31 protein-coding genes and 1 tRNA gene are annotated in these 55,043 nt (G+C 64.5%); 15 read left to right on the top strand and 17 right to left on the bottom strand.

Annotated elements, in window-relative coordinates; translation table 11 throughout:
* Positions 1 to 267 precede the first annotated feature (267 nt).
* On the top strand, positions 268 to 1,197 hold the full coding sequence (locus tag VNT00_RS10085) for a phosphoribosyltransferase (RefSeq protein ID WP_325587038.1): 930 nt from the start codon (positions 268 to 270) through the stop codon (positions 1,195 to 1,197).
* 183 nt (positions 1,198 to 1,380) lie between these two features.
* On the top strand, positions 1,381 to 2,541 hold the full coding sequence (locus VNT00_RS10080) for an alpha-hydroxy acid oxidase (protein ID WP_325587036.1): 1,161 nt from the start codon (positions 1,381 to 1,383) through the stop codon (positions 2,539 to 2,541).
* A gap of 57 nt (positions 2,542 to 2,598) precedes the next feature.
* On the opposite strand, the gene VNT00_RS10075 is transcribed toward VNT00_RS10080, so the two are convergent.
* On the bottom strand, positions 2,599 to 3,555 hold the full coding sequence (locus tag VNT00_RS10075; protein ID WP_325587034.1) for a Gfo/Idh/MocA family oxidoreductase: 957 nt from the start codon (positions 3,553 to 3,555) through the stop codon (positions 2,599 to 2,601).
* A 215-nt stretch (positions 3,556 to 3,770) separates the two neighbouring features.
* On the opposite strand from VNT00_RS10075, the gene VNT00_RS10070 reads away from it, so the two are divergent.
* On the top strand, positions 3,771 to 5,330 hold the full coding sequence (locus tag VNT00_RS10070) for a serine hydrolase (RefSeq protein WP_325587032.1): 1,560 nt from the start codon (positions 3,771 to 3,773) through the stop codon (positions 5,328 to 5,330).
* A 244-nt stretch (positions 5,331 to 5,574) separates the two neighbouring features.
* Positions 5,575 to 6,603 (top strand): MBL fold metallo-hydrolase, encoded by a 1,029-nt coding sequence (locus tag VNT00_RS10065; RefSeq protein WP_325587030.1) that lies wholly within the window; start codon positions 5,575 to 5,577, stop codon positions 6,601 to 6,603.
* Positions 6,604 to 6,667: 64 nt separating this feature from the next.
* On the opposite strand, the gene VNT00_RS10060 is transcribed toward VNT00_RS10065, so the two are convergent.
* The 4 genes from VNT00_RS10060 to VNT00_RS10045 are packed head-to-tail and all read right to left on the bottom strand — an operon-like array spanning position 6,668 to position 21,430.
* A complete protein-coding gene (locus VNT00_RS10060; protein ID WP_325587028.1) occupies positions 6,668 to 15,679 on the bottom strand; it encodes a non-ribosomal peptide synthetase/type I polyketide synthase in 9,012 nt (3,003 codons plus the stop codon).
* Positions 15,679 to 17,805 (bottom strand): AMP-binding protein, encoded by a 2,127-nt coding sequence (locus VNT00_RS10055; RefSeq protein ID WP_325587026.1) that lies wholly within the window; start codon positions 17,803 to 17,805, stop codon positions 15,679 to 15,681. Before VNT00_RS10055 ends, VNT00_RS10060 begins: the two co-directional genes overlap by 1 nt.
* Positions 17,802 to 20,642 carry an ATP-binding cassette domain-containing protein gene (locus VNT00_RS10050; RefSeq protein ID WP_325587024.1) on the bottom strand — a complete coding sequence of 947 codons (2,841 nt, stop codon included), beginning with the start codon at positions 20,640 to 20,642 and terminating at the stop codon, positions 17,802 to 17,804. Before VNT00_RS10050 ends, VNT00_RS10055 begins: the two co-directional genes overlap by 4 nt.
* Positions 20,639 to 21,430, bottom strand: coding sequence for a thioesterase II family protein (locus VNT00_RS10045; RefSeq protein WP_325587022.1), 792 nt, complete (start codon positions 21,428 to 21,430; stop codon positions 20,639 to 20,641). Before VNT00_RS10045 ends, VNT00_RS10050 begins: the two co-directional genes overlap by 4 nt.
* 243 nt (positions 21,431 to 21,673) lie before the next feature.
* Between VNT00_RS10045 and VNT00_RS10040 the strand changes: the two genes are divergently transcribed.
* The 4 genes from VNT00_RS10040 (at position 21,674) to VNT00_RS10025 (ending at position 33,480) form a co-directional block, all read left to right on the top strand.
* Entirely contained in the window at positions 21,674 to 22,525 is an 852-nt protein-coding gene (locus VNT00_RS10040) for a phytanoyl-CoA dioxygenase family protein (RefSeq protein ID WP_325587020.1), read from the top strand.
* 240 nt (positions 22,526 to 22,765) lie between these two features.
* On the top strand, positions 22,766 to 23,092 hold the full coding sequence (locus VNT00_RS10035; protein WP_325587018.1) for an antibiotic biosynthesis monooxygenase family protein: 327 nt from the start codon (positions 22,766 to 22,768) through the stop codon (positions 23,090 to 23,092).
* Between the two features lie 138 nt (positions 23,093 to 23,230).
* Positions 23,231 to 26,512 (top strand): amino acid adenylation domain-containing protein, encoded by a 3,282-nt coding sequence (locus tag VNT00_RS10030; RefSeq protein WP_325587016.1) that lies wholly within the window; start codon positions 23,231 to 23,233, stop codon positions 26,510 to 26,512.
* Positions 26,509 to 33,480 (top strand): non-ribosomal peptide synthetase, encoded by a 6,972-nt coding sequence (locus VNT00_RS10025; protein ID WP_325587014.1) that lies wholly within the window; start codon positions 26,509 to 26,511, stop codon positions 33,478 to 33,480. The genes VNT00_RS10030 and VNT00_RS10025 overlap by 4 nt, the downstream gene beginning before the upstream one ends.
* Positions 33,481 to 33,516: 36 nt before the next feature.
* Here VNT00_RS10025 and VNT00_RS10020 read toward each other — a convergent pair whose 3' ends face one another.
* From VNT00_RS10020 to cadR, 6 genes are all read right to left on the bottom strand, one after another.
* Positions 33,517 to 34,266, bottom strand: coding sequence for a 4'-phosphopantetheinyl transferase family protein (locus tag VNT00_RS10020; protein WP_325587012.1), 750 nt, complete (start codon positions 34,264 to 34,266; stop codon positions 33,517 to 33,519).
* A gap of 26 nt (positions 34,267 to 34,292) precedes the next feature.
* Entirely contained in the window at positions 34,293 to 34,694 is a 402-nt protein-coding gene (locus VNT00_RS10015; RefSeq protein WP_325587010.1) for a response regulator, read from the bottom strand.
* On the bottom strand, positions 34,694 to 36,253 hold the full coding sequence (locus VNT00_RS10010) for an ATP-binding protein (RefSeq protein ID WP_325587008.1): 1,560 nt from the start codon (positions 36,251 to 36,253) through the stop codon (positions 34,694 to 34,696). Before VNT00_RS10010 ends, VNT00_RS10015 begins: the two co-directional genes overlap by 1 nt.
* Positions 36,250 to 36,588, bottom strand: a complete 339-nt coding sequence (locus VNT00_RS10005) for an STAS domain-containing protein (protein WP_325587007.1) — start codon at positions 36,586 to 36,588, stop codon at positions 36,250 to 36,252. The genes VNT00_RS10010 and VNT00_RS10005 overlap by 4 nt, the downstream gene beginning before the upstream one ends.
* A 5-nt stretch (positions 36,589 to 36,593) precedes the next feature.
* On the bottom strand, positions 36,594 to 38,216 hold the full coding sequence (locus VNT00_RS10000) for an ATP-binding SpoIIE family protein phosphatase (protein WP_325587006.1): 1,623 nt from the start codon (positions 38,214 to 38,216) through the stop codon (positions 36,594 to 36,596).
* A gap of 246 nt (positions 38,217 to 38,462) precedes the next feature.
* Positions 38,463 to 38,945: a Cd(II)/Pb(II)-responsive transcriptional regulator gene (gene cadR, locus VNT00_RS09995; protein WP_325587004.1), complete on the bottom strand. Its 483-nt coding sequence runs from the start codon at positions 38,943 to 38,945 to the stop codon at positions 38,463 to 38,465.
* 81 nt (positions 38,946 to 39,026) lie between these two features.
* Between cadR and VNT00_RS09990 the strand changes: the two genes are divergently transcribed.
* The 5 genes from VNT00_RS09990 to VNT00_RS09970 all read left to right on the top strand — a co-directional run bounded on the left by VNT00_RS09990 (position 39,027) and on the right by VNT00_RS09970 (position 47,609).
* Positions 39,027 to 41,285 (top strand): heavy metal translocating P-type ATPase, encoded by a 2,259-nt coding sequence (locus VNT00_RS09990; RefSeq protein ID WP_325587002.1) that lies wholly within the window; start codon positions 39,027 to 39,029, stop codon positions 41,283 to 41,285.
* Positions 41,286 to 41,425: 140 nt separating this feature from the next.
* On the top strand, positions 41,426 to 41,701 hold the full coding sequence (locus tag VNT00_RS09985) for a hypothetical protein (RefSeq protein ID WP_325587000.1): 276 nt from the start codon (positions 41,426 to 41,428) through the stop codon (positions 41,699 to 41,701).
* A 309-nt stretch (positions 41,702 to 42,010) separates the two neighbouring features.
* Positions 42,011 to 43,156 carry a TolC family protein gene (locus tag VNT00_RS09980; RefSeq protein WP_325586998.1) on the top strand — a complete coding sequence of 382 codons (1,146 nt, stop codon included), beginning with the start codon at positions 42,011 to 42,013 and terminating at the stop codon, positions 43,154 to 43,156.
* The gene (locus tag VNT00_RS09975; RefSeq protein WP_325586996.1) at positions 43,153 to 44,424 is read left to right on the top strand and encodes an efflux RND transporter periplasmic adaptor subunit; all 1,272 of its coding nucleotides are present in this window, start codon (positions 43,153 to 43,155) and stop codon (positions 44,422 to 44,424) included. Before VNT00_RS09980 ends, VNT00_RS09975 begins: the two co-directional genes overlap by 4 nt.
* 14 nt (positions 44,425 to 44,438) lie before the next feature.
* Positions 44,439 to 47,609 carry an efflux RND transporter permease subunit gene (locus tag VNT00_RS09970; RefSeq protein ID WP_325586994.1) on the top strand — a complete coding sequence of 1,057 codons (3,171 nt, stop codon included), beginning with the start codon at positions 44,439 to 44,441 and terminating at the stop codon, positions 47,607 to 47,609.
* A gap of 67 nt (positions 47,610 to 47,676) precedes the next feature.
* On the opposite strand, the gene VNT00_RS09965 is transcribed toward VNT00_RS09970, so the two are convergent.
* From VNT00_RS09965 to cysS, 6 genes are all read right to left on the bottom strand, one after another.
* A tRNA-Ser gene (locus tag VNT00_RS09965) sits at positions 47,677 to 47,769 on the bottom strand.
* A gap of 60 nt (positions 47,770 to 47,829) precedes the next feature.
* Positions 47,830 to 49,101, bottom strand: coding sequence for an aspartate kinase (locus tag VNT00_RS09960; RefSeq protein ID WP_325586992.1), 1,272 nt, complete (start codon positions 49,099 to 49,101; stop codon positions 47,830 to 47,832).
* Between the two features lie 49 nt (positions 49,102 to 49,150).
* The gene (gene tilS / locus VNT00_RS09955) at positions 49,151 to 50,239 is read right to left on the bottom strand and encodes a tRNA lysidine(34) synthetase TilS (RefSeq protein WP_325586990.1); all 1,089 of its coding nucleotides are present in this window, start codon (positions 50,237 to 50,239) and stop codon (positions 49,151 to 49,153) included.
* Positions 50,211 to 51,176 (bottom strand): acetyl-CoA carboxylase carboxyltransferase subunit alpha, encoded by a 966-nt coding sequence (locus VNT00_RS09950; protein WP_325586988.1) that lies wholly within the window; start codon positions 51,174 to 51,176, stop codon positions 50,211 to 50,213. The genes tilS and VNT00_RS09950 overlap by 29 nt, the downstream gene beginning before the upstream one ends.
* Before the next feature lie 38 nt (positions 51,177 to 51,214).
* The gene (locus VNT00_RS09945) at positions 51,215 to 51,859 is read right to left on the bottom strand and encodes a DNA-3-methyladenine glycosylase family protein (protein ID WP_325586986.1); all 645 of its coding nucleotides are present in this window, start codon (positions 51,857 to 51,859) and stop codon (positions 51,215 to 51,217) included.
* Between the two features lie 10 nt (positions 51,860 to 51,869).
* A complete protein-coding gene (gene cysS / locus VNT00_RS09940; RefSeq protein ID WP_325586984.1) occupies positions 51,870 to 53,318 on the bottom strand; it encodes a cysteine--tRNA ligase in 1,449 nt (482 codons plus the stop codon).
* A 263-nt stretch (positions 53,319 to 53,581) separates the two neighbouring features.
* Between cysS and VNT00_RS09935 the strand changes: the two genes are divergently transcribed.
* Together VNT00_RS09935 and VNT00_RS09930 are read left to right on the top strand one after the other, a co-directional pair.
* A complete protein-coding gene (locus VNT00_RS09935; protein ID WP_325586982.1) occupies positions 53,582 to 54,223 on the top strand; it encodes a tetratricopeptide repeat protein in 642 nt (213 codons plus the stop codon).
* Between the two features lie 177 nt (positions 54,224 to 54,400).
* Positions 54,401 to 54,910, top strand: a complete 510-nt coding sequence (locus VNT00_RS09930; protein WP_325586980.1) for a peptidylprolyl isomerase — start codon at positions 54,401 to 54,403, stop codon at positions 54,908 to 54,910.
* Positions 54,911 to 55,043: the final 133 nt, after the last annotated feature.

Genomic DNA, 55,043 nt, shown 5'->3' with positions numbered 1-55,043 from the left:
GCGCTCGACTCGTTCAATCCATAAATCTCGGATTCCTAAGATAGAATCTACGGGGGACATCGGCATTGCCTCCATTAAACGTGTTTCTTCGCAAAAACAAGTCTAATGAATGTCGCTGTCCCCCTTTAATGATGAAGAGCCGAGTTTTGTGTGAGTTCCGATTGAACGGCTACGATCCGGACGCTCCGCACGATGGAGAGCCCCGGAGCATCGTAGGCTTTTCACATCCAGGCGACAAGGCATTCGCAAAAAGGCAGGGAAACATCAATGCAAGACAGGCTGTCAGCTTTCTCGTACGACTACTCCCGGGTCGAGGCGGTCGTGTCCGAACACATTCCCCGATGGCGCCAAATGGGCTTTGACGCCGTGGTCGCCATCGCGCGGGGCGGGCTGGCGCCGGCGCTGATGGCCTCCACCGCCCTGGGGCTGCCTTTGTTCGCCCTGGCCTACGAGCGCCGTTCGCGGCGCGTTTCCTGGTTTACCGCGCAAACACCGGCCAGCGGCGCGCGCCTGCTGCTGGTGGAAGACATCGCTGGGCGGGGCACCACCCTGCTGGACTGCCGCGATTTCCTGGCTGCCGCCGGGCACGGCATCCACGTATTCACGCTGGCCTACGACGGCGAATCACGCATACAGCCGGATTCAGGCAGGCGCATGCCGCCGGGATGGCGGGCCTGGTTCCCCTGGGAGCGCGAATCGGTCGCGCCCGCGTTCGCCGCCACCAACAACCAGCCCGACAGGCCCGAGCACGAATACGCCTCGTGGGCCATCGACCTGGACGGCATCCTGCTGCCCGACCTGCCTGCCAGCCAATACGAAAGCGATCTGGCCGGTACGCTCGGCAGGCGCGACAACATGCCGCCCAGCACCATCTTGCCGGACCGGGACCTCTCCAGCCTGACCATCATCACCGGCCGGCCCGAACAGGACCGCCGACGAACCCGGGACTGGCTCGACCGCCACGGCTTCCACGGCCCGCTGGTCATGCGCGACGAATCGGTCCACGCCGCCGCCCAGACCGCCGAACACAAGGCCAGGGCCATCGTGGCCCGCGGCCATACCCATTTCATCGAAAGCGACGCCGTCCAGGCCCTGGAAATCGCCCGGCGGGCCACGGTGGCCCGCGTCTTCTGGTGGAACGGCGAAACCGCCCTGGCCGTCTACGCCAGCGAAGCCCCCGAGCTCGGACGTACATAAAGCCCATCCATCGGAAAGGCCTCGGGCCGATTTACCGGCGCCGGCGCAAGCAAGGCGCACATGCAGCCGGACGGGCACGCATCGTGCCCATTCGGCCATCCCTTCCTAAAAAAACGGCTGTGCCTTTACAATTCCTGGATCCGGCCGCCAGGCATTCCATTTGCGCCGACCCAGGAGACAATATTGACCGAGCTTTCCAAAATCACCTGCATTGAAGACTTCCGTGCCGTGGCCAAGCGGCGCGTGCCCCGGATGTTCTACGATTACGCCGATTCCGGCTCATGGACCGAAGGCACCTACCGATCCAACGAAACGGATTTCCAGAAGCTCAAGTTCCGGCAGCGCGTGGCGGTCGACATTGAAAAACGCAGCTTGCGAACCACCATGGCGGGCATCGACGTGGCCATGCCCGTGGCCATCGCCCCCACGGGCCTGACCGGCATGCAGCACGCCGACGGCGAAATCCTTGGAGCCAAGGCCGCTGAAAAATTCGGCATCCCCTTCACCCTGTCCACCATGAGCATATGCTCCATCGAGGACATCGCCGCGCACACCAGCCGCCCATTCTGGTTCCAGTTGTACGTCATGCGCGACAAAGGCTTCATGGAAAGACTGATCAACCGCGCCAAGGCGGCCAACTGCTCGGCCCTGGTGGTCACCCTCGACCTGCAGGTCATGGGCCAGCGCAACAAGGACATCAAGAACGGCCTGTCCACGCCGCCCAAGCCCACGCTGGTCAATCTGCTCAACCTGCTGACCAAGCCCCGCTGGTGCCTGGGCATGGCCGGAACCAAACGCCGCGAATTCGGCAACATCGTGGGCCACGTCGAAGGCATCAGCGACACGTCGTCGCTCGCCTCCTGGACCAACGAGCAATTCGATCCGAGCCTGAACTGGAACGACATCGAATGGATCAAGAAACTGTGGGGTGGCAAGCTCATACTCAAGGGCATCATGGATGCCGAAGACGCCCGCCTCGCGGTCGAAACCGGAGCGGACGCCATTGTCGTATCCAACCACGGCGGCCGCCAGCTGGATGGAGCCCCCTCCTCCATCGCCGCGCTGCCGCGCATTGCGCAGGCCGTGGGCAACGACATCGAAGTCTGGATGGATGGCGGCATACGCTCGGGCCAGGACGTTCTGCGCGCCGTTGCGCTGGGCGCGAAAGGCACGCTGATAGGCCGTTCATTCCTTTATTCGCTGGGCGCCTTCGGCGAGGCCGGCGTGACGCGGGGTCTGCAACTGATCGCCAACGAGCTGGACGTGACCATGGCGTTTTGCGGGCGCACCGCCATCAAGGACGTCGATCGCAGCATCCTGCTCGAACCCGACTTGTTCGACTGAGCCCGCAGCCTGGTCCACAAACAGGGCTTTCACAAGGCTTGCAACGCCGCACGGCGCTCAGGCGCCGAGTTGCCGCTCCAGTTCGCCCAGCACCTGATAGCAAGGCAATACGCTGGCCACGCTCGCCCTGGGCTCGCGGCCTTCGAGAATCGATGCGACGAACTCCCTGTCCTGCAGCTCGATGCCGTTCGTCGAAACATCGACATTGCTGACATCGATTTTTTCGTCCCTGCCGTCGAACAGGTCGTCGTAGCGCGCCACATACGTCGCCGTGTCGCCGATGTACCGGAAGAAACTGCCCAGGGGGCCGTCGTTGTTGAAGCTGAGCGACAGGGTGCAAAGCGCGCCGGTGCTGCACTTGAGCTGTATGGACATGTCCATGGCAATGCCCAGCAGCGGATGGCGAGGGCCTTGCAGCACATTGGCCTGCACGATTTCGCCGCCGGTCTGATACATGAACAGATCCACGGTATGGGCCGCGTGATGCCATAGCAAATGATCGGTCCAGCTGCGCGGCTCGCCCAGCGCATTGAGATTCGTGCGCCGGAAAAAATACGTCTGCACATCCATTTGCTGGATGTTGAACTGGCCGGCCCGGACGCGGTTCCACACATACCGATGGCTGGGATTGAAGCGGCGGGTATGGCCGCACATGGCCACCAGGCCCGTCTCCCGCGCAAGAGCCGCCACCGCTTCGGCATCCGCCAGGCTGTCGGCCAGCGGAATCTCGACCTGCACGTGCTTGCCCGCCTTCAGGCACGCCAGGCTCTGCCCGGCATGCAGCGGCGTGGGCGTGCATAGAATGACCGCATCGACTTCAGGCATGGCCAGGCTTTCGCCCAGGTCGACCGTTGCATGGCGGATGCCATGGCGCTGCGCCACCAGCCGGGTCTTGGCCGGGTCGCGCCCGATCAGCGAGACGACCCGTACACCGTCGATCTTTGCAAGACTTTCCAGATGCTTGATGCCGAAAGCGCCGGCGCCCGCCAGCGCCACGTTAAGCGTTCTATCCATTCCGTGCGGCTCCAACCAAAACCAAGACCACGCTATTGTCGCAGAACGAAGAGCCCCGTCCTATACGCCGGCACCGCTCGGCGCCGCAGCGCACAATACCCATAGTCGCCAAAACGCAAAAAAACCGGGGCGGAATCTTTAACTTTCTGACATTAGTCTTTGATTTTCTGGCTTTGGATTACATAATACCGGCACTACGCAAACCTGGAGACAACATGTTCCCACGGCTCTTCATGGCCATCCCGATCGCCGCGGCCCTTGTCGCCTTAACCTCCTGCAGCGACGACTCCAGCGCTTCGGCCAACTCCATCGACCCGGCCCAGGTCACCGCCGCCGTGGCGCAACTCGACGGCGTGATCGCCGACGTCATGGCCCGGTCGGGCATTCCGGGCCTGGCGGTCGCCGTCGTGCATCAAGGGAAAACCGTCTATGCCAAGGGCTTCGGCGTGCGCAAGCTCGGCGAACCGGATACGGTCGACACCGACACTGTGTTCCAGCTGGCATCGCTATCCAAGCCCGTCGGCTCCACCGTGGTTGCGGCCGAGGTCGGCAAAGGGCTTGTCTCCTGGGATACCCTGGTCGTGAAGTACCTGCCCTGGTTCGCCCTGCAAAACCCGAGTTCCACCGCCCGGGTCACGGTCGGCGACTTCTACGCGCACAGGTCGGGCTTGCCGGACCATGCCGGCGACGATCTGGAAGATCTGGGCTACGACCGCAGGCAGGTGCTGGAGCGCCTGCGTTATCTGCCCGTGGAGCCCCTGGGCAGCCACTATGCCTATACCAACTTCGGCCTTACCGCCGGCGCGCAAGCCGTGGCCGTAGCCGCAGGCACCGATTGGGAAAGCCTGTCCGACCAAGCCATTTACGGCCCGCTGGGCATGAGCTCCACCAGCTCCCGCTATGCGGACTTCATGGCCCGCAGCAATCGGGCCTCTGCGCATGTTCGCGTCAATGGCGCTTTCCAGCCCGGGCCCCAGCGGCAGCCCGACCCGCAGTCGCCCGCCGGCGGGGTGAGTTCCAGCGTGCGCGACATGGCAAACTGGATGATCATGGTTCTGCACGATGGCCAGTACCAAGGCAGGCAGATCGTTCCCGAAGCCGCCCTGAGGCCGGCGCTCAGCCCCCAGATGCTCACCATGCCGCCCGCCGCCAAGGGCGATCCCACCGGCTACTACGGCTACGGATTCAACATCTCGATGCCTGCGACGGCATCGTCGGGCTACGTCCAGTACAGCCACTCCGGCGCTTTCCTGATGGGGGCGGGCACCAGCTTCGCGCTGCTTCCCGCCGCCGACACCGGCATCATCGCCCTGACCAACGCCCTGCCGGTGGGCGCGGCCGAAGCCATCACCAATACGTATATGGATCTCGTCAAGTACGGGCGCACCACCCGCGACTGGTTCGAATTCTTCGAGCCCAAGTTTGCCGCCATGACCGCCCCGACAGGGGAATACGCGGGAAAGCCCCTGCCCGACAATCCCGAGCCTGCGCTGCCCTCGTATGCCTATATCGGCACCTATGCCAACGATTACTACGGCGATGCCCGGATCCAGCAGCAAGGAGATCAACTGGCGCTGGTCATGGGCCCCGCTGGAAGCACGTTTCCGCTGCAGCACTGGAGCGGCAATATCTTCTTCTTCGAGCCCGACAGCGAAATGGCCGCGCCGGGGTCGCGTTCCGCCGTAACCTTCACCCCCGGCCAGGGCGGCATAGCACAAAGCGTCACCATCGAGATGTATGACGAAAACGGGCTCGGCACACTGACTCGACGCTGATTGCCTTCCCCGCCCGCCCCGTCGCCCGGGGCGGACGCCGGCTCGAATCGCCGCCGCGCCCTCGTCGCGGTAACGATCTGACGCACACGAATCATTCAATCCGGAATGCTTTCTTGCTATGCTCGAAAAGCGCGGCCCCGATCCGAAAACGATCAGGCCGCGCCATCGCCGTCCCACGGCTGTACCGCCGCCGATGGCGCAACAGCAATCAGGACAAGGCAAAATCAACGAGGAGGGATCAAAAATGCGAACAACATCTTATTCAAGCCTGTTCATAGCCGCCGTACGCAAGGCGGCTTTTGTCATCCTGGCAATGCTGGCGCTGGCCGCCGCACCGCTCGCGGCGCAGGCCAAGCCGCTAACGATCACCCTGTTGGGCACCGGCAGCCCGGCCCCCAACGCCACGCGCTTCAGCCAGTCGATCCTGATCGAAGCAGGATCCAGCAAATATCTCATCGATCTGGGGCGCGGTGTCACCATCCGCCTCGCCCAGCTCAGAATTCCCATGGGCAAGATCACGGCCAGTTTCATCACCCACTCGCATTCCGACCACCTGAACGGCCTGGCCGATTTCTGGATGACGGGATGGATAGGCACGGGCTACGGGGGACGCACCACGCCCATGGTCCTGTACGGCCCCAAAGGCACGGAGGCCATGGCCAAGCATCTCGAAATGGCCTTTTCTGAGAACACCCGCATACGCCACGCGGACGAGAAAGAACCGCTTTCGGGCATCGAGATCGACGCCCACGACATCAAGGGCGGGTTCAGCTACGAACACGACGGCATCAAGATCACGGCTTTCGATACCCACCATGGCGACCTGATCAAGCCCAATTTCGGCTACATCATCGAATACGACGGCAAAAAGGCCGTCATCAGCGGCGACACCACCTACGATGAAAGAGTCGCCAAGGCGGCCAAGGGCGCCGACCTGCTGCTGCACGAAGTGGCCTACATCACGCCCGAACTGATGGAGAAAAAACCCATTTTCAAGGCCGTGGCGGCCCACCATACCAGCCCCGAAGAAGCCGGCAGGATATTTGCCGAGGCCAGGCCCACGCTGGCGGCATTTACGCATCTGGTCATACGCCTGTCGGGCGAGCAACTGGACTTGCCCGCCTCCAACATTCTTCTAGAACAAGTGGGCAAGACCTACGACGGGCCCGTCGTGGTGGGCGAGGACCTGATGCGTTTCACCATCGGCGACAAGGCCATCATCGTCAACGGCGACAAGGGGCAATACGGATTCCGGGTCCCGAACAAACACTGACCGGCTGTCCCGCCCGCTGCCTGTGGCCCATCCCTGGGGATGGGCCACATCGGGAGATAGCGGGTTACGCGGAGCCGTTGCCGGAATCATGGGCGGCTCCGGAGCTTGTGCCATCCGCCTCGCCGAATTCGCCCATCAACTGATCCAGCTCGTCCTGCGAGAACGCCATGCCGGTGAAATCGGAGGGCGTATACACCGCATTGGACGACGCGGCGCAAGCCTCCCCCAATGCCCGGGCATGGCCCTCGATCGCCGCCAGCAGGGCATCGATGGTGCTGGCCGCATGCCGCGCCGCGAACCGGCAGGACAGCGTCACACCCGCCTCGTCCTGCCAAGCATCGAACCCGAGCAAATGCCGCCGGCCCGCGTCGGGTGCCCGCTCCGTACCGGCGCCCAGGCGTACCAGCGGCATGGCGCGGGCGCCATACTGGCCAAGTTCGCCGACAAAATTGAACGACACCTCGGGCTCCACATGGATCTGCGCCTGCCCGCCCCGGCGCAGCAAGCCATAGGTGACGCCTTCGTCGGGCACGCCGCGCAGCGTCTCCTTGAACATCACCACCCAGCCGGCCAGATCGGAATCCAGGGCAGGCAGAACCACCGGATAGCGCGTCGTGAACCAGCCCATAGTGCGCGACAGGTCGATATCGGCCGAGAACGCCTGGCGTCCATGCCCTTCCAGCTCGACGGCAATCGAAGCGCCGGCCCATCCGGCCAGGGCTGCTCCGACCGCGGCCAGGATAGCCTCGTGGGTGCGCAGGCCGAAGACGGCCGCCATGCCAGCCAGGAAATCGCCGGCGCCGGTGCGCCCCAGGACCAGCCGGCGTTCGCAGACATCCCCCTCGCGATTGGCGCGATCGGCATGGTCGACGGGCAGTGCCGCCGCCTGCGCCGCCCGCTGCGCCGTGCCAGCCCAGTATGGCAGCCGGTCCAGCACGGCATCGACGCGCCTGGATGAAGCCTGCGCCCACCACGACCAGGATGTCGAGGCGGGCGGTATGGCGGCGTTTTCGTGAAGCAGGCCGGATTCGAGTTCGTCGGCAAAAATGGACCAGGACACGACATCGAACACGGCGTGGTGAACGGCGACGACGATGTGCGCGCCCTCGCTGTCCGCAAACGGGATGACACCCGCGGCAATGACCTGGCCATTGGCCAGATCCAGGGTGTCCATCAGCCGGTCGGCCAGGACATCCTGGGCGGCCTGCAGCGCCTCGCCGTCAGCCGCCGGGAAGGCCTCGATGCAAAGGGCCGGCATTGATCCGACACGCTGGGCGGGATGCCCACCGTCTATATCCACGCAAGTGCGCAAGGCGTCATGGCGCCCGACTATCGCTTCAAGCACGGATCGCAAACGCCGGGCTGAAACCTCGAACGGCGCGGCGAACACCGCGGTGAGGCACCAGCGGTTGCGCCGCGGCATCGGCGTTTCCAGAAACCATTGCTGGATAGGTGTAAGCGGCACGGGCCCTTCAACCGGAAGCACACCCGCCACACCACCATTTACCGGCGTCGCAATACGCGCCAGGCCCCGCACAGTCGGCGCCTGGAACACCTGGGCAGGCGTAAGCGCCAGCCCAGCCGCACGCGCACGGCCGACGATCTGGATGGCCATGATGGAATCGCCGCCCAGATCGAAGAAGTCATCATCGGGGCCGACATCGGAACGCTGCAACACAGCGCGCCAGATGCCGAGGACGGCGGACACGGATCCGCTCTCCGCCTCGGCGGGCGCAGCGGCGGCATCATCCGGCGCAGGCCGTGCATCGGCCCGCTCTGTCATGGCCGCCAACAGCGCCTGGCGGTCTACCTTGCCATTGGGCGTCAGCGGCAGGGCCGCATAGGCAGCGATGCGCGCGGGCACCATGGCGGCCGGCACGTGCTGCGCCAGCCAGGCGGAAAGGCTGGCGGAATCCGCCTCGCCGGCGACCGCCGCCAGCAGCGCCGGTTCTCGGCCTTCCTCGCGCCGCACCAGCACCGCCGCGTCGCGCACCTGCGGATGCGTGCGCAGCAACTCGGCCAGGCCCGCAGGCTCGATGCGATGGCCGCGGATCTTGACCATGTCGTCGCCGCGGCCCAGGAACTCCACCATGCCGTCGGCGCGCAAGCGGCCGACGTCTCCGGTGCGGTAGCATCGCTCTCCGGTTTCGTCCAGAAAAAAACGTTCCCGTCCGACCGCCTCGGGCAAGGTATAGCCGGACGCTACCGCAGCGCCGCTGATGACGATCTCGCCTTCGGCGCCGCGGGATACCGGCTGTCCCTGGGCATCGACGATGCGCACGTCGTAGCCGCGCAGCGGCGTGCCGACAGGCACGGCATGCCCGCCAGCCTCGCGCAACGCGGGCGTGGCCTCGGTCATGCAGGCGCCGACCGTAGTTTCGGTCGGACCATAATGGTTGAAAATGCGGCAGGCCGCGCCCAGCGCCTGGATGCGCTCGACCAGCCGCCACGCGAGAACATCGCCGCCAAGGACAAGGGCGCGGCGCGGAAGCATGGCCGCCGCCCCTGGTGCATCGAGCAGCGCGGCCAGATGAGCCGGCACGATCTTGAGCACATCCACGGGCTTTGCGGCCATCCAGCGCTGCAGCGCCGCGGGATCACGCGCGGTTTCAGCGTCCACGGCGTGCAGGGCGCCACCCGCCCACAGCGCCCCCAGCACCGAGGTATAGCCCAGGTCGGCGGCGAACGATGAAACAATGGCGAACGACGCCGGTTCCGTCAGCGACATCCTCTCCAGCATGGCCTGGACATAAGCGGCGACCGCGGCATGGGAAACGCGCACGCCTTTGGGACGCCCCGTCGAACCCGAGGTATAGAGCACGTAGGCAATGTCCTGCGGCGCAACATCGGCCGGCGCCGCCGCGGCTTCGACAGCCCGCTCGCTTCGGGACCACGCTACGACGGGAATGTCTACGGGCGGCGCGTCCGTCCCCGCCTGCAGCACCAGCGCCCGGGCGCCGCTATCCTGCAATACATACGCATGGTGGCTGGGAGGATGCGCCTCGTCCAAGGGCACGAACGCCGCGCCCAGGCGCCCCGCCGCAAGCATGGCCGCCACCGGGCCCAGGCCGGCGGCAAGCCGGAATGCCACGCGGTCGCCACGGCGCACTCCGGCTTGCGCCAGCCGGGCCGCCAGTGCGGCGGCCATAGCATCCAGGCTGGCATAGTCCACTTCGCCGTCGCGGTCGACCACGGCGGTCGCTTTCGGCGTACGCGCCGCGGTTTCAGCGACACGGCCGGCCAAAGCCCCGCGCCACGCGTCAGGCGCGGCGGAAGACGACGGCCGTTCGTCTGAATCTCCGGCGGCCAGCGCCTCGAGAATGCCGGCATAGGCGTCCAGCCAGCTTTCGATGCGCACCGCATCGAACAAGTCGCGGTTGTAATGGACATCGATGCGCAAACCGCCGGCATCCACCTGCATGTTCCAGTTCAGATCCCAGCGCACAGCGCCGTGGGCATTGGCATCGACGATGGTGTTCAGGCCGGCGAAATGCGGCTGGACATCGACGCGATCGAGGTTGAACGAAACCGAAGCCAGCGGCGGACGCGACGGATCGCGCCGCAGGTTCAAATCCTTGAGCAGCCTGGCAAAGGGATAGTCGCGATGCGCCATTCCCTGCGCGACCGAGCGCTGCACTTCCGCCAGCAAATGCGTGTCGGCAATGGCGGGGCCGGCGGCAATTCGCAATGGCAGCACACCGACGCAATAGCCCACCAGCGCGCTGGCCGCGACCTCGGGTTGGCCGGCGGAGAATATCGCCACCACCACGTCGTCCTGCCCCGACAGGCGCGCCAGCAAACGGCCATAGGCCGCCAGGCATAGCGAGAACAAGGAAGCGCCGGCCTGGCGGCCGCGCGCCTCAGCCAAGCTGCGCAGGCGGCTCGGCAGAATTCGCGTAATCCGCGCCCCGGCATACCCTTGCAGCGGCGGCCGAGGGCGGTCGCCGGGCAATTCGAGAGGGCCGGGAACCGTGGCGTACACCGACTTCCAATAAGCCGCCGCGTCTGGCAGCTCGGCACGGGCATTGTTGTGATCGGCGTAGCGGCGATACGGAACAGGCTCAGGCAACGCCGGCGTCCGCTGTTCGCGCCGGGCGCTGTATAGTTCCGCCAGCTCCAGCGCAATCACTTGCATGGACCAGCCATCGATAATCAGGTGCGGCATGACGAGCAGGAGTCGGGCCCGGTCGGCAGCCAGCCGCAATATCCACGCCGCCGTCAGAGGGCCGTGCTCCATGTCCAGCGGAGCCAGCGCCACATCGCTGGTCCAGGCCTGGATGGAACTCTGGCCAAGTTCGCCGGCTTCGACCACCCGGATCCGCGGCGCAAGCGCCTCGTGCACCAACTGACTGGCGCCGTCTTCGGGGAAAGTCGTACGCAGCGCCTCGTGCCGCTCCACCACCGTACGCAACGCGGCCTGCAGGGCGTCCACGTCGAGCTCGCCTTCGAAATCGAATACCAGCGACTGATTGTAGGCCGCCGAAGTCTCGGGGCTGAATGCGGCAAGCAGGCGTAGCGCGGTCTGGCCCGGCGTGGTGGGCAGGCGCTCAGGACTTGTTTGCGCAGGCTGCGCGGCCTGTGCGCGTCGCGCCGGCGGCAACAGGCTGCTAGCCCGCATGGCGCGCACCGAGGCCCGCACGGCTTCAAACACCCGGTCGAGGTCTTCGTCGCCATGCGCCGTCGAGAGAAAGCACGTGCGCCCTTCCCATACATAAACGCCGTTCTGGATGAGGTGGTTGTAGAACAGATCGCTGGCGCCCACGAAACGGAACAGCGAGGCAAAGCAATGCACCGAAATGCCAGCCTCTTCGGCGGCGAGCATCTCGTTCAGGCGCGCGGCGAACGCCCCCGTGCGCTGGTTGAGGGATTCCTGCAAGCCCGGGCCCGCATTTTCCAGATGGTCAAGCACCGCCTGTGCGGAGGCCATGGCCAACGGATTCTTGTTGAAGGTGCCGGCAAAAAAAGTGCGCTCCGCGCTGGGCGCGCCCGGACCGTCCAGCGGCCAGGCGCCGCCGTCCAGCGCATCGAGGAAACGCGCATCGCCGGCCACCACGCCTATCGGCAGCCCGCCGCCCACGATCTTGCCGTAGGTGACCAGGTCGGCGCGCACGCCGGCCCACGCCTGGGCGCCGCCCAGCGCAACGCGAAAGCCCAGCAGGACTTCATCGAACACCAGCGCGGCTCCAGCCTCGCGTGTAAGGGCTCGCAATCGCTGCAGGAAAGCCCTGGGCTGGCGGTCGGGGCGACGCCCCTGCACCGGCTCGACCAGCACTGCGGCAAGCGTGGCGCCTTCGCGCGCCAGGATTTCCAGGCTGCCCTCTTCATCGCCGTAATCGAGCAGCAAAATATCGTCCACCATGCCGTGCGGCGTACCGCCTGCAAGCGGCACGGTCATGCCGCCCGATCCCGCCTGGGCCAGCGTGCCGTCGAAATGGCCATGGTATGAGCCCTGGAACATGGCGATTCGGTGGCGCCCGGTGGCATGGCGCGCCAGGCGCAGCGCCGTCATCACCGCTTCGGTGCCGCTATTGCAAAACGCCGCGCGGTCGTTGCCGGTAAGCCGGCATATCCGCTGCGCCACCTCGCCTGCAAGATGCGCCTGCGGGCCAAGAAACAGGCCGCGTTCGGTCAGGTGCCGGCCAAGCGCTTCGCGCAGGAAAGCGGGGCTGTGACCGAACAATTGCACGCCGAACCCCATGGCCACGTCGACATAGCGATTGCCATCCACGTCGACGAGATGCGCGCCCTCGGCCCGCGCACCCACGATGGGATAGAGCATGGACTTGGTTTCGGGCCGGAAGCCGGCCACCGCCCGGCTGTCGGCGAGAAAACGGCCGAAACGCCGGCGCTCTTCGCGCGATGCCGCGCTGCGACGCACGTAGGCGCCGGCAAAGGCTTCCACGCCGGCCGCAGCTTCGGCGGAAAACGGTGCCGCCACAGGCAGCGAAGATGCTGTAACCGGCGGCGCCGAAGCGGCCTGGCTGGCGGAGGGTGCGCGCTCCCCGATACCAGCGGCGTCGGATCGGACGATTTCAGCCGTTGCACCGGCGCAAGACGCCGGCGCGCCCTGCCCCGCCGCCACGACATGGGCGATCAGCCGAGCCGGCGTCGCCAGCGTTTCAAACAGCTCGCGTCGTGGAATCGCCATGGACCACCGCCGCTCCAGCGCGGCCACCGCCTCGGCCAGGGCAAGGGAGTCCACGCCCAGGGAAAGAAAGCCTTGATCCGATTGTGCATCCTCGATGGAAAGCTGCAGGGATCGGGCAAGCAGCGCCACACTTTCCTGGCGGCGGTCGGCCGGCGCTTGCGCAACGGCCGGATCCGCGGATTCGCCCGCCATCGGTTGAGCCGCCACAAGAGAGGCAGACGCCTCGGAAGAAGGAGCCGGTTCCAGCCAATGCCGCTCGGCGGCGAAGGGATAGCCCGGCGCCTCGGCGCGCAAGGCGGGATCGAAGACCGCATCCCAGCGCAGCGGCACACCGGCCACGAACAACTGGGCCAGCAGCGCCCCCAGGGTGCGCCGCGCCGGCTGATTGCGGCGCAGGGTGGGAACGATGACAGGCGGGCCGCCAGCGAAACCCGGGCAACGGCTGGCGCAGCCGCTCAGGGCCGGCGAAGCGCCGATTTCGATCAGCACACTGGCGCCCGCGGCGGCCAGCGCCGCCATGCCGTCGGCGAAGCGCACCGGCTCGCGGATATGGCGAACCCAGTAATCCGCCGTATTGAAAGGCGCATCGATGGTGCCCGTCAGGTTGGAGACCAGCGTCCCGCTTGGCGCGGACAAAGACACACCGGCCAGCTCGGCCGCAAACGCGTCGAGCGCGGGTTCCATCAAGCGCGAATGAAAGCCGTGCGATGTGCGCAGCCGCTGGGTGCCAACGCCCAGCTTGTCCAGAGCTTCGCAGGCCGCCGCCACCGCGGCCTCGGGACCCGAAATCACACATTCGTCGGGAGCATTGAAGGCAGCCGCGTCCACCGCTTCGCGCACATCGACCGGCAACGCCGACAGCGCCTGCGGCCCGCCGAAGACAGCGGCCATGGCGCCGTCCGCCGGCACCGAAGCCATAATACGGCCCCGTGCGACCACCAGCCGCAGTGCGTCATCCAGCGCAAATACGCCGGCCCGGCAGGCGGCGATCCATTCGCCAAGGCTGTGACCAATGGCCGCGCCGGCTTCGACGCCCCAGGCAGCCAGCCGCTCGGCCAATGCATAGCCCAGCACGAACAGCGCGGGCTGCGCCAGCCTTGTATCCGCCAGCTCCTCGGCCCGCCCTTCGTCGAACATCACGGACGCCAGGGAGTCGCGGATGAACGGATCGACGACCCCGCAGCAGCGATCCACGGTCTGGCGGAACAACGGATCGCCGTCGTACAGATCCTTGCCCATGCCCGCCCACTGGCTGCCTTGGCCGGTGAACAGGAAGGCGATTTTGGGCGCCTCCGCCGGCGCCGTGCCGCGCGCGCCGACCGTCGGCGCATAGCCATCGGCCAGTTCGCGCAGGCCCGCCGCCAAGCCGGCCGCATCCGCGCCCGCCACCGCCGCGCGCTCGACGAGGCCGGCGCAGTTCCATGCCACACTGGCCGCGGCCCGAGCGGGATCGCAATTTGTATTTTCCAGCCACGAAGCCAACACGCCGGCCAGCCGGCCCAAGCCCGATGCATCGGGCGCCGACAAGGGCAATACCAGCGGCCATGCCGTCGCCTCGGCTGCCGGTCGGGACTCGGCTGCCTCGATAATCACGTGCGCATTGGTGCCGCTGAAGCCGAAGCTGCTGACACCCGCGCGACGCGGGCCTCGCTGCGGCCAGGGCGTGGGGCGATCGACCACCCGCAGCGGCAGCTTTTCCCAGGCGATGCGAGGATTGGGACTGGCTTGGTGCAATGTGGGAGGCAGGCTGGCGGACTCGAGCGCCAGCACGGTCTTGATGAAACCGGCGATGCCGGCGGCCGCCTCGAGATGGCCGATATTGGTCTTGACCGAGCCCAGCAGCAGCGGCGCATCGCGATCCGGCGCATAGGCTTCGGCCAGCGCCTGCACCTCGATGGGATCGCCCAGCGGCGTGCCCGTGCCATGGCATTCCACCGCCTGGATATCGGCCGGGCGCAACCCGGCATCGGCCAGCGCCGAGCGTATCAGCGCGGTTTGCGCCGTGCCGTTGGGCGCGGTAAGAGAGCTGGCACGGCCGTCATGGTTGACGGCGCTGCCGCGCACCACGGCGCGTATGCGGTCGCCATCGCGGCGCGCGTCGGCAAGCCGCTTCAGGATGATGAAACCGGCCCCTTCGCCGCGAACATAGCCATCGGCAGCGGCATCGAAGGTTCGGCAGGCATGGTTGGGGCTGAGCATGCCTGCATCGGCGAAGCCGCGCGTCAGGCTGTCGGTGACCAGCACATTGACCCCGCCCACGATCGCCATGTCGCATTCGCCCGACCGCAGGCTGCGGCAGGCGGCATGCACCGCCACAAGCGAGGAAGAGCACGCGGTATCCAGGGCCAGAGCCGGCCCCGTCACGTCCAGTAGATGGGCAAGCCGCCCCGCCGCGGCGCTGGCGGCGTTGCCTGTGGCGGCCTGGGGCGTGAAGCCCTGGCCGGCGGCTTGAAAGCGCGCCTCGTAGTCGTGCGTGCTGATGCCGATGAATACGCCGGTGGCGGAAGGCCTGCGCCGGGCGTCGGCCGCGCCGGCGTCTTCCAGCGCATGCCAGGCAACCTCGAGAGCAAGGCGGTGTTGGGGATCCATGTACGCGGCTTCGCCCGCCCGTATGCCGAAGAAAGCCGCATCGAAGCGATCGATACCCTCGATATAGCCGCCCGCCGGCAACGTAGCGGCCTGCGGGCGTCCTGGCGGCGGCGCCCCGACGGCATCACGGCCCTCGTCAAGCAGTTGGCGGAATGCCGCGGCATCGGCGGCGCCAGGGAACCGGCAGGCCAGGCCGATCACCGCGATCGGCTGCACCGATACCGGCTCCGAGCCGGCGCGCAGCGCATCGATACGCTCTTGAAGGCCGGTGACAAGCTTCAGTGTTTGATCGGGATCGAGCCGGGCCAGGCGTTCGCGCAGCTCTTGATCGCCGGCCATCACGCCTCTCCCCGCTCGATGGAGGACAGCAGATCGTCCAGATCCGAGCCAGCGGCAAGCGGTGCGGCGGAGGCTGGCGTGGCGGAAGCCGGCGCGCAGACCGCCGGCTGTAATTGAGCGATGTGCCGCACCAGGCGGGCGATGGTGGGATGGTCGAAGGCAATGGTGTCGGGAAGATCGGCGCCGATGCGCCGGCCCAGCGCGACAGCCAGCTCGGTCGAGCCCAGCGAATCGAGCCCCATCTCGGCAAAGCCGTGGCTGGCCTCGATTGCCGCGACCGGCAGGTCGAGCCGCTCGGCCAGCCAGGCCGCCACCCAGGAGGCAAGCGCAGCCTGGTCTGGCGCCGCACTGGCCGCAGCGGGCCGCAAGGCCGCGGCACGGCGCTCCCACTGCGCGATTACCGGCAGCTTGCCATCAAGGTAGGCCTGCCGGTTGGCCAGACGCTGGATCTTGCCGCTGGAGGTGCGCAGCACGCTGCCCGGCGCTACCAGCACCACACGGGACAAGGCGACTTCCAGGTCTTGCCAGACAGCTTCCACGATAGCCTGGAAGATGGGTGTCGTATCGTCGTTGCGGCGGCTGCGTTCAAGTTCCTGCACCAGGACCACCTGCTCGCGCCCGTCCCCATCGGGCTCGGCCTCGAGGAAAAAGGCCGCGCCATTGTCGCGCCGCAACGCCTGGTGCGCGTTTTGCGCGGCGCGTTCGATATCGTGCGGGTAGAAATTGGCGCCGCCTAGAATGATCAGGTCCTTGATGCGGCCAGTGACGAACAGTTCGCCGTCGACCAGAACGCCAAGATCACCCGTGCGCAGGAAAGGGCCGGCGTGCGCCTCGCCCTCGATGCGCACGCCGAAGGTGGCTGCGGTTTCTTCGGGCCGCTGCCAATATCCGCCGGCAATAGTGGGGCCGCCTACCCAGATTTCACCGACCCGCCCGGGCGCGCAGCGCCGAAACGTTTCAGGGTCGACGATGGCGATGTCCACGTCCGGCAGCGGCCGACCGCTGCCGGGCATGAGACGCGCCTGGGTAGCGTGGCCATCGACAATGGAAACGCTGCCGGCGCCCAGCGCCTGAACGTCGAACCAGCGCAGCACCGGCGCCTCGCCGACCGGGTTGGCGGTCACGGCCAGGGTGCTTTCGGCCAGGCCGTAGGCAGGCGCGAATGCCTCGCGACGGAAGCCGCAAGGCTGGAAGTCCTCGATGAAGCGTTCCATCACGGCCGGATTGATGGGTTCTGCGGCGTTCATGGTCATTGCCAGGCTGCCCAGATCCAGGCTGGCGCGATCCTGGGGAGCAATGCGCCGGCTGCATAAATCGTAGGCGAAACTGGGAGCGGCCGAATGCGTGCCGCGATAGCGCGACACGGCTTCCAGCCAAAGCGCTGGATTCTGCAAAAAGGCATTGGGCGCCATCTGCACCGACGCGCAGCCCGAGTACAAGGGCTGCAGCAAACCGAAAATCAGGCCCAGGTCGTGGAATGCCGGCAGCCAGCTGACCATGGTGGAATCGGGCGACAACGCCCATGCCCCTTGCATGCGGGCAAGGTCCTCGATCAGGTTGCCGTGGCTGACCCGCACGCCCTTGGGCAAGGCGGTCGAGCCGGATGTGTATTGCAGGAAAGCGACGTCGTGCGCGCCGACTGCTTCCGGAACCATGGCCGGATCGTCCTGTAGCGCGTCCACCGCCATCCAGTCCAGGGCGCCGAGCTGTTCGCTTTCACGGCGCCATTCTCGCGTCGACTCGAGCAGGTCGGCGCTGGTAAGCGCGACGCGGGCGGCCGAATCGGCCGCCACCGCCGCCAGCCTCTCGATCAGGCGATTGCGCCTCGGCGGATTGATCGGCGTGGCAAGGCGGCCGCTCCACAAGCAGCCCATGAAGGCCGCGAAAAAATCGGCGCCGGGCTGGAACACCAGCAGCACCGGCTCGCCGCGCCGCGTGGCGCTCATCAGGTAAGCGGCCACGGCGCGAGCCCGGGAAGCAAGCTGCGCGGCCCGCCACTGGCAGCGTTCGGCGCCCTGACTGTCCAGGAAAGTGAACGACCAGCGATCGTCCGGATCGTGGGCGCGGCCATGCAGGATATGGGGCAGGAAGGCGGCTTCAGGGGCGGGGCTTGCGGTGGTGGTCACGTCAATTCCTCTGTCAAACGGCGCGCCGGTGCAGCGTCGCCCGCGGGCGACGGCTGGCGCCTGGCCCGCCTGCGTTCGATCAACTCCTCCAGTTTGGCGTCGAGACGGCGGTCGAGCGTGGCGGCTATCTCGCGTTCCAGCTCCGACTGTTCGTTCGTCAAACGATTCAGATCGGCCACGCGGCGCAGTTCCTGCCGGCTCAGCGACAGCAGCAGGCACGGCCTCATGGTGCGGCAGGTCGTGGGATGAGGCACGCCTTCGAGCAAGGCGAATTCGCCGAAGAAGTCGCCGACCTCCAGGACCTCCATGGGCAGGGAAGTGCCGTCATCCAGTTGAATGCTGCATTCCACCGAGCCGCGGGCAATGATGTAGAAGCGGCCGGTCGTGGTGTTTTCCTGCGTCAGCACGGTGTCGGCGGGCACTTCCTCGACATGCAGCATGCCGCGTATGCGTTCGAGATCGCTGACCGGGGCCGACGAGAACAGGGGGATCTTGCGCAGCCCTTCGACGCTGATGTCCACTTCCTGGCCGGCATTGACGATGGCGATGTCGGTCTGCTTTTCCCACATATTGGCGTAGATGCCGCGCTGGGCGAGCAGTTCTTCGTGCGTGCCGTTCTCGGCCAATCGGCCTTCGTGGAAGACGCAGATGAGATCCATGTCGGGACATGCGGCCAGCCGATGGGTGACGGAAATCATCGTCCGGTCGGCGCTGACCCGCGCCAGGGTGTCGTTGATGGCGGCCTCGGATTCGGCATCGAGCGCCGACGTGGCCTCGTCGAGCAGCAGGAGCTGCGGATTGCGCAACAGCACGCGGGCGATGACGATGCGCTGGCGCTGGCCGCCCGACAACAGCTTGCCGCCTTCTCCCACATTGGTGTCGTAGCCATCGGGCAGCGACTTGATGAAGTCGTGGATTTCGGCGGCCCGTGCGGCCGCCTCGATCTGATCGTCGGTGGCGTCCAGCCGGCCGATGCTGATGTTGTAGCGGACCGAGCCCTCGAACAAAGTCGTATCCTGGTTCACCACGCCCATCAGCGAGCTGAGCGACTCGGTGCTTATGTCGCGAATGTCGGTATCGTTGAGCATGATGCGGCCGCCGACCGGATCGTACTGATGCGACAGCAGATGGATCATGGTGCTTTTGCCCGAACCGGAAGGCCCGACCAGGGCGATGCGCCTGGGCAGCGGAGCTTCGAGCGATATGCCGTCCAGATTGAGCCGCTCGCCGCTATAGCTGAACGATACGTCGCGGAACTCAAGCCTGGAAAGCTGCCCATCCGCAGGCGCCGCGCCATCTTTGACCGGCTCGTCCATGGGCTGGGCCAGCAGCCAGTCGATGCGCTGCCAGCTGCCGATGGCCTGGATGGCTGTAGGCAGCAGGGTGGCGATGCTGCCCGCCGCACCGCCGAAAGCCAGCAGCAGTCCGATGTAGGCCACCACCACGCCGCCCGACACCGTGCCGTTCAGCGACAGAACCGCCCCCAGGCCGATAATGCCCAGCTGCGCCGCGCTGATCGCGAATACCGTGGCACGGCCGGTGAGTTCGCCCAGCAGATACTGCTTGTAGCTGGCCTTGTACATCTGGCCGGCGTAGACGTCGAACTGGCCGCGGCGATGCGCCCCCTGGTGCAGCGTGCGGATCACCGGCAGCAACTGTACGGTTTCCTTGATGAAGCTCGCCATCTTGCCGTCCTCGAGCTTGCGCGCGTACGAAGCCCTGACGGCGAAGCGGCCCACCTGGCGCGGCGCCCAGAACGCAATCGTGAGGAACAGGATGGTGGCCAGGGCCATGCGCCAATCAAGCGTGACCGCGGTGACCAGGGAACCCAGCATCAGGAAGCTCTTGCCCACGATGCCCGGAATGGCGCGCACAATGGCGTTCTCGACGATGAATATGTCGGTGGCGAAGATCGACACCATGTCGCCGCTCTTGAAGCGGTTCAGGGCCCGCGCCGATATGCCCATGAGCTTGTCGAATACCTGCCGGCGCACGTCGTTCAAGGTGCGCGGGCCCAGCGTGGAAACGCTGAAGTCTATCGCCAGCCCGCCCATCGCGGTGACGAGGAAGCCGCCGACCAGATACGCCAGCGTGCGCCAGATGACGTCGGCCCGGCCCGGCGTGATGCCCTGGTCGAACAACTGGTTGAGCCAGATCGGCATCAGCATGGCATAAGCCGTTTGCACCAGGATGCCGACCACCAGCAAGACCGTGAAGAAACGATAGGGCCGCAGCAAGCCCACGGTCCAGCGCAAGAATGGGCCGGCTCCCTTGATGCCCTGCTCGTGCGGTTGACATTCGCTCCATTGCAGTTCGAGCATGGCGGCCGGTTTGCCGACGGCGCTGCTGCACGCCGCATCCATCGAGGCCTGCTCTTGCATGGCGCGGGCCAGGGCGAGCACACCCGCCGCCTGGTAGGTATCCAGCATGAATCTCAGGAACGCGCCGGCGCGCACGGCGTCGCGCGACGCCCATGGATCCGACGCCAGGCTGTTGGCCAGACCTTCCAGATCGCCGACCTCGTCAGGCATGAGCGCGAAGGCATTGTCGTTGGGCGCATGCTCGGCCAGCGCCAGCAAGCCTGCTCCGATAAGGCCTTGCGCGCTCCCCGACAAGCCCAGGCGTTCGGCGAGTATGCGCCGGACCAGCAAAGCGGCCGGATCCGCGCCTGTGCGTCCGCCGGTTTCGGCCAGCGCATCGGCGGCCAACCCGGACCCTGCCGGAGGAGGCTCGATTTCCAGCAGATCGTGGACTTTTCTTTCTATTTGCTCCAGCCGCCGCAGGGCCGAGCGGCCGCGCATCAGGCCTAGTATCCGCTGTGTCAAATCGAGTTTCATTCGCTATGGGTGGTTATGGTTGCAGGTGAAACGCACGCCGGCTGCTCGCGATGCGAGCCTGCGGCCAGTTGCGTAAGAAGACTGGCCACCTCGCGGGGATGCGTGGCCCAGGGAAAGTGTCCGGCGGCGCAATGCACGACCCGCGTCGGCCCGGCGGTAACGGTTTGCCAGGCTTGCAGGTCGCTGGCGGACAGCGAGAAATCGTCGGCCATGCGCAGCACGTCGATCGGCGCGGACAGCGGCTTGGCTTGCGTATGACGATAGGTTTCGCAAGCTTCGAGATCGGCGCGCAGCGCCGCATCGGCGTATTCGGCCTGGCCGGCCGGGATCTCCGCCGGCGCCATGCCGAAACGCGCGGCCAGCTCGGCGCGCAATTGAGCCGGCGGCAAAAGATGCAAGGGAGCTTCGGAAGGAGCCAGCACGGGAGCACGAAAGCCCGAAACAATGAGACGCCGCGCAGGCAAGGCGCGACGAGCAAGTCCGTGAGCGGTCTCGTAGGCAAGCAATGCGCCATAGCTGTTGCCCACCAGCACCATGTGCATGGACCCGCGGGCGTCGTGGCTGTGGAAATCGGCCAGTTCCTGCGCCAACCGGTCGGCGGCGGCTGCGATTCTGTGCGGCGGCTCGCCCGGCGCGCGCTCGTCGCCGCGGGGAAGCTGCACGGCAACGATGCCTACGGAGTCAGGCAGCGCGGCGGCCAGCCTGCCCACCGACAGCGGCGAGCCGCCGGCATGAGGAAAAAAGACGAAAGTCGGCTGTCCTGCGGCCGCCTGGCGCAAGCCAGCCAACCATCGGATCGAAGGTTTCGGGACACGCACACCAAGACCTGCCGCACAAGACATAGAATCCTATCGAGGTTGCATTGCTACATTGCGTGGACGAAGTTAACATTCCTCGTCTATTGTTTCACAATGTTAACCCACTATCTTCGTTATGGACACCTTCGGAACGACGCGCCCCTGAAAACATACGCGCTTCCGGCATAATTCCTTCCAAGTGGCAAGCCAAGGCCAGACACAAAGGAAACAGGCATGAACGAACAGCAATCCTTCGTACAACGCTTCGAAGCGGACGGCGCGGTCTGCCTGCGCCAGGCCTTCGACGCCGACTGGGTCGAGCTTGCCAGGCAGGGCATCGAACGCAACGTCGCCCAGCCCAGTCCACTGTTCCGCAACCTGGCCCGGGACGGCGGCGGTGGCTTTCAGTCCGACATGTGGTCGCGCCGCTATATTCCGGAGTTCGAGCGCTTCTGCATGGAATCGCCCGCCGCCGAGCTGGCGGCCCAGGCGCTGCGCACGGACCGCGTGCGTCTGGCGCAGGACACCTGGTTCGCCAAGCGCCCCGGCAGCTCGGAGCGCACGCCCTGGCACCACGACACCGTGGTCGACGGCCCCTTCTGCTCGATGTGGGTCGCGCTGGACCCGACGCCGCGCGATGCCACGCTGGAGTTCGTGCGCGGCTCGCATCTATGGGGCCAGGCCCTCATGCCGGGCGCCTTCTTCGACGACCCTGAAAAACGCGAAGGCGCTGACAGCTTCTATGCCGAATTCCACGGCGACGCCTCGCGGGCCGACGCGCACGAATTCGGCAAGATCCCCGACATCGAAGCCAATCGCGATGCCTACGACATCATCGGCTGGGACATGGAAGCGGGCGACTGCGTGCTGTTCGACGCACGCACCATCCACGGCGCGCCGGGAAATCATTTCAATCACTACATGCGCCGCTTCGTCACGCGCTGGGTCACCGACGAATCCGTCATAGCAAGCCATGGCCAGGACATGATCGACGCCCTGGCGAAATCGGGGCTCGAGAACGATCTGCGTGTGGGGCACCCCATCCGCGGGCCGCTCTTCCCGGAGTTCAACTTCCCTTCGGCATGACCGCGGCTGCGATGCCGCCAGAGCTCGCAGCCTCTTTTTCCGGCACCGCGTTCAGCAGAATTTCAGACAAAATGTAGGGTGCGTAACAATTTGTTGACAAGCGCCGGAACCGCCATCTACACTCTGCTGCAGTCGGTTCGTTGTCAATGCGCTTTATTCGGCACCCGGCTTCTTATCTACGTTTCAGTCCCTTGCAGTACTCCGTACACGTTTTCTTTCAACGACAAGGATTTTCATATTATGGCCGAGATGTTCCTGACGATCACACGCGCCAACATCAAAGCGGGCAGCGAAAAAGAAGCCCGCGCACTGTTGGAAAAATCACTGCTTCCCAACGACGGCTCCAAGCCCGGCGACCACATCCCGGGGCTTATCGGCTTCGGATTGATGCGCTCCAAGAAAGACCCCCATGTCTTCGGCCTGGCCACCGTCTGGAAAGATGAAGCTTCGCTCGACGCACTGTCCTCCAACCCCAAGGCCAAAACAGGCGGCAGCTGGGTTCAGCAGTTCATCAAGTTCACCGAAGGCGAGGTAAAAGGCGAAGGCTTCTACATAGAAAGCCTGTAACGCCCTCCGGGGGTGCCGCCTGCATCGAACCAGGCGTCGCGCCTCCGCTTCCTGCTTTTTCGGGCTGGCCTCGACACTACGCCAGCGTGCTGCCAGCCATAGGCCACAAGCTACGCGCCGCAGAATCCAGGCATGCACATGACACTCCCCACCTCTTCCAATTCCGGCTCCCCGTCGAACTCCCCCGCAAAACCCGCTCTACGCCCCATTGAAGACGCCTATCCGCTGACGCGGATGCAGCAGGCCTTGCTGGTGCGCTGCCTTGCCCATCCGGATCAGCCGCTCTACATGGGACAGTGGTGGGCGGTCCTGAAGGGAGAACTCGACGAGCAGGCATTCGCCCAGGCCTGGCAGAACGCCGTCGACCGCCATACCGCGCTGCGCAGCGGCTTTCATTGGGACATCAAGGCCAATCCCTTCCAGGTCGTGCATCGCCAGGCCAACCTGCCGGTGAGCAGGCACGACTGGTCCGAAGAGGCCGACTGGCGCACAAGGCTCGACGCCTTCCTGGCCCAGGACCGCGCCCAGCCCTTCGATCTGAAAAAACCGCCGCTCATGCGCATCGCCCTGGCGCGCCTTGCCGCCGACCGCCATCTGGTGGTGTGGACACGCCACCACCTCACCGTGGACGGCTGGTCGCTGGGCATCATCCTGTCCGAAGTCTTTGATCACTATAAAGCCCGGCTCGGCGGGCAGGCCTTGCAACAGCCGCCGGCCCCCGCATTCCGTTCATATGTGGACTGGGAACAATCGAACCCGTCTTCGGACGCACCGAACCATTGGCGCTCGGTGCTGGCCGCCCACCCTCTGGATGACGAAACCCTGGAGGGCAAGCCCCGCGCCACCAGCGCGACCGCGCCCGATATCGATACCGTCGCCCTGCATCTGCCGGCCTCGGCCGCATCCAGGCTGGATGCCCTGGCCCGCGCCTGCCGCGTCACCGTCAACACCACGGTCCAGGGCGCATGGGCCATCGTGGAAAGCAGGCTGTCGAACCGCGACACCGTCCTGTTCGGCGCCGTCGAAACCTCGCGTCCGCCGCATCTGGCGCAGGACGGATCCGAACTGGTCGGCGTGCAGGTGCAGATTCAGCCGATACTCGCCCGCATCGACCAGACGCCGCTGGCCGCCTGGCTGGAAGACCTGCAGGCCGCCGCCGTCGCCGCGCGCCAGGCTGGCGCCATCGGCATGGATGAATTCCGCGCGCTGCTGGGCATGCCCGGCGACCGCCTGCCGTTCGACAGCCTGGTCGGCTTTCAGAACTACCCGCTGGACGAGGCAGGCGCCTTCAAGGGCTGCGGCCTGGACCTGGAAGAAAGCGGCGACGTCACGCTGCCCGACATGCCCCTGAACCTGATGGTGGAAGCCCATGCCGGCGGCTTGCGCCTGCTCTTGATGTTCGACCGCCGGCGCGGCAACGAGGCCCAGGCCCGGCTGCGCCTTGAAATGCTGTTCGAAGTCCTGACCCGCCTGCCGGAATCGGTGCAATCGCCAGTAGCTGCCGTCGATGCCCTGCCCGCGGCGGCGGCAGCCGCGCTGCTGAGCCCGCGCGAAGAAGCCGCCAGCCCGCCGGGCGCGGATCGCGGCGTGGTCCAGGCCATTCTCGAGCATGCCGCCAACCAGCCGCAAGCCACCGCCGTCGTGCAGGGCGCGCAGCGCCTGGACTACGCGGGGCTTGCCGCCACGGCCATCGCCATCGCGGATCGCCTGGCGGCTCAAGGAATCGGCCCCGGCACCCGCGTCGGCCTGCACCTGGAGCGCTCGCCGCTGGCGATCGCCGCGATATTGGGAGCCATGCTGCGCGGCGCCTCCTATGTGCCGCTGGACATGGAGTCCCCGGAAGAGCGCAAGCAGTTCATCGCCGCCGAAGCCGACATTGCGGCGATACTGTCGGCTTCGGCCGAAACCATTGCGGGCTGCCCCACCATTGCCGTCGGCGACCTGAGCGCGGGCTCGTCCAGCCTCGCCGCGCTGCCGCAAATCCATGCGGCAGCCTTGCCGACGCCGGCGCACGAGGCCTACGCGATCTTCACCTCGGGCTCCACTGGCCGGCCAAAGGGAGTGGCCGTCAGCCACCGTAATCTTGCCTATCACGTCGCCGCCAGGGCCGCCGCCTATCCCGGCTCCCCCAACCGGATCCTCCTGCTCACTTTCCCTCTTGTCTTCGACGGTTCCGTCACCGGTATCTTCGGAACGCTGTGCGGCGGCGGCACCCTTGTTCTGCCCCGGCCCATCGAAGCCACCGACCCCGACCGCCTGGCCGCGCTCATCCGCGACCAGGGCGTCACCCAGACCATCATGATTCCATCGCAATGGAACCTGCTGCTGTCTGCCGCGCCGCCCGGCGCGCTGGCCAGCCTGCGGCTGGCGGTGGTAGCCGGCGAGGCATGCCCGCGCGAGCTGGTCGAGCGCCACTATTCGACTCTGCCCGACACGCCGTTGGCCAATGAATACGGACCGACCGAAACCACCGTCTGGGCCACCCTGGAGCGATGCGCCGCCGGCCAGGCAGGACCGGTGCCGATCGGCCGGCCGATTCCCGGCTCCCGGGCCTATGTCGTGGATCGCCACGGACGGCTTTGCCCGCCCGGCGTCCCCGGCGAGCTGCTCATCGCCGGGCCGGGCGTCGCGGGAGGCTACATCAACCAGCCGGAACTCACGGCCGCGCGCTTCGCCGCCAATCCGTTCCACAACGATGCCAGCCTGCGCAATGTCTACCGCACAGGAGACCGCGTTGTTCAGGCCGATGACGGACGGCTGTACTTCCGCGGCCGGATGGACGACCAGGTCAAGGTCAGCGGCTACCGCATCGAACTGGACGAAATCGGCGCCTGCCTGCTGCAATGCCCCGGCGTCCAGGAAGCCGTTGCGGTCGTCCACTATCCCGCCGAGCGGGCCGCGGGCATGATCGTGGCCCACGCGGCCGGCGCCGACCTGCCCAGCCAGGAAGCCATCCTGCGCCACGCGCAACGCTGGCTGCCGGCCTACATGGTGCCGCACAGCGTCATGCTGCACGAACGCCTGCCCCACACCGCCTCCGGCAAAGTCGACCGCCGCAACCTGCCGGCGCCCGTGCTGTCCAGGACCGAGCCGGCCGCGCCTGAAGGCGAAATGGAACAAGCCATTGCGCAAGCCTGGCAGGCCGCCCTGGGGCATGACTCCATAGGGCGGTTCGACGATTTCTTCGCCATCGGAGGAAGCTCCCTGGGCGCGATGCAAATCGTGTCCAGCCTGAGACGGGAACTCAAGGTGGCCATCGACCTGACCGACTTGCTCGAGTCGCCCCGGCTTTGCGACTTCGCCCGCCAGGTGGCCGGGCGCCAGGCCAGGCAAGAACCGGATGCGTCCATCCCCAGGCGACAGCGCACACGCATCGACCTGGCCGCGTCTCCTGGCGCCACGCAAGAGCCACGCCCATGACCAGCGGCTATATATCGGCCGCCTCCTTCGCGCAACGGCAATTGCGCTATCTCGACATACTGCGCCCCGGCAGTTCCGAGTACGCTGTGCCGCTGATCGTGGAAATCACCGGAAGCGTCGACCTGGCGGCGCTGCGCGGTGCTTTCCAGGCCGTGGTCCAGCGGCACGACGTGCTGCGCGCGGCGCTGCCGCTGATCGACGGCGTGCCGGCCCTGGCCGTATCCGACGATCTGGCCATCGAGCTGCCGCTGCTGCACGCCGATGCCGCCACTCCCGACGACTGGCATCGCGAACTGGCCGGCGTGGTGACGGATATGGCGGCCCGGCCGTTCGACCTTCAGGGCGGGCCGCTGTTGACGGCGGCACTCGTGCGCGCCACGGATGCCGCGGCATCCGGATGCGCCACGGCCCTGGCCGTGGTGTTCCACCACGCTATCGCCGACGGCGCCTCGCTGCCGCTGTTCGTCAACGATCTGGCCGCCGCCTACGACGCAAGCCTTGCCGGATCGGCCCCGCAATGGCCGGAACTGCCGCTGCAATACCCCGACTTCGCCGATTGGGAACAAGAGCGCTTCGGCGCGCCCGACGCGCCCGCGCTGGAACCGGCCCTGCACTATTGGCGCCAGGCTCTGCAGGACGTGCCGGCGCTGCTCGACCTGCCGCTGGACCGCACGCGCGGCGCGACCCGCCCAGCCGGCGCAACCGTCCGTCTCGAATTGCCGGGCGCGGTGGGCGAGGAACTGGCGCGGATCGCCCGCGAACGCGGCACAACTCCCTTCATCGCTTTCCTGGCGGTGTTCTTCGCCGTCCTGCACCGCTGGAGCGGACTGGAAGATCTGGTCGTCACGGTGCCGGTCTCCAAACGGTCCCGGCCCGAGCTGGCTCCGCTGATCGGCTTGCTGGTCGATACATTGCCAATGCGCCTGGAGTGCATGCCCGCCATGTCGTACAGTACGCTGCTCGACAACGTGCAGCAAGTTTTCCGCGACGGCATGCGCCATCGCGACGCGCCGTTCCAGCGCATCGTCCAGGCCATCGGCATCGAACGGCACAACGGTGTGGTTCCGCTCATGCAAGTCCTGTTCGGCGGCCTCGAGCCATCCGGGGCGCCTGTCGCCGCTTCGGACGGCTGCCGGTTCAGCGTGGCCGACGACCATATGGAACAGGCGGCCAAGTCCGACCTGTCCGTCGTATACCGGCAAAGCGCCGGGCGGCTCGAGCTATGGTGCCGCTACGATCCGGCGCTGTTCGACCGCGCCAGCATGGAAAACCTGCTGGGCTGGTTCGGCAACGTGGCGGCCGCCGTGGCGCGTGACCCCGGCCAGGCCATCGGCAGCCTGCCCCTTATCAGCGAGGAAGACGGCCGCCGCCTCATTGCCCGCTTCAATCCGCCGCTGCAACCCTGCCCTTCGGACAGTTCGGTCATCGCCCGGTTCGACGACATGGCGCGCCGGTATCCACAAAACACCGCGCTGGACGAGAATGGGCAGGCCACCAGCTATGCGGCCCTGGCCGAACAATCCGCGCGGCTGGCCGCCGCCCTGGCCGCGGAGGGCCTGGGAGCCGGCGACACCGTGGTGCTCGTCCTGCCCGTCTCGGGCCGGTTGATCAGCCTGATCCTGGCCATTCTGCGCATTGGCGCAATCTATGTTCCGCTGGACCCGGCACACCCGCATGCCCACCGGATCCGCCTGGCGGCATCGGTGGGCGCGCGCGCCATCATCGTGCCGGACGATGGCGGCGAGGACTACGGTGGCATCCACACTCTGGATGCACAAGCCCTGCATGCCCGGGCCGCCACGCTTGCCGCCCACGCCAGCGGCATGCCCGCCGCGGCGGACGCCGCCTATGTCATGTTCACCTCGGGCTCCACGGGCCAGCCCAAGGGCGTGGCGGTGCCGCACCGGGCCATCCTGCGCCTTGTACTCGACACCAATTTCGCGGATTTCGGGCCCGACACCCGGGCCGCCGTATACTCCAACCCTTCGTTCGATGCCTCCACCGTCGAAATGTGGGCTCCGCTGCTCAACGGCGGCACCGCGGTCATCGTCGCACGCGACGATATGCTCGACACCGGGCGGCTGCGGCGCATGCTGGTCGAGCGCCGCATCAACTTTCTCTGGATCACCGCCGGGCTGTTCCACGAAGTGGCCGGCATCGACCCCTCGGTCTTCGCCGGCAAGCGGCTGGTCATGACCGGCGGGGACGTGGTCAACCCCGATGCCGCGCGCACGGTGCTGGCCGCCGGCTCGGGTTCCGGGCTTCGCCTGCTGAACGGCTACGGCCCCACCGAAAACACCACCTTCAGCACCACCTTCGATATCGCCGGCCTCGACCCCGACAGCCTCTCCGTGCCCATCGGCAAGCCGGTGGCCAACAGCACCGTCTATATTCTCGACACTTTCGGCCAGCCCTTGCCGGTGGGCGTGATAGGTGAAATTCATGTGGGTGGCGAAGGCGTGGCCAACGGCTACGTCGGCGACCCGCAGCGCACGGCCAGCGCCTTCCTGCCCGACCCATACAGCGGACTGGACGGGGCGCGCATGTACCGCACCGGCGATCACGGCCGCTGGCGGGCGGACGGCAGCATCCTGTTCGCCGGACGCTCGGACGACCAGATCAAGTTGCGGGGCTTTCGCATCGAGCTGAACGAAATCGCCGTTGCGCTCGGCCGCCATCCCGCCTTGCGCGCCGTACATGTGGCCGCGCCCCGCCTGGCCGGAGGCGAGCGCCGTATCGCCGCTTATGTACAGCCTCACACCGCGCCCGCGCCAACGGCCGCGGAACTGCGCGGCTTTCTGGAGCCGCTGCTGCCCGCGCACATGCTGCCGCACGCCTACGTCGCTGTCGACGCCTTCGCACTGAACCTGAACGGCAAGGTGGATCGCAAGGCGCTGCCGCCGGTCCAGGATCACCACTACGATCACGCGGCGCAATCCGTGGCCCCGCGCTCCGACGCGGAACACGCGCTGCATGCGATCTGGCAGGAGCTGCTGGAAACAACGCAGTTCGGCGTCACCGACAACTTCTTCCATATGGGCGGCGATTCGATTCTTGCGATCCGCATGGCCGCGCAAGCCACCGCCACTGGCCTGCCCATCACGCCCGCCGACGTATTCCGCCTGCAGACGATCGAGCGGCTGGCCGATGCCGCCGCCACGGCCCAGCCGCGTCCCAGGCGGATGGCGACCGACCGTGTATTCCCGGTCGAGCTGGCTCCCGTTGCAACGCATGCGCAAAACCGGCCCTTCCTGCTCGCCAGCCTGGTTCTGCCCCGCCGGACGACCCTGGTCGAACTGGCGCTCATTATCCAGAGCCTGGCCGAACGCCACGAAGCGCTGCGCCTGCGCTGGGTTCAGGACGAACAAGCCAGCCGCCTGGAAATCATGGCCTATGTAGCCCGGTTGCCCATACGCACCGTCGAGGCTCCGCATCTGGCCGACGCGGGGCTGGACGACTGGGTTGCCGAATACGCCGACCGCCTCGGGCGCGGCCTGGATACGGCAACCGGCGTGCTCATCGCCACCACCCTGATCGAGCGCGGCGCGGGCGCCCCGCAGATCGCCGTGCTGGCGCTGCACCGCGCGGCGGCCGATGCGTGCACGCTGGCCCTCATCGCCGCCGAACTGGAAGCCATGCTCAATGGCGGCTATACCTCCCTGCCGCCGCCCGAAAACTCGGCAGCCTATGGCGACTGGCTCGAATGGCTCGAGAACTACGCCAATCAACAAGCGGCGGGCGAAGGGTTTGCATTCCTGGAAAGCTCGGCCATGCGCGCCGCGGCGACGCCGGCAAGCCCGCCCGCTCAGGAACCACGCATCGTGGCCGAATACCGGCTGCCCAGGGAAGCGGCGGACGCTTCGCTGCACCACGCCGCGCGGCAGCTGTCCGTCTCACCGCTGGACATACTCGCTTCGGCCTTCAGCGCGGCGCTGCCGCCTGCGCACGGAACCGGCACCGTGCTTATCGAGGTCCTGGACGGACAGCGTCAATTGCCCGCCGGCGCGCCCCGTACCGACACACTGCCCGGCAACCTGGACAATGTCCTGCCGCTGCTGGCGCCCGCCGGCACACTGCCAATGCCCGAAAGGCTGTCCGCCATCAAGCTCGCCCGCCAGGCCGTGCAGGCCATGGCTCCCGCATACCGGACGCTGAGGCAGACCTTCGACCTTCCCGCTCCCGCGCTGGGCCTGGCCTGGCTCCCCGGCTTGGCCGGACCGGCCACGCTGCGCATGCACTCGCTTCCGTCATTCAGCCCCGCAGTGCAAGGCATGCTGCTGGCGGATACCGTGGACGGGCAATTGCGCCTGGCATGGGCCGGCACGGAGCCGGCCGGCGGCGCCGAGCAACTGCTCGAGCGGGCCGCGCAGGCCCTGCGCGTCATGGCCCGCCTGCCCGGCGAGGGCGTGCGCGCGCTGCATACCCCAGCGGATTTCCCCCTGGCCGGCCTGTCGGCGGCGGAGCTCGACCAGATCATAAACACCGCACCCGACATCCTGGACATCTATCCCCTGTCGCCGATGCAGGAAGCCATGCTGGTGCACACGCTCGCCGCGACGGGCTCGCTCGTCAACTTCGAGCAAAGCTGCGTGCGCATCCGGGGCCGGCTCGACCACGAAGCATTCCGCCACGCATGGACAACCGTGCTGGAACGGCACGACGTATTGCGCACCTCGTTTCATTGGCGCGGCCTGACGCGGCCGCTGCAGGCCGTGCATCGCAGCGTGCCCCTGCCTTTCACGACCGAGACCTGGCCGGCCTTCGACCCGGCCCGCCTCGAAGCCTTCCTGGCCGACGACCGCGCCCGCGGCTTCGACCTCGAACATGCGCCGCTGCTGCGGCTCACTCTAATCCAGGCGGCGCCGGACGAAGCCTATTTCGTCTCCAGCTTCCATCACCTGCTGGTGGACGGCTGGTGCCTGTCGCGGCTGGAGCGCGAAGTGCGGGCCGCCTACCAGACCTATCGCAGCCGCCCGCCCTTGTTCGACGAGCCGGTGCCGTATCGGGCCTACATTGCCTGGCTGGCCCAGGCGGACCAGGCCCGCAGCCAGCGCTACTTCGCCGAGTTGCTGCACAAGCTGCCGCCGCAGCGCCGGCTGTTCGCTCCAGCCACAGGCCCCGCCACGACCTTCAAGACAGCACGCCACAGCTTGGACCGCGCAAGCAGCCGGGCACTGACGGCCTTCGCGCGGCGGCGCGGCCTGACGCTCGCCGCCATCCTGCATTTCACCTGGGGCGTCTGGCTGAGCGCGCGGCTGGGGTGCAGCGACGTGGTGTTCGGCACCACCGTCTCGGGACGCCCCGCCGGATTGCCGGAAGTCGATCGCATCATCGGGCTGTTCATCAATAACCTGCCGGTGCGCCTGCGTCTGGAGGCGCACGACAATCCCGCCGAACGCCTGGCGGCGATGCAAACGCAATTGGGCGATCTGCAGGACCACGCCCACCTTTCTCCGACGGCGGTCGCGGCCGCAGCGGGAATGCGCAGCGGCGCACTGTTCGACACCCTGGTGGTGGTCGAGAACCTGATGTCCGGCACCAGCGCCTGGGACGGCGCCGAAGGCCTCATGGTCGAAAGCGTGCATTCCCGCCTGAAAACCGCATACGACCTCACGTTCATCGCCATGCCTGGCGATTCGATCGCCCTGTCCCTGGTGCAGCCGGACGATGGCCGCGTGCTGGAAGACGGCGATGCCGTGCTGCGGGCTCTGGCCGGCATACTGTGCGCCTTGCCCGAAGCTGCGCAAGGCTGCATTGCCGACCTGCCCCGCCCGGCATCGCGCGAACCCGCCGCCGGCCCGAGTCCCCTTCCTGCCCCGCCCCTTCGGTTCTCCACCCGGCCGCGCAGCACGCTGGAAGCCGCCATTGCCGGCGCCCTGGCCGATATTTCCCGGGAGGGCTCCGATTGCGCCATCGACCTGGACGCCGACTTCTGGCGCCTGGGCGTGAACTCCCTGGACCTGCTGCGCCTTGCCGCAAAACTTGAGCAATCGCTGGGCCGGCCGGTGCCTATTTCACTGCTGCTGGAACACCGCTCGGTCACCGCGCTTGCCCAGGCCATCGAATCGGGGCAGCGCTGGACGCCTATTGTGCCCATGAGCGGAACGGGCGCGACTGCGGCGCACGGACAGCAGCCGGAACCCTTCGTGTGCGTGCACCCGGTGGCCGGAGACGTCAGCGTATTCCTCGACCTGGCCCAGGCCATGCCGGCCACAATACCCTTCTGGGCCATCCAGGCCGAAGGACTGGAGCCGGGGCAAGAGCCCCTGGCCAGCATCGAAGCCATGGCCCAGGCCAACTTGCAGGCGCTGGCCGAGCGCGGCATGGCGCGGCCGCGATGGATAGGCGGCTATTCGCTGGGCGGCCTGATCGCATTCGAAATGGCGCGTCAACTGCACGGCCGCGGCACGCCGCCCGAACGCGTGGTCATCATCGATACGCCGGCTCCGCTCGAACGGATTTCCATCCTCGACCCCGATCCCGACCGTGCCCACGCTCAATGGCTCGTGCGCATGGCCGAAGTGCGCGCGCGTTTTCAGAACATCGAGCCAGTGCTCGGCTTCGACGAGCTGCTTGCCGTGCCGGCCGGGGAGCGCTGCGCAGTGGCGGCGCAGCGGCTGCATGCCGCGCGCCTGCTGCCGCCAGCCGCCAATGCAGCATGGCTGGAACGGGCCCACCGCAGCAGCCTGGCGCAGTATCGCGCCTACCTGGCCTATGCGCCGGCTCCTGCCCCCGAGCAGGAACTGCCGCTGGCGGTGATCCGCGCCGCCGCGCCGAAGACTTCCGATCTGGGAGAGCACGAGAACCGCCGGCTGGAGATGGAAGATCTGGGCTGGGGGGCCTTCACCCATGCGGCCATAGACACTCATGCCGTCGAGGGCGATCACGTCACCATCCTCGCCCCCGACACGGCGCCGGCCGTGGCCCTGGCCATCGCCGGCATCCTTGCGCCAAGCGGCAGGCCGTGACCCGCGCCTGCCGGCGCTGAAAGCCCGCGCAGGCGGTCAGCCCGGCGCTACGCGCAAGGCCAGCGCGGCGGCATATCCCGCCGGCGCCGGCAGCGTGAAAAGCCGGCACGCCGCCGATGCGCCGACCCGCACCGATCGAGGGGCGAACGACTCGCCGCTGGCGGGCACGCCCACTTCCAGCTTTTCCAGCCCCAAACCCAAACCCCGCCCTGTTGCCTTGGCGACCGCCTCTTTGGCGGACCAGGCGGCAAAGAAACCCGGCACGCGCTCGGCCTCGGGCAAGCTGTGCCAGGCCGCCGCTTCGTCGAGCGAAAACACCGTGCCCGCCAGGGCAGCCAGATCGGGCAAGCTGCGGTGCCGCTCGATATCGACGCCCACCTCCCGGCCGTCGGCAATCGCCAGCAAGGCATAGTCGCCGGAATGCGCCACATTGAAGTGCCAGGCTTCGCCTTGCGCCAGCACCGGTTTGCCGAATTCTCCGTAATCAAAACGCAGGCTTGCCGCGGGCACATGCAGGCAACGCCCCAGCAGCAGCCTCAGCGCGCCACGGGTCTGCACGAACCGATGGCGCGCGAACGGCACACGATAGGCGTTTGCCTTGGTGCGCTCGTCGTCGGCCAGCAACGGCAGCACGGCATCTGAAACCTTGTCGTCGGCAACCAGCGGCAACAGCCACACACGACATGCCTGAGGAGGCAGATCGCAGCCCTGGACTTCGAGCCGGACAGTCGCCGCCTCTACGCGCAGGGCAAGCGGAAGCAGAGTTCCACTGTCTGCCTGCGCCATGGCTGGATCGGAACCGGCCGCCCGCGTCACGCCCCGTCGCGCGGCCGCCGGGATTCCGGCAAGCCGTCCGGCAGCAGCGGCCGCATTTTCTCCAGCAGCCGCGGCAAGTCCACCGGCTTGGTGTCGTAGTCGTTGCAGCCCGCCGCCAGCGCAGTCTGGCTGTCGCCCGCCATGGCATGGGCCGTGAGCGCAATGACGGGTATCGCCGCCGTGGCCGGGTCGGCCTTGATGCGGCGGGTGGCCTCCCAGCCATCCATGACCGGCAGGTTCAGATCCATGAGGATGAGATCGGGATGCTCGTTGCGCGCGGACTCGACGGCCTGTGCACCATCCTCGGCATAGACCAGTTCGAATCCTCGTTTGAGCAGACGCCGCGACAGCATGTCGCGGTTCTCGGGGTTGTCTTCCACCAGCAAAATACGGCTCATCAGCGCTTGCCCTCCTCGGCTTCGGGTCCGGCCGGGCCGGCGAAGCGCCGGACGGTCGCGGCCAGCGTGGCGCGGTCTATGGGCTTGGTCAGGAATTCGGCCGCGCCCAGCGACAATCCCAGCGGCCGGTCGTCCAGCATGGAAACAATGATCACGGGGATGGCCGCCAGTTCCGGATCGCCCTTCAGGGTATTCAGCACCGACCAGCCATCCACTTGCGGCATCATGACGTCCAGCAGAATGGCCAGCGGCTTCACACGCCGCACCGCGTCCACCGCGCCCGGCCCGCCCGACACATGCTCCACCCGATAGCCGTCGCGGCTGAGCATGGCGCCCATCACGTCGTGCACATGCGGATCGTCGTCGATCAGCAGCAAGGTGGGAGCGCCGCTGGGGCCGTGCGGAGCAGCGGCCTCCACTTGAACCGGTTCCTTGCTGGCCTGGCGCGGCAGCACGATGGTAAAGCAGCTGCCCTCGCCGATAGCGGACGACACCGTCACGCTTCCGCCCAGCAACTCGCACAGCCGCTTGGTGATCGCCAGGCCCAGCCCCGTTCCGCCATATTGGCGCGTGGTGGACGAATCGGCTTGCGTAAAGGGCTGGAACAACTTGGCCTGCTGCTCGGGCGTCATGCCTATGCCGGTGTCGCGGACCCTGAAACGCACCGCGGGATGGCCTTCGATATCGGTGGTGTCCACCTTCAGGGATACCTTCCCCTGCTTGGTGAACTTGCAGGCGTTGCTGACCAGATTGAGCAGCGACTGCTTAAGCTTGGTGATGTCGGTCTGCATGGTGCCCACGTCGTCGGCCACCTCTATCTCGACCACGTTTTCGTTGTTCTTGGCCAGGGGCGCCGTAAGCGTGCGCACTTCCTCGGCCAGGCCCGCCACGTCCATGGGTTCGAGGTAGACTTCCATGCGCCCGGCTTCGATCTTGGACAGATCCAGGATGCCGTTGATCAGGCCCAGCAGATGCTTGCCGGCGCTTTCTATTTTGCGCAGGTCGGGAACGAACTGATCCTGCCCGTCGTCCTCGGCGTCTTCCTGGAGGATCTGGGCATAACCGATGATGGCGTTCAGAGGCGTGCGCAGCTCGTGGCTCATGTTGGCCAGGAACTCCGACTTGATCTGGTTGGCCTGTTCCGCCGCAATGCGCGCCTGCTCCATGGCCTGCTCGGCCAGCTTGCGCTCGGTGATCTCGTAGATCCAGCCCGCCAGAGCCGGCTGGCCGCTGTACTCCAGACGCTGCCAGGTCATGAGGCCCCAGAATACCTCGCCGTTGGCGCGGCGGTGCTGGACCTCTGCATTGCGCATCACGCCGGTGCGCCGGAAGATCTCGAGCAGCCGCGCGCGCTCGGAAGGGTCCACCCACATCTCGGTGCTCCGGCTCGGCATGCGGTCGGGATCGTAGCGGTAAATGGCGTCATGAGCCGGATTGCGATACAGGTACTTGCCGTCTTCGGTAAGGATGACCACCGATATCGGCGCCACCTCGAGCAGCTCGCGCGCCTGCTCGTTGGTGGCATAGGTGCCATTGGTCCCCGGGGGGTTACCGCTCATGACGCCAGCTCTCCCAGCGCGTCTTCACGGCCGGCGCGTATCGTCAACAGAGCGGTAAAACCCGATATGTCGAGCACCTCTTGCACCGGCGGCTGCACCGAGCACACCACCAGCCGGCCGCTTGCGCTGCGAAGCTGCTTGGCGGCGGCCAGGATGACGCGCAGGCCGGCGCTGGAAACGAAATCGACCCAGGACAGATCGAGGATGAGCCTGGCCTGCGGCACGGCAGCCAGCACTTCCAGCCGCCCGCCCAGCAAAGGGCTGGTCGCGCTGTCCAGCCGCCCCTTGGGCGCAAGCACCATGACTTCCTGTACCTTCTCTTCCTGCAATTCCATGTTGTTCACCTATCGTTTGTAACCGTGTTTTCAGGAGAAGGAGACGGCCCGCGCGCAAACCATAGCATGGTCAGGTTGCGTTCCTCCTCGCTGCAATAATCGAAGCCCTGGGCGAGGCTCAGCGTCAAGTAAACGCCCAGCCCGCCGATGGGCCGCTCTTCCACGCCGGCGGTCGTATCGGGCGACTCCAGCTGGCGCGGATCGAAGGGCCGCGCCTGGTCTTCGATGACCAGAGAGACCCGTTCGGGAGTGATTTCTACCTTCACACGGCAGTGATCGGCGCCCGCGTGGCTGCTGAGGTTGGTCAAGAGCTCGTCCAGCGCCAGCGCGACATGATGCGCCACCCGCGCCTCGACACCATGCTCGGGCAGCCGCTCGAGCAATTGATCCACCAGCTCGGACACCGCTTGCGGAGCGGGATCGAGTGAGTATTCCCATTGTAATTGCCCCGATTGCGGCGCCTCGGCCGACCGGCCCCACTGCACCAGCATGATCGCCACGTCGTCGGAAGGAGGAGCCCCCCCTTCGAACTCCCGCACCGTCGCCAGCAGCCCCGCGACCGTGGGCGCTTCCTGCATGGCGTCGGCCAACCAGTCCGCCACGCGCCCATCGCCGAACATGGTGCCATCGTCCGCGACGGCTTCGGTGACGCCGTCGGTCAATGACAGCAGGCAGTCGCCGGCTTGCAGGACAACGCTGTCGCTGGCGTAAACCGCACCTTCGAGCACGCCGAAAGGCACGCCCCCGGCATGCTCCAGCCGCTGCAGGCCTCCGTCGGCATGGCGCAGGAAGGACGGTACATGGCCGGCCCGCACGTAGCACAGCCGCCCGGTGGAAGTGTCCAGCGTGGCCAGCATCAGCGTCACGAAGATGCAGCTGGGGTTGTTGAAGGCGAGCACTTCATTGACCTCGGCCATGGCGAGCTCGGGCTCGGCAAACAGCTGCAGCGCATCGTGGCGCCCAGCCAGGCCGCGGAACAAGGCGCAGGTGCGCGCCATGACCAGCGCCGCTCCGGCGCCCTTGTCCGATACGTCGCCGAGTATCAGCACGTGCAGGTGTTCTCCCAGGGCGAAGTGATCGACCAGATCGCCCCCCACTTCCTTGGCCGGATCCAGCACCAGGTCTATGGACAATTCGCCAAAGGCGGTTTCCCGGCTTGCCGGCGGCGGCACCAGGGCCAGCTGCAGGGTGCGCGCGACCGCCAGCTCCGCCTGCTTGCGCTGCAGCTCCTGGCGCGTGTGGTCGCGCAGGAACTTCTTTTCGAGGCTGGAAAGAATGCGCGCGCGCAGCAGCGTGCTGTTGAAGGGCTTGAGCAGAAAATCCTCGGCGCCTTCCTTGATGCAGTTCGCGATGTCGTCGACCTCGCTGAGCGCCGAGATGACGATAACCGGAAGATCCTGTATGCGGCCTTGCGCATTGAGCCGCTGCAATACCTCGTAGCCGGTCATGATGGGCATCATGATGTCCAGCAGAACCAGGTCGAAATGCCCCGCGTCGAGTTTTTCCAGCGCCTGCTGCCCGTTCACGGCTTCGTCGGTCTGGGTGACGCCCAGCCGGGCCAGCCGGCGCACCAGAAGCTCGCGGTTCTCGGGCACGTCATCGACCACCAGCACACGTGCGTGTGCCACTGCGCCCTGCCCGGCTGCATGACGCCGTGGCCGGCTGTCAGTCTCGTTGGTCAACGATGGATCTCCTTCATGGAGTCGGTGGCGCGCCAAGGTGGCGCGGACATGTGCTGCAAGGCCCGCCGCGACCGAAGAACAACCAACATTGGCGCGGCTTCAAGGATACGAAAGTGTAATGCAGGAAATCTACATTTTGCAATACTGCGACACATGCAGCTTCAACCCCGCTGCAGCAGAAATAGTGAAAGACTACCGGCAGACAGAGTGGGCTTCCGCCCTGCAGTGGCTGCCGGCGACATGGCTAGGCGATGCAGATGGACTACGCCACGCGGCGTCGCCGGGATGTTCGAGCTCACGCAGAATACCGCAATCGCGTGTCGCCCTGGCCGCGTGGCATTGGCGGCGCAGTGCCGTCAGTTGGGCCTCCAACGCCTTTAATTCCGCCACTCGCGCCTGAACATGCTCAAGATGAGCATCGATCAACTCATTGATCGACTCGCAACTGGCGTCGGGTTCGGCGCGAGCCTGCAACAGCGCACGAATCTCGTCATGCGTCATATCCAGAGCCCGGCAGCGACGGATGAACGTCAGCCGCTCCAAATGGCTATGTTCGTAGCGCCGATAGTTGTTGGCTTCATCGCGCACGGCGGCGGGCAGAAGGCCCTCACGCTCGTAGTAGCGCACTGTCTCGACCAGACAGCCGGCCTGGCTGGCCAATTCACCGATTTTCATCTGTATCCTCTCTTTTACTTGACCCTATAGTGGCTACAGGGTGTTGAATATCAAGCATACGACGAAACAAGGAGTTCCGCCATGGCTGGCTGTCGCGACCACGATCACAACAAGAAACCCGAGCGCTGGGATGGCCATGCCGAGCATCTCCACGACCATGGACACGGTCATAAGCATGCTGGTGATGATTGCTGTACCCCGGCTCCCATGGCAGCAGGTGGTTTGACCGCACCGCAAGTGGTGGCGGAAGGCATCCTAACCTCAATGCGCATCATGCAAATGGACTGTCCCACCGAAGAAGCGATGATCCGCAAAAAACTAGACGGCATAGCGGCAGTCAAGCACATGGAATTCAATCTGATGCAACGTGTGCTGACCGTCGCACACACCCCCGGCACGCTCGAATTGATTCTGGAGGCGATACGCTCTCTCGGCCTCCAACCCGAACTGCCGAATGCCGACGGCCGGCTCACCGCTACCGAGGAGCCAACCAAGCCTTGGTGGCCATTGGCCCTGGCGGGTGTCTTCGCGATCGCATCGGAAACGGTGATCTGGATGGGCCTGCCGATGGGGCTGGCGGCAGTTCTCGGCATCCTGGCTGTGGCTTTCTCAGGCCTGACAACCTACAAGAAGGGGTGGTTAGCCATCCGTAATGGCAATCTGAACATCAACGCCCTGATGAGCATCGCCGTGACCGGTGCCCTGGCGCTAGGGCAGTGGCCGGAAGCGGCGATGGTGATGGTACTGTTTACCGTCGCCGAGTTGATCGAATCCAAATCACTTGACCGGGCGCGCAACGCAATCGAAGCGTTGATGAAACTGGCTCCGGAGACCGCCACTGTGCAGCAAGCGGACGGTTCCTGGTTGGAGATCGCGGCCAACACTGTGGCAGTGGGCAGCCTGATTCGAGTCAAGCCCGGCGAACGCATTGCTCTGGACGGCGAAATTATCCGGGGCAGTTCCAGCGTGAATCAGGCGCCGATCACCGGCGAGAGTCTGCCAGTGGATAAGGCCGAAGGCGATAGGGTCTTCGCCGCCACAATCAACGAATCCGGATCCTTCGAGTACCGGGTCACGGCGGCGGCCGGCAACACCACCCTTGCCCGCATTATCCACGCGGTCGAAGAAGCACAGGGCGCGAAAGCTCCAACGCAACGGTTCATTGATCGGTTTGCCCGAGTCTATACACCGATCGTATTCGCTTTGGCGCTCGCCGTTGCCGTGCTGCCGCCGTTGTTGATGGGTGACGCCTGGCACGCCTGGATCTACAAAGCCCTAGTGCTGCTGGTGATTGCCTGCCCATGCGCATTGGTAATCTCGACCCCGGTGACCATCGTCAGCGGATTGGCCGCCGCCGCCCGCCACGGCATCCTTATCAAGGGCGGTACCTATCTGGAAGAAGGCCGCAAGCTGGCGTGGCTGGCGCTCGACAAGACCGGAACTATTACCCACGGCAAACCGCAACAGACCGATTTCGAGCCGCAAGCGGGCATAGATGCGAAACGCTGCCGACAACTGGCAGCCAGCCTTGCCTCCCGCTCCGACCACCCAGTGTCGCAAGCCATTGCCCGAGCGGCCGGTGACGAAGCGGGTGCACCGGAGCCGGTTGATGCATTCCAGGCACTTGCCGGTCGAGGCGTACGCGGAATGATCGATGGCAAGCCATATTGGCTAGGTAACCATCGTCTGATCCATGAACTGGGCCGCTGTTCCGCATCGCTCGAAGTACGTCTAGATCAGCTGGAACACCAAGGCAAGACCGTGGTGGCACTGATTGATGAAAAGCAGGTACAGGCCCTGTTCTCGGTCGCCGATACCGTGAAGGACAGCAGCCGCGCGGCGATCGCCGATTTGCATCAGCTAGGTGTCAAAACCGTGATGTTGACCGGCGACAACTCGCATGCTGCTGAAACCATCGCCCGGGAAGTCGGCATCGACCAAGTTCACGGGAACCTGTTGCCCGAGGACAAGCTGAAGGCTGTGGAAGGACTCGAGGCCAAAGGGGCAGCGGGCATGGTCGGCGACGGTATCAACGACGCACCAGCGCTCGCCCGCGCCAGTATCGGCTTTGCCATGGGCGCGATGGGCACCGACACCGCCATCGAGACAGCCGACGTCGCTTTGATGGACGACGATCTGCGCAAAATTCCGACCTTCATCCGCCTATCTCAAGCCACACGCTCGGCACTGATCCAGAACATCAGTCTGGCATTGGGTATCAAGGTGGTGTTCCTGGTGCTCACTTTGATCGGTCTGGGCACCATGTGGATGGCGGTGTTCGCCGATGTCGGTGCGAGTCTGTTGGTGGTCAGCAATGGATTAAGGCTGTTGCGGACGTGAGTATCCCGGACCGCCAATTTTGGCGGATAAGTCCAGGCGCTATTGGGTCATCGTATATAATCCGCCCCTGAATGAAAAAGATCGTGCTCCTCCTTCTTCTTGTGCTTATGCCGCTCCAGGCTTCCTGGGGGATAGTGAGCATGTATGTAGTTCAAACGCACGAAGCCTGCCTGCATCCCTGCTCCGAGGCTCAAGAAACCCAGGTCACGGACAACAGCAACGATATCGCCGGCGCCGAAAGCGCTCACCATGAAGATAGTTTTTGCGGGCTGCATGCATTGTCCATCGTTGACAGCTTTCCCCTGTGTACTCTCTCTTTTTCATCATCCTCCATTTCCCCGATCTACAAACGGCAGTTCGTTCCACAGGCTGTCGTCGACAGGCCCGAACGGCCTAAATGGATAGCGTCAGCCTAAGCGGCGCGACGCAATAAATCTTCCATCCGCGTCGTTCCGCCACCGCTGCAGTGGCCGGGATGAGCAACATGACATCTCATTAGCACCGAACCGCTTACGCTATTTGCGTTCATAGGCGGCATCGTTGCTGCGTTCTCTCGGCACTGCCCAAGACTCAAACACGCCAATAGGCAATCTTGGAGCAATTCCATGCGCAGTGCATCAATACTAATCGGAGCCGCCCTGGCTATGTGGGGCTTGGCATCGGCCCAGCCCCTGCCTTCCGATCAAGCAGCAGTTCCGACGATACGGCTCGAGCCAGTCACATCCTTGACTCTAGACGAAGCCCTAAAGCTTGTCCTGAACACCAACTATTCACTCTCTTCCGCTCGTTACGCTGCAAGCTCTTCGGAAGGTCTCGTCCTTCAGGCGCAAACAAGGCCGAACCCGATACTAAGCGTCGAACTGGAGGATACCTCCCGCAGGGCTACACGCAGCACCACAACGACACTGAGCCTTCCCATAGAGTTGGGAGGCAAGCGCGACGCGCGCATAGCCGAAGCCAAACTCGCTCGCGACAGAATCCATCAAAAGAAGGAACAGATCCATGCGGACGTCCGAGCGCAGACTATGGTTGCCTTTTTCGACGTATTGATCGCCCAGGAAAGAGTAGCGCTATCAACAAGGACAGTGAAGATTGCCCGCGATGCTTACCGCATTGCCGACAAGCGGGTCGAGGCAGGCAAAGTACCGCCGCTTGACGCGGACAAGGCGCAGGTTGCTGTGGCCAATGCCGAACTGGAAGCGGCCTTGGCGGCTAATTCGCTGGAGTCGGCGCGCCGCAGTCTATCCATGTTGTGGGGCAACCCGTCACCGCAATTTACAAAAGTCGATGCAAAAATTTCAACGCCATTGGATCGTCCCATTCTGGACGATCTGAGTACCGCGTTGGAAAAATCCCCTGCTGTACAAGCCGCTCGGCTTGAACTGGAGCGAAGCCGAGCTCAAATCCAAGTAGAACGCAGCAAACGCTATCCCAACATCGAGGTCAGCGCCGGAGTTATTCGAAACAACGAACTAGGGCGCAATCAGGTGATGTTGGGCGTGTCGATTCCCCTGCCCTTTTTCGACCGAAACCAGGGAAACATCTATGAAGCCTCAATGCTCGCATATAAGACCCGGGACGAGTATCTGGATTTGAAGACTCGCCTGCAAGTGCAACTGCAGCAAACAGCCAGTGAGTTCGACATCGCCAAGAATTCCGCACTACGTCTCGAATCCCAGATCATGCCCAGTGCCAACTTGGCATTCGAACGAGCCCGAAGGGGATTCGAGGCCGGAAAGTTCAGCTTTATTGAAGTGCTGGATGCACAGCGAACCTTGTTTCAGGCTCGCGCCCGACATCTTTCGGCATTGTCGGACGCCTATCAAGCGCTTGCACAGATAGATCGTATTCTCGGACGGAATTCATTATGAAAAACACACCAAATAAGACAGCCCGGAATCTCCCTACCAGGCAGTCTGTTCTGATCGCCATCATCATCCTCGTCGGTGCACTGCTGGGCACCTTGATTCTTAAGGGCAACGCCTCAGAAAGCGCGGGATCCGGGCATGATGAGCCAAATCAGACCTCGAAATCCAAGGAATCCGAAGCTGCAACGTTCGGACATGCTGACGAAGGTGAAGAAACACATGAGGATAAAGAACAGCACGAACGCGAAGCAGCCTTCACCGACGCACAAATCGACGCAGCAGAAATCACGATGGCTACGGCGGGTCCTGCACGCATTCGGGATGCGATTCAACTGCCAGGCGAGATTGTCTTTAACGCAAACCGCACTGCGCAGTTGGTGCCGCGTTTGTCCGGTGTCGTCCAGGCGGTAGAGGGGAAGCTGGGTCAAGAGGTCAGACAAGGCGACGTATTGGCTGTGATAGCGAGCCCGGAATTATCGGAGCGGCGCAGCACCCTGACGGCGGCGCGAAGACGTATGGCCCTGGCTCGCACTACGTATGATCGCGAGCGGCTGTTATGGAAAGAAAAAATTTCCGCCAAGCAGGACTACCTTCAGGCTCGCCAGCAGTTGGAAGAAACGCAAATTGCTGTTGCCGATGCCCTCGAACAACTTCAGGCACTGGGAGCGGACGCCGGCAAACCGGGGAGTTTCAACCGTCTTGAAGTGCGGGCGCCTTTTGACGGCATGATTGTCGAAAAAAGCCTTGCACTTGGAGAAACTGTCGCCGCCGATGCGCCCATCTTCAAAATTTCTGATCTTTCAACAGTATGGGTGGACATTATCGTTCCAGCCGAAGCGCTGGGTGCCGTACGCGTGGGCAGCAATGCAACCGTAAGCGTTACCGCCTTTGACTCACAGACGGAGGGAACTGTTTCCTACGTCAGCTCCTTGCTGGGCCAACAGAACCGGGCCGCCACCGCTCGGATCACCCTGAGCAACCCCGATGGAGCCTGGAGACCGGGCCTCTTCGTCAATGTTCAGGTTTTTTCCCCGGAGATGAATGTCCCGGTAGCCATCGAGCCTGCGGCTATCCATTCCCTGGAGAAAGAAACCGTCGTGTTCGTCAGACGCGGGAGCGGGTTTGTTGCCCAGCCCGTGATCACGGGCCGACGCGATGCCAAAGCTGTGGAGGTACTCCAGGGGCTGGAGGCGGGTGCACGCTACGCCACAAACAACAGTTTTGTCATCAAATCCGAGTTAGGCAAGAGTAGCGCCTCGCATAGCCACTGAAAAAAGGAAGAATCGTGTTTGAACGCATTATTCGCTTTTCCATCGAACAACGATGGCTAGTCATATTGGCAGTGCTGGGAATGGCCGCACTGGGTACCTTCAACTACCAGCGCCTTCCCATCGACGCCGTGCCCGACATTACCAACGTGCAGGTACAAATCAACTCTGCTGCCTCAGGCTACTCTCCTCTGGAAGTCGAGCAACGTGTCACTTATCCGCTCGAAACCGTCATGGCCGGAATCCCGAAGCTGAAACAGACCCGATCGCTATCGCGCTATGGACTCTCCCAAATCACCGTGATCTTCGAAGAAGGTACGGACATCTATTTTGCCCGCCAACTGGTGAACGAACGGCTACAAGGCGCCAAAGATCAACTTCCCGCTGGCATCACGCCCACATTGGGCCCAATCTCCACAGGACTGGGAGAGATCTACTTCTGGACGGTGGAGGCGGAAGAAGGTGCACTGAAACCGGACGGAACGCCTTATACGTCGACGGATCTGCGAGAAATCCAGGATTGGATCATCAAACCTCAATTGCGCAATGTGCCTGGTGTGACGGAGATCAACACGATCGGCGGATACGCCAAAGAGTATCTGATAGCCCCTGATCCGGTGAAGTTGCGCTCTTACGGATTCACCCTGCAAGACCTGCTCGACGCCGTCGAGCGAAATAACAGCAACGTCGGAGCTGGCTACATCGAGCACCATGGCGAGCAGTCGCTGGTGCGCGTGCCGGGCCAGATGCAGTCCATGCAGCAGATCGGCCAGATTCTCATCGCAAACGTTCAGGGCGCGCCGGTACGCATACAGGATGTAGCCCAGGTCAATATCGGGAAAGAATTGCGCACGGGCGCAGCCACCGAAAGCGGCCGCGAAGTAGTACTAGGCACGGCATTCATGCTCTTGGGGGAAAACAGCCGCAATGTCTCGCATGCCGTAGATAAGAAAATGCAGTCAATCAACCGCACACTACCCGAAGGCGTGCACGCGGTTACCGTGTACGACCGCACTGTGCTGGTGGACAAGGCCATTGCCACGGTTCAGAAGAATCTACTCGAAGGAGCGGTTCTGGTCATCGTGGTGCTATTTCTTTTTCTGGGAAATATCCGTGCCGCAGTGCTGACTGCCTTGGTCATCCCCTTGGCCATGTTGTTCACCTTTACAGGTATGGTCTCGGGCAAGGTCAGCGCCAATCTGATGAGTCTGGGCGCCTTGGATTTCGGCATTATCATCGATGGCGCTGTAGTCATCGTCGAAAACTGCATCCGGCGCCTTGCCCATACTCAGGCCCGCCTAGGAAGATCGTTGGTCTTGTCCGAAAGGCTGCACCAGGTGTTTGCTGCCTCAAAAGAAGTACGCAGGCCGCTGCTTTTCGGGCAGCTCATCATTATGATCGTGTATCTGCCTATATTCGCCCTGAGCGGTGTAGAAGGAAAAATGTTCACGCCCATGGCCTTCACCGTGGTGACGGCATTGCTAGGGGCCATGATCCTGTCCATTACCTTCGTGCCCGCGGCGGTCGCCCTATTCATCGGTAAGCGCGTCACCGAAAAAGAGGGTATTTTCATTCGAGCGGCCAAGAGGATGTATCAACCCATGTTGAGCTTGGCCATGGCCAACAAGGCTGTGGTGCTTACATTTGCCGTGGTGACCGTTGTGCTGTCGGGACTGATCGCCTCACGTATGGGCAGCGAGTTCATCCCCAGCCTGAACGAAGGCGACTTTGCCGTCCAGGCCATGCGGGCGCCCGCCACCAGCCTGACCCAATCGGTCGAAATGCAAAAGCAACTCGAGCGTAAGCTGTTAACCGAGTTTCCCCAAATAGAGCGCATATTCGCCCGCACCGGGACGGCGGAAGTAGCCTCCGACGCCATGCCACCCAATATCTCGGATGGATACGTCATGCTCAAGCCTCAGACTCAATGGCCCGACCCCGACCTACCTCGAGACGAGCTGATAGGCCAGGTCCAGTCCTCGGCCGCCCAACTGCCCGGCAACGTCTACGAATTCTCCCAACCGATCGAATTGCGCTTCAACGAACTAATCTCCGGCGTGCGTTCGGACGTAGCGATCAAGATATTTGGCGATGATATGGAGGTATTGAATTCGACGGCGACACAAATTATGCAAGTACTGGAGCAGGTACCGGGCGCATCGGGCGTCAATATCGAACAGACGACGGGACTGCCTGTGCTCACTATTTCCATCGACCGTTCCGGGGCCGCGCGCTACGGACTCTCACTTCAAGCGGTACAAGATGCCGTAGCCATAGCCGTTGGTGGACGTGAGGCCGGAACGTTGTTTCAAGGCGATCGGCGTTTCAGCATAGTCGTGCGTTTGCCCGACGACTTGCGTAGCAATGTGGAGACCATCAAACAATTACCCATCGCCCTGCCCGCCGGCGCAGGAGGTGTTATCAACCAGATTCCTCTTGGCTCGATCGCGTCACTGGAGACTGCCGCCGGGCCGAACCAGTTCAGCCGCGAGAACGGCAAACGCCGAGTGGTGGTCACCTCCAATGTGCGTGGACGCGACATCGGATCGTTCGTCGCCCAGGCACAAGAGCGCGTCCAAAGCCAGGTGCAAGTGCCGGCGGGGTACTGGGTCGAATGGGGAGGAACGTTCGAACAGCTCCAATCGGCCGCGCTACGCCTGCAGATTGTGGTGCCTGTTGCTCTGCTGCTCGTATTCATTTTGCTCTTCATGATGTTTAACAACATCAAAGATGGCCTACTGGTGTTTACTGGTATTCCGTTCGCGCTCACTGGCGGCATTGTGGCACTCTGGATACGCGGCATTCCTTTATCCATCTCGGCCGCAGTGGGATTCATCGCACTGTCGGGGGTAGCCGTGCTGAATGGGCTGGTGATGCTATCTTTTATCCGCGACTTGAGAGAAGAAGGCCTGTCGCTCGACGCGGCGATCCGTCAGGGCGCACTGACTCGCCTGCGGCCCGTGTTGATGACCGCGCTAGTCGCTTCGCTGGGCTTTGTGCCAATGGCTCTGAATATAGGTACTGGAGCCGAGGTTCAGCGTCCACTGGCCACGGTAGTAATCGGAGGCATTATCTCGTCTACCATTCTGACCTTGCTGGTGTTGCCGATTTTGTATCACCTGAGCCACCGTCGCGACGCTACACGGGAAGCTGAAGAGCCTCTATCTCGCGGCTCTTTACATCATTAACTGAGCAGTGCCTGCGCAAGCAAGCCAAAAAAAAGCCCTGTAAAAACAGGGCTTTTTTTATTTCATTTGGCGGAGACGGAGGGATTCGAACCCTCGATGCGGGTATAAGCCGCATGCTCCCTTAGCAGGGGAGTACCTTCAACCTCTCGGCCACGTCTCCGAACAAGTCCGCTATTCTAGCACAAGAATATTGCGCGCAAAGAGCGGTTTACGCGGTGGCTCAGGCCTTGGCCGCCTCGGCGGGATCCTGATCGAGGCCGAACGCCTTGTGCAGGGCGCGCACGGCCAGTTCCATGTACTTGTCGTTCAGAACCACCGACGTCTTGATTTCGCTGGTGCTGATCATCTGGATGTTGATGCCCTCTTCGCTAAGAGTGCGGAACATCAGGCTGGCTACCCCGACATGGCTGCGCATGCCGATGCCCACGATGGAGACCTTGCACACTTTTTCGTCGGAGCGGATTTCACGGGCGCCGACGGCCGGCCCCACCTGGCTCTTCAGGAGGTCGAGCGTGCGGGCGAAGTCGTTGCGGTTGACCGTGAAGGAGAAGTCGGTCGTGCCCTCGACGGACACGTTCTGCACGATCATGTCGACGTCGATGTTGGCGGCGGCGACAGGCCCCAGGATCGAAAAGGCGACGCCCGGCTTGTCCGGAACGGCGAGCAACGTGATTTTGGCTTCGTCACGGCTGAAGGCGATGCCCGAAACGACGGCGGCTTCCATTTTTTGGTCTTCCTCGAAAGTAATTAAAGTACCCGACACCATTTCCTCTTCGAGCGGTATCAGGGGGTCGGTAAGCGAGGACAGCACGCGTACCGGCACATGGTATTTTCCGGCGAACTCGACGGAGCGGATTTGCAGGACCTTCGAACCCAGCGAGGCCATTTCGAGCATTTCCTCGAACGACACCACCGACATGCGGCGGGCTTCCGGCACGACGCGCGGATCGGTCGTGTAGACGCCGTCGACGTCGGTGTAGATGAGGCATTCATCGGCCTTCATGGCGGTGGCCACGGCAACGGCCGAGGTATCGGAACCGCCGCGGCCCAGCGTGGTGATGTTGCCGTTTTCGTCGATGCCCTGGAAGCCGGTCACGATGACAACGCGGCCCAGGTCGAGATCGGTGCGGATGCGCGCGTCGTCGATGGATTTGATGCGGGCCTTGGTGTAGGCCGAATCGGTCGTAACAGGCACTTGCCAGCCCGTGTAGCTGCGCGCGGGAACGCCCTGCGCCATCAAGGCCATGGCCAGCAAGGCGCTGCTGGCCTGTTCGCCAGTCGCCGCCAGCATGTCCAGTTCGCGGCCGTCGGGCTGGGCGCTGATTTCTTTGGCCAGGCCCAAAAGACGGTTGGTTTCGCCCGACATGGCGGACGGAACCACGACTACCTGGTGGCCTGCGGCATGCCACTTGGCTACGCGGCGCGCAACATTCTGGATGCGCTCGACCGAGCCCATGGACGTGCCGCCGTATTTGTGAACGATCAGGGACATCTTTTACTCTGCATTAAAGGGAAATTGCCATTATTTGGCAGGCAAAACGTTATATTCTAGCTGTTTTAGGGAATCTTGTTTTAGGGCCTGGCAGCTCGTCGACCAATTGCACCCGGCCATTGCGGCAGCACACAAAAACATCGCCGTGCTTGACCCGCATCTGGCGATCGTGCCCCAAGGCGTGCAAGCCGCGCAACTGGCGCATCATGTCGCTCAGCCGCGCCTCGGTCGGCATGCGCAAGCCCGCCAGCGACAGCCAATAGCGCAAAGCCAGGGCCTGGCGCGCCGGCGAAAGGCCCCGCCAGGCCTTCAGGGAAAAACTGCGCGCATCGGCAGACGGCTCCAGCCGCTGGAAATCCTCCCCGGCAACCTCATCCAGCACTTGCGCCAACTCGCCGCTCAAGCGGGCATGGCGCGAAAGATTGCCGCGCCAGCCGGGCCAGCGCGCATCCAGCTCGGGAACGAGGCGTTCGCGCACCGCCGCCCGGGTGTATTTATCGTCGGCATTGGTGGGGTCTTGCACCGCCTGCCAGCCTGTCGTCTCGCAAAAGCCTTCCGCTTGTTGCAGGATAAGGCTGCGCTCGATGTCCAGCCAGGGACGCAGGTATACCAGCCCGTCCCGCACTGTAGCGGGCGCCATGGCCGCCAAGCCAGTTGGCCCGGCGCCGCGCAGCAGCCTCAGCAAAACCGTTTCGGCCTGATCGTTGCGGTGATGGGCCAGCAGAACATGCCGCGCGCCCACCGCGCCGGCCAGGTCGGCCAGCCCGCGATACCTGGCCTCGCGCGCCGCCGCCTCCATGCCGTCACGCCCCGTGCTCCCGACTTCGACCCGCAGGCTATGGCAGGGCACGCACAACTGCCGGGCCAGGTCGTGCGCATGCGCCTGCCATTGGTCGGCCAGGGGCTGAAGGCCATGGTGGATATGAAGGCAATGCAGGGGCAAGCCGCGCCGCTGGGCGTAGATGGCGGCATGCACCGCCATCATGGCCGAGTCGGCCCCGCCGCTGAGCGCGACCGCCAGAACGGATGGCGGCCGCTCGAGCGCGGCCACCGATCGGCCAATGGCCTGGGTCAGCTCGGCCGACCCGGGCCATTGGCCGGAAAACAGGTTAAGCACGAACCTCTTGGAATCGGCCATACGACATCAAACGCTGCAGACGCTGTTCAAGCAACTGCTCGGTGCTCATGCCCGAAACCTGCCGCAATGCGTCGGACAGGGCCCGGCCCAGTTGGCGCGCCATGGTGACCGGGTCGCGGTGCGCGCCGCCGACCGGTTCGTTGACGATGCGGTCGATCAGCTCGAGTTCTTTGAGCCGCGGCGCGGTAATGGCCAGGGCCTCTGCCGCGGCGGGCGCCTTGTCGGCGCTGCGCCATAGGATGGAGGCGCAGCCCTCGGGCGAAATGACGGCATACGTGGAATACTGCAGCATCATGACCACGTCGCCCACCGCGATGGCCAAGGCCCCGCCTGAACCGCCCTCGCCGATGATGGTGGAAATAATGGGCACCTTCAACTCGGCCATGGCATACAGATTGTGGCCGATGGCTTCGGACTGGCCGCGCTCTTCGGCCCCGACGCCCGGGTAGGCTCCCGGGGTGTCGACGAACGTAAACACCGGCATCCCGAATTTTTCCGCCAGGCGCATCAGGCGCAAAGCCTTGCGATAGCCTTCGGGCCGGGGCATGCCGAAATTGCGCATGGCGCGCTCTTTGGTGTCGCGCCCCTTTTGGTGGCCGATGACCATGCACGGCATGCCATTGAAGCGCGCCATGCCGCCCACGATCGACAGGTCGTCGGCATACATGCGGTCGCCATGCAGCTCGTGGAAGTCGGTAAAGATCTCTCGTACGTAATCCAGTGTGTATGGCCGCTGCGGATGGCGCGCCACCAGCGCGGTTTGCCACGGCGTGAGCTTGGCGTAGATATTCTTGGCCAAGGTCTGGCTTTTTTGCTGCAGGCGGCTTACTTCGTCTGAAATATCAACCGCGGAATCGGCCTGCACAAAGCGCAGTTGTTCGATCTTGTTTTCAAGCTCGGCCAACGGTTGTTCGAATTCGAGGAAGGTATTACGCATAAGAGTGCTTGTTTTTCCAAAAAATGGGGGTCGCGCCGTCAGTTCCGGCCGGCCAGCGTATCCAGGCTGCGCCATAGATACCAAGTGGCCACCGTACGCCATGGCGCCCAGGCCTGGGCCACTTCACGGGCTTCGAAACGCGAAACGGGTTCACCGCTGAAGTAGTGTAACGAAATTGCCTTCAAAAGGCCGACATCGTCCAGCGGCAGAACATCGGGACGCCGCAAGCTGAAGATCAGAAACATTTCGGCCGTCCAGCGCCCGATGCCGCGAATAGCGCATAAATCGGTCACGACGGCCTCGTCATCCATATTGGCCCAGGCTGCCGGACGCACCTTCTTTTCGGCGAAATGCGAAGCCAGATCCAGGACGTACTCGACCTTGCGCTTGGAAAGCCCCGCCGCGCGCAGCTCGTCGCCGGGCACGTTCAGCACCGCTCCGGGCGTGGGCCGGCGTCCGCACTTTTCGGTAAACCGCAGCCACATGGCTTCCGCCGACGCCACGCTGACTTGCTGGCCGATGATGGCGCGGGCCAGCGTCATGAACGGCGTGGCCGAAACACGCAGACATTCGGAGGCGTGCAGGGGAATGAGTTTCTTGAGTATGCGGTCGCGCCGCATCAGCTGCGCGGAGGCCTCGTCCCAGAAATGGGGCTTGTCGTCGGCGGTGATGATTTCGCTCATGACCCCGCCCCTACGCCCGTCGCCATTGCGTTGCACCGCCCGGCTTGTCCTCGAGCTCGACGCCGGCATCGCGCAATTCGGCGCGGATGCCGTCGGCACGGGCAAAGTCGCGCGCCTTCTTGGCTTCGGCCCGCTCGGCGATCAGGGCCAGGATGGCCTCTTCCGACAGGCTTTCGGCCGGCGCCTCCAGCCCCAGATAGCGGCTGGCAGATTGCAGGTAGCGGACGGGGTCGGTTTGCAGCAGCCCCAACACACCCCCGAGCGCCTTCAACAGGCCCGAGGTATGCGCCGACGACGTGCGGTTGGCCTGGGACGACAGCTCGAACAGCACGGCAACCGCTTCTGGAGTATTGAAATCGTCGTCCATGGCGTTGCGAAAAGCCTGTGCGTCGGCTTGCGTCCAATCGATTTCGACCTGGGCGGCGGGCACATTGTGCAAGGTGTGGTACAGGCGGTCCAACGCGTTCTGCGCGTCGCGCAGATTGTCGGGGGTGTAATTCTGAATGCTGCGGTAGTGGTTGCGCACGATGAAGAACCGCAGCATCTCGGCTTCGCGCGGATTGGCCTGGTAGTCGGCGGAATCGGCCGACAGCGACGACGGCACGGCCACGGTTTCCCGGATGGTGCGGAAATTTCCCAGCGACTTGGACATTTTGTCGGCATCGACCATCAACGGGCCGCAGTGCATCCAGACGTTGGCCAGCTTTCCGCCGAACGCCCCTTCGGTTTGCGCGATTTCGTTTTCGTGGTGCGGGAATTTAAGGTCGGGGCCGCCGCCGTGGATATCCAGCGGCAATCCCAACAGGGATCGGCTCATGGCCGAGCACTCGATATGCCAGCCGGGCCGGCCCAGGCCATAGGGGGATTCCCATTTGGATTCGGGCGGCTCGTCGGCCTTGGCCGCCTTCCACAGCACGAAATCCAGCGGATCGCGCTTGCCCGAGGCAACCGCCACGCGCTCGCCGGCGCGCAGGTCGTCCAGCGACTTGCCCGACAGCTTGCCGTACCCCTCGAAGCCGCGCACCGCATAATTGACGTCGCCGTCTTCCGACTGGTAGGCCAGGCCTTTTTCTTCCAGCCGCTTGATGATGCCGAGCATTTCGCCTACGTGCTCGGTGGCCCGGGGTTCGAAATCGGGGGGCTCTACGTTCAAGGCCCGCTCGTCCGCGTGCATGGCATCGATGAAGAACGACGTGACATCGCCGAGCTTGCTGTTCGACTGCACCGCGCGGCGAATGATTTTGTCGTCGATGTCGGTAATATTGCGCACATAACTGACCCGATAGCCCGCCACCCTCAGCCAGCGCTGCACGACGTCGAAGCCCACCAGCATGCGCGCATGGCCCAAATGGCAGAAATCGTAAACCGTCATCCCGCACACATACATGCGGACGCGTCCAGGCTCGGTCGGCGTGAACGGCTCTTTGGTGCGGGACAAGGTGTTATAAATGTGCAGCATGTGCAATGAAAATTCTCTTTGTATCCATGATCTTGTACCAAAACCAGCCTGGCTTCGGGGCCCTGGCGGCCCCTTTCCAAATCGAACCAAGGCTAAAATGGTGGTCGATCAGTATAGCAAGCGGGCGGAAAAAATAGCGCCGTGCGGCTAAACTTAACCATTGCCTGAATGAATTTCCCGGCGTGCTCCGCCATGCCGATGCGCAATTCATGCGGCCATGTTCCGGGGATACCCTTTACCTCTTACAGATAAGGTACAAACCTGTGCTTCGAAACTTCTTCAGCCCGCTTCTGGCCTTGGCATTGCTGGCTGGCGGCATGGCGGCCCCGGCCGCCTACGGACAGGACAAGCTGTTCAACGACCCGCCCAAGCAGGATGGCGGCTGGCAGGGCCTGGCCGACGTGCTCGAGGCCCTCGCCCCGTCTGCCGACACCTCCATACCGCTTACACCTTCGCAAATCACCGACCGCATTTCGGGCATGATCAGCCAGGGCAGGTACCAGGAAGCCCTGGACATCATCGAAAAACGCGACGCCCAACGCGAGGCCGAAGGCGCCATCGGCACCGACGTCCAACTGCTGTTCCTGAAAGGGCGCGCCCTGGCGGGGCTGAACCGCCACGACGACGCTATCGCGGTCTATCACAACATGACCGTGCAGTACCCCGAGTTGCCGGAACCCTGGAACAACCTGGCGGCCGAATACATCAAGCAGGGCAAGCTTGACATGGCCCGCGACGCCCTGAGCATGGCGCTTACCGCCGACCCCAATTATGCTACGGCCAAGGCCAATATGGGCGAGGTGCAACTGATGCTGGCCAAGCAGTCGTTCGACCGGGCCGCGGCGCTGGGCATAGCCGGCGCGCGCGACAAGGCCGCAAAAACCCAAGCCATCCTGCAAAAGTAGACCATGCCCGCCCTTTCAACGCCATCCACACCCAATTCATACATGCTTTCATTCATATCCCGCGTATCGAGCCAATTGGCACGCACACTTGGCCTGCTTTGCGCCGCCCTGCTGGTTTTCAGCCTTGGCAGCGCGGCCCAGGCAGCTTCTTCATCCACCATACAAGGTAACCCTGCAATGAGCACAAATCCTCACGTCAAGCTTCAGACCAACTTTGGCGACATGGTCATCGAACTCTATCAAGAAAAAGCGCCCAAAACCGTCGCGAATTTCCTGAAGTACACGCAGGAAGGCTTTTACGACGGCACCATTTTCCACCGCGTCATCAATAACTTCATGATCCAGGGCGGCGGTTTCGAAGCCGACATGAAGCAAAAGCCCACCCACGACCCCATCGAGAACGAAGCCAATAACGGCCTCAAGAACGACAAGTACACGCTTGCCATGGCCCGCACCAGCGATCCGCATTCGGCCACGGCCCAATTCTTCATCAACGTCGCCGACAACGACTTCCTGAACTTCACCGCCCCCACCTCCAACGGCTGGGGCTATGCCGTCTTCGGCAAAGTCATTGAAGGCACCGACGTGGTCGACAAGATCAAGGCCGTCAAGACCGGCAACAAAGGCTTTCACCAAGACGTGCCCGTAGAAGCCGTCGTCATCGAAAAAGCCACGGTCGTTGAATAACATTTCGTTGCCGGGCACCGTCTGGCTGGCCTCCGATATCCATCTGGGGCCCCAGGTTCCCGCCACCCAGGCCGCGTTTCACGACTTCCTGGACATGGCCGGCCGCCAGGCCGATGCCTTGGTGCTGTGCGGC

This window comes from Eoetvoesiella sp. (genome assembly GCF_035555955.1).
Lineage (GTDB): Bacteria > Pseudomonadota > Gammaproteobacteria > Burkholderiales > Burkholderiaceae_B > Eoetvoesia.
This window is presented reverse-complemented; position numbering and strand designations above follow the sequence as displayed.

What these genes read in the sequence shown, in the direction of transcription:
- VNT00_RS10075 (WP_325587034.1), bottom strand. Translation starts at nt 3,555, where the DNA reads ATGGATAGAACGCTTAACGTGGCGCTGGCGGGCGCCGGCGCTTTCGGC.
- VNT00_RS09990 (WP_325587002.1), top strand. Translation starts at nt 39,027, where the DNA reads ATGGCTGGCTGTCGCGACCACGATCACAACAAGAAACCCGAGCGCTGG.
- VNT00_RS10085 (WP_325587038.1), top strand. Translation starts at nt 268, where the DNA reads ATGCAAGACAGGCTGTCAGCTTTCTCGTACGACTACTCCCGGGTCGAG.
- VNT00_RS10020 (WP_325587012.1), bottom strand. Translation starts at nt 34,266, where the DNA reads ATGGCGCAGGCAGACAGTGGAACTCTGCTTCCGCTTGCCCTGCGCGTA.
- VNT00_RS10025 (WP_325587014.1), top strand. Translation starts at nt 26,509, where the DNA reads ATGACCAGCGGCTATATATCGGCCGCCTCCTTCGCGCAACGGCAATTG.
- VNT00_RS10030 (WP_325587016.1), top strand. Translation starts at nt 23,231, where the DNA reads ATGACACTCCCCACCTCTTCCAATTCCGGCTCCCCGTCGAACTCCCCC.
- VNT00_RS10005 (WP_325587007.1), bottom strand. Translation starts at nt 36,588, where the DNA reads ATGGAATTGCAGGAAGAGAAGGTACAGGAAGTCATGGTGCTTGCGCCC.
- VNT00_RS09975 (WP_325586996.1), top strand. Translation starts at nt 43,153, where the DNA reads ATGAAAAACACACCAAATAAGACAGCCCGGAATCTCCCTACCAGGCAG.
- VNT00_RS10065 (WP_325587030.1), top strand. Translation starts at nt 5,575, where the DNA reads ATGCGAACAACATCTTATTCAAGCCTGTTCATAGCCGCCGTACGCAAG.
- VNT00_RS09960 (WP_325586992.1), bottom strand. Translation starts at nt 49,101, where the DNA reads ATGTCCCTGATCGTTCACAAATACGGCGGCACGTCCATGGGCTCGGTC.
- VNT00_RS09945 (WP_325586986.1), bottom strand. Translation starts at nt 51,859, where the DNA reads ATGAGCGAAATCATCACCGCCGACGACAAGCCCCATTTCTGGGACGAG.
- VNT00_RS09985 (WP_325587000.1), top strand. Translation starts at nt 41,426, where the DNA reads ATGTATGTAGTTCAAACGCACGAAGCCTGCCTGCATCCCTGCTCCGAG.
- cysS (WP_325586984.1), bottom strand. Translation starts at nt 53,318, where the DNA reads ATGCTGCACATTTATAACACCTTGTCCCGCACCAAAGAGCCGTTCACG.
- tilS (WP_325586990.1), bottom strand. Translation starts at nt 50,239, where the DNA reads ATGGCCGATTCCAAGAGGTTCGTGCTTAACCTGTTTTCCGGCCAATGG.
- VNT00_RS10060 (WP_325587028.1), bottom strand. Translation starts at nt 15,679, where the DNA reads ATGGCCGGCGATCAAGAGCTGCGCGAACGCCTGGCCCGGCTCGATCCC.
- cadR (WP_325587004.1), bottom strand. Translation starts at nt 38,945, where the DNA reads ATGAAAATCGGTGAATTGGCCAGCCAGGCCGGCTGTCTGGTCGAGACA.
- VNT00_RS10070 (WP_325587032.1), top strand. Translation starts at nt 3,771, where the DNA reads ATGTTCCCACGGCTCTTCATGGCCATCCCGATCGCCGCGGCCCTTGTC.
- VNT00_RS10035 (WP_325587018.1), top strand. Translation starts at nt 22,766, where the DNA reads ATGGCCGAGATGTTCCTGACGATCACACGCGCCAACATCAAAGCGGGC.
- VNT00_RS10040 (WP_325587020.1), top strand. Translation starts at nt 21,674, where the DNA reads ATGAACGAACAGCAATCCTTCGTACAACGCTTCGAAGCGGACGGCGCG.
- VNT00_RS09950 (WP_325586988.1), bottom strand. Translation starts at nt 51,176, where the DNA reads ATGCGTAATACCTTCCTCGAATTCGAACAACCGTTGGCCGAGCTTGAA.
- VNT00_RS10015 (WP_325587010.1), bottom strand. Translation starts at nt 34,694, where the DNA reads ATGAGCCGTATTTTGCTGGTGGAAGACAACCCCGAGAACCGCGACATG.
- VNT00_RS09930 (WP_325586980.1), top strand. Translation starts at nt 54,401, where the DNA reads ATGAGCACAAATCCTCACGTCAAGCTTCAGACCAACTTTGGCGACATG.
- VNT00_RS10010 (WP_325587008.1), bottom strand. Translation starts at nt 36,253, where the DNA reads ATGAGCGGTAACCCCCCGGGGACCAATGGCACCTATGCCACCAACGAG.
- VNT00_RS10050 (WP_325587024.1), bottom strand. Translation starts at nt 20,642, where the DNA reads ATGAAACTCGATTTGACACAGCGGATACTAGGCCTGATGCGCGGCCGC.